The sequence below is a fragment of the Reichenbachiella sp. MSK19-1 genome (assembly GCF_003590315.1).
In the GTDB taxonomy this organism is placed as follows: domain Bacteria; phylum Bacteroidota; class Bacteroidia; order Cytophagales; family Cyclobacteriaceae; genus Reichenbachiella; species Reichenbachiella agariperforans.
Window position 1 is genome coordinate 403,701 of the sequence record NZ_MIER01000021.1, and the last position, 57,671, is coordinate 461,371.

The 57,671-nt window shown below is 42.7% G+C and carries 41 protein-coding genes and 1 tRNA gene (2 of these 42 cut by a window edge); 22 read left to right on the plus strand and 20 right to left on the minus strand.

Annotated features, from left to right (window positions below; genetic code table 11):
• The 3 genes in view from BGP76_RS19640 to BGP76_RS19650 are tightly spaced (at most 3 nt apart) and all read left to right on the plus strand, a layout consistent with a single transcriptional unit that may run on beyond the window.
• Positions 1–10,414, plus strand: partial view of a LamG-like jellyroll fold domain-containing protein gene (locus BGP76_RS19640; protein WP_119845920.1) — the 3' portion only. The gene continues 155 nt to the left of window position 1, outside the view; 10,414 of the gene's 10,569 nt are visible here — the last part of the coding sequence; the start codon falls outside the window, past its left edge; its stop codon occupies positions 10,412–10,414.
• 3 nt (positions 10,415–10,417) lie between these two features.
• The gene (locus tag BGP76_RS19645) at positions 10,418–13,189 is read left to right on the plus strand and encodes a cadherin domain-containing protein (protein WP_147407528.1); all 2,772 of its coding nucleotides are present in this window, start codon (positions 10,418–10,420) and stop codon (positions 13,187–13,189) included.
• Positions 13,190–13,191: 2 nt separating this feature from the next.
• Positions 13,192–14,106, plus strand: coding sequence for a PorP/SprF family type IX secretion system membrane protein (locus BGP76_RS19650; RefSeq protein ID WP_119845922.1), 915 nt, complete (start codon positions 13,192–13,194; stop codon positions 14,104–14,106).
• A gap of 4 nt (positions 14,107–14,110) precedes the next feature.
• On the opposite strand, the gene BGP76_RS19655 is transcribed toward BGP76_RS19650, so the two are convergent.
• Positions 14,111–15,061: an ABC transporter ATP-binding protein gene (locus BGP76_RS19655; RefSeq protein WP_119845923.1), complete on the minus strand. Its 951-nt coding sequence runs from the start codon at positions 15,059–15,061 to the stop codon at positions 14,111–14,113.
• Between the two features lie 82 nt (positions 15,062–15,143).
• Between BGP76_RS19655 and BGP76_RS19660 the strand changes: the two genes are divergently transcribed.
• The 3 genes from BGP76_RS19660 (at position 15,144) to BGP76_RS19670 (ending at position 16,718) form a co-directional block, all read left to right on the plus strand.
• Complete coding sequence (locus BGP76_RS19660; RefSeq protein WP_073122703.1) at positions 15,144–15,662, plus strand: hypothetical protein; 519 nt, start codon at positions 15,144–15,146, stop codon at positions 15,660–15,662.
• An 85-nt stretch (positions 15,663–15,747) separates the two neighbouring features.
• Positions 15,748–16,203: a lipocalin-like domain-containing protein gene (locus tag BGP76_RS19665; protein ID WP_073122702.1), complete on the plus strand. Its 456-nt coding sequence runs from the start codon at positions 15,748–15,750 to the stop codon at positions 16,201–16,203.
• A 101-nt stretch (positions 16,204–16,304) separates the two neighbouring features.
• A complete protein-coding gene (locus BGP76_RS19670) occupies positions 16,305–16,718 on the plus strand; it encodes a GNAT family N-acetyltransferase (protein WP_119845924.1) in 414 nt (137 codons plus the stop codon).
• A 3-nt stretch (positions 16,719–16,721) separates the two neighbouring features.
• Here BGP76_RS19670 and BGP76_RS19675 read toward each other — a convergent pair whose 3' ends face one another.
• Entirely contained in the window at positions 16,722–19,442 is a 2,721-nt protein-coding gene (locus BGP76_RS19675; protein ID WP_119845925.1) for a triple tyrosine motif-containing protein, read from the minus strand.
• Between the two features lie 299 nt (positions 19,443–19,741).
• Here BGP76_RS19675 and BGP76_RS19680 point away from each other — a divergent pair, with 299 nt between their 5' ends.
• Positions 19,742–20,599 carry a bestrophin family protein gene (locus BGP76_RS19680; RefSeq protein ID WP_073122699.1) on the plus strand — a complete coding sequence of 286 codons (858 nt, stop codon included), beginning with the start codon at positions 19,742–19,744 and terminating at the stop codon, positions 20,597–20,599.
• A 79-nt stretch (positions 20,600–20,678) separates the two neighbouring features.
• On the opposite strand, the gene BGP76_RS19685 is transcribed toward BGP76_RS19680, so the two are convergent.
• The 5 genes from BGP76_RS19685 to BGP76_RS19705 all read right to left on the minus strand — a co-directional run bounded on the left by BGP76_RS19685 (position 20,679) and on the right by BGP76_RS19705 (position 23,787).
• Entirely contained in the window at positions 20,679–21,143 is a 465-nt protein-coding gene (locus tag BGP76_RS19685) for a periplasmic heavy metal sensor (RefSeq protein ID WP_119845926.1), read from the minus strand.
• Between the two features lie 12 nt (positions 21,144–21,155).
• Positions 21,156–21,446 carry a hypothetical protein gene (locus BGP76_RS19690; RefSeq protein WP_119845927.1) on the minus strand — a complete coding sequence of 97 codons (291 nt, stop codon included), beginning with the start codon at positions 21,444–21,446 and terminating at the stop codon, positions 21,156–21,158.
• Positions 21,436–22,002, minus strand: coding sequence for an RNA polymerase sigma factor (locus BGP76_RS19695; RefSeq protein WP_073122696.1), 567 nt, complete (start codon positions 22,000–22,002; stop codon positions 21,436–21,438). Before BGP76_RS19695 ends, BGP76_RS19690 begins: the two co-directional genes overlap by 11 nt.
• Before the next feature lie 54 nt (positions 22,003–22,056).
• Complete coding sequence (locus tag BGP76_RS19700; RefSeq protein ID WP_119845928.1) at positions 22,057–22,515, minus strand: Spy/CpxP family protein refolding chaperone; 459 nt, start codon at positions 22,513–22,515, stop codon at positions 22,057–22,059.
• A 78-nt stretch (positions 22,516–22,593) separates the two neighbouring features.
• Positions 22,594–23,787: an S-adenosylmethionine:tRNA ribosyltransferase-isomerase gene (locus tag BGP76_RS19705; RefSeq protein ID WP_119845929.1), complete on the minus strand. Its 1,194-nt coding sequence runs from the start codon at positions 23,785–23,787 to the stop codon at positions 22,594–22,596.
• 85 nt (positions 23,788–23,872) lie between these two features.
• Between BGP76_RS19705 and BGP76_RS19710 the strand changes: the two genes are divergently transcribed.
• Positions 23,873–24,967, plus strand: a complete 1,095-nt coding sequence (locus tag BGP76_RS19710; protein ID WP_119845930.1) for an o-succinylbenzoate synthase — start codon at positions 23,873–23,875, stop codon at positions 24,965–24,967.
• 115 nt (positions 24,968–25,082) lie between these two features.
• Here the strand turns inward: BGP76_RS19710 and BGP76_RS19715 are convergent, their stop codons facing one another.
• The 5 genes from BGP76_RS19715 to BGP76_RS19735 all read right to left on the minus strand — a co-directional run bounded on the left by BGP76_RS19715 (position 25,083) and on the right by BGP76_RS19735 (position 29,525).
• Complete coding sequence (locus tag BGP76_RS19715; protein WP_119845993.1) at positions 25,083–25,880, minus strand: queuosine precursor transporter; 798 nt, start codon at positions 25,878–25,880, stop codon at positions 25,083–25,085.
• A gap of 143 nt (positions 25,881–26,023) precedes the next feature.
• Entirely contained in the window at positions 26,024–27,253 is a 1,230-nt protein-coding gene (gene clpX, locus BGP76_RS19720; protein ID WP_073122692.1) for an ATP-dependent Clp protease ATP-binding subunit ClpX, read from the minus strand.
• Between the two features lie 27 nt (positions 27,254–27,280).
• On the minus strand, positions 27,281–27,958 hold the full coding sequence (locus BGP76_RS19725; protein WP_073122691.1) for a ClpP family protease: 678 nt from the start codon (positions 27,956–27,958) through the stop codon (positions 27,281–27,283).
• An 87-nt stretch (positions 27,959–28,045) separates the two neighbouring features.
• Positions 28,046–29,470, minus strand: a complete 1,425-nt coding sequence (tig, locus tag BGP76_RS19730; protein WP_255416159.1) for a trigger factor — start codon at positions 29,468–29,470, stop codon at positions 28,046–28,048.
• A tRNA-Leu gene (locus tag BGP76_RS19735) sits at positions 29,444–29,525 on the minus strand. The genes tig and BGP76_RS19735 overlap by 27 nt, the downstream gene beginning before the upstream one ends.
• Positions 29,526–29,783: 258 nt before the next feature.
• Between BGP76_RS19735 and BGP76_RS19740 the strand changes: the two genes are divergently transcribed.
• The 12 genes from BGP76_RS19740 to BGP76_RS19795 all read left to right on the plus strand — a co-directional run bounded on the left by BGP76_RS19740 (position 29,784) and on the right by BGP76_RS19795 (position 47,991).
• Entirely contained in the window at positions 29,784–32,006 is a 2,223-nt protein-coding gene (locus BGP76_RS19740) for a bifunctional (p)ppGpp synthetase/guanosine-3',5'-bis(diphosphate) 3'-pyrophosphohydrolase (protein ID WP_073122690.1), read from the plus strand.
• 59 nt (positions 32,007–32,065) lie between these two features.
• A complete protein-coding gene (locus BGP76_RS19745) occupies positions 32,066–32,539 on the plus strand; it encodes a Fur family transcriptional regulator (protein ID WP_170863790.1) in 474 nt (157 codons plus the stop codon).
• A 14-nt stretch (positions 32,540–32,553) separates the two neighbouring features.
• A complete protein-coding gene (locus BGP76_RS19750) occupies positions 32,554–32,895 on the plus strand; it encodes an STAS domain-containing protein (RefSeq protein WP_073122689.1) in 342 nt (113 codons plus the stop codon).
• A gap of 7 nt (positions 32,896–32,902) precedes the next feature.
• Complete coding sequence (locus BGP76_RS19755; RefSeq protein ID WP_119845931.1) at positions 32,903–34,171, plus strand: adenylosuccinate synthase; 1,269 nt, start codon at positions 32,903–32,905, stop codon at positions 34,169–34,171.
• A gap of 216 nt (positions 34,172–34,387) precedes the next feature.
• Positions 34,388–35,305, plus strand: coding sequence for a sugar phosphate isomerase/epimerase (locus BGP76_RS19760; protein ID WP_119845932.1), 918 nt, complete (start codon positions 34,388–34,390; stop codon positions 35,303–35,305).
• A 128-nt stretch (positions 35,306–35,433) separates the two neighbouring features.
• Positions 35,434–36,207 carry a LytTR family DNA-binding domain-containing protein gene (locus BGP76_RS19765; protein WP_119845933.1) on the plus strand — a complete coding sequence of 258 codons (774 nt, stop codon included), beginning with the start codon at positions 35,434–35,436 and terminating at the stop codon, positions 36,205–36,207.
• 50 nt (positions 36,208–36,257) lie between these two features.
• Complete coding sequence (locus BGP76_RS19770) at positions 36,258–37,865, plus strand: histidine kinase (RefSeq protein WP_158584348.1); 1,608 nt, start codon at positions 36,258–36,260, stop codon at positions 37,863–37,865.
• A gap of 128 nt (positions 37,866–37,993) precedes the next feature.
• Complete coding sequence (locus BGP76_RS19775) at positions 37,994–40,465, plus strand: zinc-dependent metalloprotease (protein ID WP_221409914.1); 2,472 nt, start codon at positions 37,994–37,996, stop codon at positions 40,463–40,465.
• A gap of 12 nt (positions 40,466–40,477) precedes the next feature.
• On the plus strand, positions 40,478–43,750 hold the full coding sequence (locus BGP76_RS19780; protein WP_119845936.1) for a SusC/RagA family TonB-linked outer membrane protein: 3,273 nt from the start codon (positions 40,478–40,480) through the stop codon (positions 43,748–43,750).
• Positions 43,751–43,761: 11 nt separating this feature from the next.
• The gene (locus tag BGP76_RS19785) at positions 43,762–45,096 is read left to right on the plus strand and encodes a RagB/SusD family nutrient uptake outer membrane protein (RefSeq protein WP_119845995.1); all 1,335 of its coding nucleotides are present in this window, start codon (positions 43,762–43,764) and stop codon (positions 45,094–45,096) included.
• A 25-nt stretch (positions 45,097–45,121) separates the two neighbouring features.
• Positions 45,122–46,150, plus strand: coding sequence for a hypothetical protein (locus BGP76_RS19790; RefSeq protein WP_119845937.1), 1,029 nt, complete (start codon positions 45,122–45,124; stop codon positions 46,148–46,150).
• A gap of 353 nt (positions 46,151–46,503) precedes the next feature.
• Complete coding sequence (locus BGP76_RS19795; protein ID WP_221409915.1) at positions 46,504–47,991, plus strand: glycosyltransferase family 2 protein; 1,488 nt, start codon at positions 46,504–46,506, stop codon at positions 47,989–47,991.
• Positions 47,992–48,046: 55 nt separating this feature from the next.
• Here the strand turns inward: BGP76_RS19795 and BGP76_RS19800 are convergent, their stop codons facing one another.
• Both BGP76_RS19800 and BGP76_RS19805 read right to left on the minus strand, forming a co-directional pair.
• Positions 48,047–49,759: a PAS domain-containing methyl-accepting chemotaxis protein gene (locus tag BGP76_RS19800; protein WP_119845938.1), complete on the minus strand. Its 1,713-nt coding sequence runs from the start codon at positions 49,757–49,759 to the stop codon at positions 48,047–48,049.
• Between the two features lie 288 nt (positions 49,760–50,047).
• Positions 50,048–51,205 carry an MFS transporter gene (locus BGP76_RS19805; RefSeq protein ID WP_119845939.1) on the minus strand — a complete coding sequence of 386 codons (1,158 nt, stop codon included), beginning with the start codon at positions 51,203–51,205 and terminating at the stop codon, positions 50,048–50,050.
• A 363-nt stretch (positions 51,206–51,568) separates the two neighbouring features.
• Here BGP76_RS19805 and BGP76_RS19810 point away from each other — a divergent pair, with 363 nt between their 5' ends.
• Positions 51,569–53,197, plus strand: coding sequence for a methyl-accepting chemotaxis protein (locus BGP76_RS19810; RefSeq protein WP_158584349.1), 1,629 nt, complete (start codon positions 51,569–51,571; stop codon positions 53,195–53,197).
• Between the two features lie 48 nt (positions 53,198–53,245).
• Here the strand turns inward: BGP76_RS19810 and BGP76_RS19815 are convergent, their stop codons facing one another.
• The 4 genes from BGP76_RS19815 to BGP76_RS19830 form a co-directional block, all read right to left on the minus strand.
• The gene (locus BGP76_RS19815) at positions 53,246–54,151 is read right to left on the minus strand and encodes an AraC family transcriptional regulator (protein ID WP_119845941.1); all 906 of its coding nucleotides are present in this window, start codon (positions 54,149–54,151) and stop codon (positions 53,246–53,248) included.
• 1 nt (position 54,152) lies between these two features.
• Entirely contained in the window at positions 54,153–54,914 is a 762-nt protein-coding gene (locus tag BGP76_RS19820; protein WP_119845997.1) for an SDR family oxidoreductase, read from the minus strand.
• Positions 54,915–55,225: 311 nt separating this feature from the next.
• The gene (locus tag BGP76_RS19825; RefSeq protein WP_119845942.1) at positions 55,226–55,444 is read right to left on the minus strand and encodes a DUF6500 family protein; all 219 of its coding nucleotides are present in this window, start codon (positions 55,442–55,444) and stop codon (positions 55,226–55,228) included.
• Between the two features lie 18 nt (positions 55,445–55,462).
• Entirely contained in the window at positions 55,463–56,071 is a 609-nt protein-coding gene (locus BGP76_RS19830; RefSeq protein ID WP_119845943.1) for a WG repeat-containing protein, read from the minus strand.
• A gap of 107 nt (positions 56,072–56,178) precedes the next feature.
• On the opposite strand from BGP76_RS19830, the gene BGP76_RS19835 reads away from it, so the two are divergent.
• A complete protein-coding gene (locus BGP76_RS19835; protein ID WP_119845944.1) occupies positions 56,179–56,790 on the plus strand; it encodes a hypothetical protein in 612 nt (203 codons plus the stop codon).
• Here the strand turns inward: BGP76_RS19835 and BGP76_RS19840 are convergent.
• Together BGP76_RS19840 and BGP76_RS19845 are read right to left on the minus strand one after the other, a co-directional pair.
• Positions 56,787–57,371: a Crp/Fnr family transcriptional regulator gene (locus tag BGP76_RS19840; protein ID WP_119845945.1), complete on the minus strand. Its 585-nt coding sequence runs from the start codon at positions 57,369–57,371 to the stop codon at positions 56,787–56,789. The two genes, BGP76_RS19835 and BGP76_RS19840, sit on opposite strands and share 4 nt — an antisense overlap.
• 130 nt (positions 57,372–57,501) lie before the next feature.
• Positions 57,502–57,671, minus strand: the 3' end of a protein-coding gene (locus tag BGP76_RS19845; RefSeq protein ID WP_119845946.1) for a DUF4924 family protein. The gene runs 343 nt beyond the window's last position; the window shows 170 of its 513 coding nt (coding positions 344–513); its start codon lies beyond the right edge, outside the window; its stop codon occupies positions 57,502–57,504.

Sequence of the window (57,671 nt, forward strand, 5' to 3'; positions counted from 1 at the left end):
CGGGGTTTGTGCGGTTGGAAGTTTTGCCGACCGTACCAGCAGTGCAGAGGTAAACATTGTTGTCAATGGTACGAGCACTCGAATTTATGACCTTGTCAGAACTTCATCTACTTATTCTTGGAGTAAAAATAGTGGGTTTTCAGCTTCTTATTCTTGGCACAACACTACGGATAATGTAGGGTGTGCAGCCTCTACAGGTCATCGTTATCATAAGTATACGGATTTTACCATTAACCTGCCAGATGATAAATCTGGAGAAGGTCAGACGTTTAAAATAGAATACAAGAGTGTTTACAATGGAAGTTCAAAATCTTGGGATTCCGGTAATCAGACAGCTCCAAATATTCCGCGTATAGTAGGTCCTTTGGAGTTGGAACCACAGTGTGATGGGGTTGAGTTGGAATGGGGGAAACCGAGCTTTTCGTGTACGAATGCGTCGTTCGTTATATATCGTGATGGGGTATACCGAGCGGCTGTCTCTTTCAATACGCTCAAATGGAAGGATACTAACGTGACCTACGATAACGTCTCGGATCACGAATACGAAGTACGGGTACGCCATAATTCGGAAGTCAGGGATTTAGGATTGCCTACCTCAGTAGATGGAAACCCTATCAAAAATTTTAACAGTTCGGATTACTTCGAATCTTTTTCTTTGAGCACACCTAATTTTTGTGACCAATCGGTTCGTTTGCAGTGGGAGATAGATGATCAGGTAGATATAGACTATTTCGAAGTAGAGCGAGATGTTACCGATGCGTTTACTGCTCCTATTGTCAGCACAGTCACACAGACTTTTGGCACGATCACATTCGACGATCCAGGGGTACCGGTCAATCAGGATTTTTATTATAGGGTTAGAGCATTTGATAATTGTGGCAACCAAGTATATACCAAGAGTGAGTATACCCAGCACATTATGTTTGAGGGACCTCCTTCCAAACCCTCTATTGTGCAGATCATCCCAGCGACTGATGGGACAGACGAAGCAACGGTCGAATGGACCTACCCAGTAGACGGTACTCCTGTAGATTATTTTCAGGTCTATCGCGACGGATCACCTAGATCTGACAAGCTGCCCATCGGGACTACATCGTTTGTAGACGATGGTCTGAGCAACTGTCTACAGTATGAGTACATGGTCGTAGCAGGCAAGGACTGTTTTGATGAGGCCAACTCTATGCGTGTAGAACAGGTCATTTCATTCAATACGGACCTCAATGGCTTTGACGAATTAGAGGTGTCCAAATATCACTACAATGATCGTGTGGCACTGAATTGGATAGTGAGCAGTGACAATGAGGCTTCCGAGATCATCATATATCGAAAAAGGGAGGGGTCGGAGGATAACCCCGAAATCGTAAATAGACAAGACATCAAAACCTCTTCATTTGAAGATTTTGATACCGAGCCAGGCGTACTGTACAACTATGGACAACTGGCCATTTCATGTCCGAACTACGTCCCGTCCAAGTTAGAAATCGCATCGATGATCACAGATGTAGGAGTCAGGTCCGAGACAGGTATCATCAACGGTCAAATCAACTACGAGGGAGGCAATGCCGTCGAAGGAGTGCGTGTATTGGCTACCCCCTCTGATGGAGAAAACAGAGGGGTCAGTCTCGATATGACCAACAATCTCTTGACAATCCCTCTAGAAAATGAAGGAGAAAACTGGTTTCCAGACAAGGAATGGTCTCTATCGTTTTGGTTTCGATTGGAAGATAAATCCGCAGGACAAACCCTCATGCAGGTGTCTGATGGGACAGATTACTTGCAGATTGCACCTTTGGCAGGTGGTGCTACGGAGTTTCATGAGATAGACTATTTGGAGGCCACAGAGAGGATAGGGGTAGCAGACGAACTCGTGGGGTATATGTTGCCTTCTGGTGAGGTACAGTCCTTGCAGGATCAATCGATATTGGGCCAGCTGTCTGGGACGGGTTTTGTCCAGTATAGCAAGGAAGAGATTTCAGCTTTAGCTTCGGGAGATACGCTGTATCACTTTGTGGGAGGGGAGCCATGGATGGTCAAACAGGACGAGAAGTGGTATCCGTTGGAGACACAGCGCACCTCCCTAGCAATGGCAGACTCATTGGTCGGGTACTTGAGAGGAGACACGGTTTACGAAGCTTTTGATAGTGATTTTGTACTGGCTTTTATAGATAGTGATCAGCTGAGACTAGCCAAGCATTTCAATATCTCCTATGAGCTAGGGCAGGCGTATGCTAGCATCAAGGACAACCAAATGATATTCGCGAATGATGCGGACACCAAAGGGACAATTATAGATGATGTCGTATACAATGCAGCGGGTGATGCGATGCATATGATCGTGGGCAACAACGTGTACTACGTCTATAGAGACGAACTCAACAATAAGCTAGTCCGAGGAAAGCGCTTTGCACGCAGGTTGCCGAATGATACAGACCCAGAAGTGAGTTATGACGTTTTTTTGCTTGACAAAACCATAACAGAGGAAATCCAAAAAGGACAGAGCCTAGGGGTCGTCAATACAGACAGAACGAAAGTATTTGATACTACTGGATCGGGACTGACGCAGTACCTCATCGATCCATCAGGGATTCTTCGCACTGCCGAGTACCAGGACACCGTATTGTATGTGCCACAGGGAGCTGCTAGTCATGCTGTGACTTTGACGAACTTATCCACAGGCGAAGAAGAGTTTTTGTTCAACTCAGCGAAGGATACGCTGTATCAAATCTCCCTAAAGGATGGATACCTAGATGTGGAGGATTTTGTCCGGGACGCAACTACCGACGAGTATGTGTACTATTTGGGACAAACGCTAGACGGAGAGAGACAAGTTTTCAAGGCGATGGGAGAGCAGTTTTCATACATCGTCAACGATACCGTCAATACTTATCAAAAGGAGGCCTACCAAGCAGCCTTGAGTATCCAAGCAGGAAGTATGGGGAGCGAAGAGATTGTTTTGAGCCCGGAGCTTTACTTGGGAGAGTACAACAACCTGCTGATGACCTATGATGGTGCTGACTTGATCTTATATATCAATGGCAAAGGGGTGGATACAGTGGCTGTTTCTCATCTCGAAGATTTGTTTGAGGCGGAGGATCAGGAGATACATTTCGGAGGATTTGCGGGGATGATAGATGAGGTGTTGCTTTGGTCGGGAGCCAAGAGCCAGCAGAGTATTGATCAAGATTACAACCGCTACTTGTCAGGAGGACAGGAAGGTTTGGTTGGGTATTGGAGAATCGATGAAAAGGTCTCTACTCATGCGTTTGATGCCTCGTATGCCTTAGACGGCACAGGCAAGAAGGCTTTCAATGGTCACCATGCGACGATAGGACTTGCACAGTGGACGAATGTCGTGCCGGAGCAAGAGGATTTGTCCTTTACAGCCTTCACGGATGCAGACGGTAATTATTCTATTCAGTCTATCATCTATTCGGGTAGTGGCAACAACTTCAAACTGGTACCAGTTTTTGGGGCACACAGTTTTGAGCCATCCAACAAGATTCTGTATATAGGTCCATCGCAGCAGATACAAAACGAAAAGAATTTTAAGGACAACTCGTCCTTTGCTATCACAGGTACGGTCAAGTACGATCCGAGGATTTTAGGTTATGAGTCTGCGGATGATCCAGATGCGCCCAATTGCTATGTAGAGGGAGTCAGTATATATATTGATGATCAGCCAGTGCTGGTAGATGGGCAGGTGTTGACTACTGATGCGAATGGTCGGTTTGAAATGGATGTACCGATTGGTAAGCATAGAATCAAAGTTGCCAAAAACAATCATACATTCGCAGAGGCGGTTTGGCCTCCGTCGGGTAAGTACAATTTTCAAGACAATGTCTTTGACCTGGTATTCTATGACAACACCACGCGTACCTTGATCGGCAAGGTAGTGGGAGGCGCGACAGAAGGGGAGAAAATATCTGGATCTGGCCAATCAATCAACAACATCGGTACAGCCGAAATCAAACTCAAATCAATTGGGAAGACATGCTTTGAGACGGTGGTGACCACTGATGTCGCTACGGGGGAGTATCTCGTTGATCTTCCTCCATTTCGATACAATGTCGTTGACCTTCGAGTCCCCTCACAAACCACTGAATTTAATCGAGAGCTTAAACGGTTGGCAGAGTCTTCGATTGATTTGTCAAGAGACGATCTAGAGACGGATACAGTAGCGTGTACAGGGACTACATGTGATTCGGATTTGGTACTCTATGACTTGAAGAGAGATTTTGTTTTTAGAACACGAGAACGATTTACTGTGAAACAGTACCGGGTAGGGGATGATTTGGTGGAAATACCTGGGGTGTTAGGCTCTGAATTCTATGAGGTTCTTCCGGGTGTTTCACTTGATGTTAAGGCCTCTCCACTTCCGTATGAAGTGTTCGCGACAGGTGAATACACATGGGGTATCACACTGAGTGAAGAATATGAAAACAGAGACAATAATGTGTTAGACCCCCATAATCCGATTGTTTATTACCAGGATACCATAAGGTCAGGTACAATACAGATTGATAATGAAATTGCGGGACACTCCGGCGTGATGAGTTTGGAAAATGGGGAGGTTATATACACGTTCTCTGTTGGCGAACCGTCACTGTTAATAGATCGTCAATATCCAGAAAAGAGCTTTACCAAGACGGTTCAGATCATAGGGCCTACTACGTCGTGGAAAGAAAAGGATGATTTGTTTCGTGGAATTGTGCTTGGAACTTCATTGGATAAATCACAGCAAAGTTTCTACACGGTCTCTCAGGAAGAATACCAAGTTGTAGATATTGTTTTAAGAGATCCTCCAGGAAGTCAGAGTTACACTGAGTTTTTGAATAAGGCCAAATTTACAAAAGTCAGATCGTCCACGTATAAGCGAGGGTTTAAGCAACAAGGGTCAATAAAAATGGGGGTTTATTATGAACAAGATATAGGCACACTGATTAGTTCCAATGTGGCAGTCAAAATGAAGACTACTTTGGGGTTTGTGGAGAATTCGAGTGGGGATAGGCAAGCCAAAGAGACCTCTATTATATCATTTACCGAGGGGGTCAAACTCAATACTTCTAAAGAAAACAAAAACACTGGGGCCGGGAGTGATTTATTTGTGGGTAATGCTTTAAATATATTCTATTCTCCCAGTTATAATCTTGATATTATCCCTCTAGACTCTTGTGGAGGGGTCAATGAGTGTTATGCGAATAGTTTTGTTGTTAACAGTGAAGAGTATGCTTTTGCTAGGTCAAAATCTATTTCTTTTAACCTTCAAGAATCGACGCTTTTTTATTACACACAGAGACAAATCGAACAGCTCATTGCTGACCTTGAAAAGGATCTGGTAGCCGTATCTGACCCTGATGATCAAAATAGATTGAAAAATCAGATTAGGATTTGGAAGTCCGCAATTGCCCAGAATGAATATGATAAATTGGTAGCGAAGTATTTTGCCTCTCGAAACGATAGCGATTATAGGAAGGAAAATATATCGTTTGGGTACGGTTCTAACATTGAAAAATCCTATGAACTCGGAGTGACCAATGATTTTGGGTACAGTCAGCAGTATAGTTGGTACACAGCATTTGATTTTCATTCGGACTTTTCTTTTTTCGGAGCTTATACAGATATCAATTTTCAAATAGGCAATGCCGTATATGTAGAAACAGGAAACAGCTCTGAGCAGAGTAGTACCCAAGCCACCACCATCCATCTTCAGGATGATGATCCAGGCGATCAATATTCAGTTGATGTGATTTTGAGTGGTGCTAATTATGATACAGATAGTGCAGTGATCAGTATGAATGATCTATATTCTAGATTTGATCAAGGTGTGGCGGCTGTGCCTGCTAGTGCGGGTAGTATCAATGACGTTGACGGAGAGTTTCATTATGTGAAACCTGATACTACAGATTATATCAATCCCGTGTTTATCACCAAAGGGGGGCGAACCTCTTGTCCATATGAGCCTGAGGAGAAGGCTAGGTATTTGGAGTTTTTAAGACCAGAATTATTGGATGATCTACAATCAAAAGGAATAATTGGAGGGTACTTAGAACATCCTGTCGACGATAACCGATTCGTAATAGAAAATAGCTCGTCGGAGGATTATGTTTTAAACTACGGTACTTTTCAGCGAGATCAGCCTGGCTTTAGGATTGAGCCACGTGTGCAGAGAGGGATTCCTTGGAGTCTAAACGACCGGGCTACTTTTGATATCATTCTTGAAAATAAGAATGCAGAAGACACGGTCCGTACCTATAATCTCGTGGTGGATCAGCGAACTACAGGTGCTGGGCCAACGATGAGATTGGATGGAGAGCGATTCATCAAAGGGACGCCCATCGCCCTATATGGAGGAGAGCAACTGACCAAGTCGATTACTCTCAGGCCCGTCGAAGATGTCTATGACTATGAAGACATCGTCGTTTATCTAGTCGCGGGGTGTCAGTTTGACTTTGGTCAGGATTTGGATTTTCAGGAGGATATCTATGCCCGAGACACGCTATCGGTTTATTTTGACCCCTCGTGTCCAATGGCTACTGTGATCTCACCTACCCCTGGATGGATAGTCAACAATCAAGTAGACTCGAAGGTCCAAGTCGAGATTCAGGAGCAGAGCTTCTATTTTGCCAATCATGAGAAAATTAAACTTCAGTTCAAAGCAACGTATCAGACCGATGAGGATTGGGTAGATGCCGCTGTATGGAGTAGAGATGTTGATGAGGTAGCCGAGCAGAGAGCAATAGGGGAAAATTATTTCGATTTCCCGATAGACAACAATTACATCGTGTATGATTGGGATACAGAGGAGTACAATCTGCCAGATGGTGGGTATCAGCTTCGGTGGCAATACATCTGTACCAACGGGTTGGAGTCCTACTCCAATCTCATCAATGGGACTCTGGATCGTACGAGTCCTCATGCCTTTGGGCGACCCTCCCCCGCAGATGGTGTATTGTCGCCCAATGACGAAATCATACTGACACTGAATGAACCGATAGAGGCGGGGTTGGTCGATAGGGATTTTATCCAAGTCACGGGTAACATCAACGGTACAACACTAAGACACCCTACGAGTATTCGTTTTTCAGACAGTGATACGGATCAGGTAGTCATAGACCATGTTCAGCTTCAGAATACGGCGATCACTGCAGAAATGTGGGTGAGGCGTGACGAAGAGTTTGCTCATAGAGAGCAGGAACTTTTGCATCATGGTGACGCGACGACTACTGACCTGAGTTTAAAACTGCTTGCCGATGGTCGTCTTCAGTTAACTTTGGGGACGTTTGATGTGACCTCTGATGGACCCGTTTCGTTGGATGTTTGGTCACATGTGGCTTTCAGTATCGACCCGATTGAGAACAAAGCTGCGCTCTATTACAATGCCGAGCTGGTCGGTTTCAACGAGACTTTCGTTGCGACACATTTTGCTGCGACACCTTTAGTGTTGGGCGGAGAGGGAGCTACTTCATTTACGGGAAATGTCCATGAATTGAGACTCTGGGGTCAGTATATGTTGTCTACAGACATAGCGTCTAATTTTTACAGAGACCTGTCTGGGCGTGAAATAGGGCTATTGGGGTATTGGCCGCTCAACGAAGGGCGTGGCGCATTGTCGGAAGACAGAGTGCTGGCCAGGCATGCTGCGATCCACGCAGATTGGTGGTCTGAACCTACTTCGCTTGCTTATGATTTTGATGGAACCAATCCGGTCACACTCGCATCTCAGGCTTTTGATGATGACGAGGACTTCTCTTTGGAGTTTTGGTTCAAAACCGCCAACACCAGTACCGCCGATACCATGACGCTCGTGAGCAATGGCAATGTCACTGGTCTGGACTGGGAAATTGCCATTACTCCTCTGGGGCAGATTATATTGACTCATGACAATTCCTTTTTTGTACTTGTAGGACAGTCGGTACTGGATCAACAATGGCATCATCTGGGATTGGTTGTCAATCGTGTCGGTAAGACCAGTGCTTTCTTTGATACGAATTTGATTTCGTCTTTTGGTGCAGATTCCTTTGGAGGGTATGGAGGACCTGCAGTGGTCTTGGGTAGCCGTTTGAGCTTCCATGAGTCAACGCAGCTACCTTTCGAGGATTCCTTTGTCGGTCAGATGGACGAGTTTAGGCTGTGGCGCATGGCCAAACGTAGCGAGCAGATAGAGCGCATGGCGTACTACAAGCTGGACGGTGATGAATTGGGTTTGGTGTGTTATGTGCCTTTCGAAAAGTACAACGAGTTGTTGAGAATTTCCGAAGGTAGTCTTGATTGCTATGACGAGTATGACCTGGGAGAGGAGGGGATGAGTACTGGTGAGCAGTATTCGGTAGAAAATCCTGACATTGTCCTGAAGCCTAACGAGACACCGGTCTATTTTAATTATTCGGTCAACGGGGATAAAATCATCATCACGCTTGATGAAGATAGTCCCGAAACGATCGAAAACTGCATACTGGACATTTCGGTGAGAGGGCTAGTGGATCAGAATGGAAATGTGATGAAGTCTCCTGTGACCTGGTCGGCATATGTGGATCGCAACCAAGTGTCGTGGGAGGATAGGACAGTATCGTTACAAAAATTGATTGATGAACCTTTGAGCTTCACCAGTACCCTGATCAATGAAGGAGGGGAAAACCAGTCTTTCGTCGTGGACAATCTCCCTACATGGCTTAGTGCCACCCCATCATCTGGGGTGATTGCTCCGGAGGGGGAAGAGGACATCGTATTTACAGTCAATGCCGGGCTCAATATCGGTGAATACCAAGAGGCGATTCATCTTAGAACAGATTTTGGTTTCAACGAGACTTTATTGCTGGATCTCAAAGTCAGCCGATCACTTCCAGATGATTGGGTATTCTCACCTGAGGATTTTCAATACACGATGAGTTTTATCGGACAAGTCAAAATAGGGGAGGTCTATTCGGTAGATGATGAGGATGTCGTAGGGGTATTTGTCAATGATGAGTTGCGGGGTATGGCGAACCTTTCGTACCAAGAGGTGTACGATACCTATCAGGTGTTCTTGTCTGCCTATAGCAATGCACTGTCTGGTGAGGAGTTGGAGTTTAGGATTTGGGACGCTAGTGAGGGCAAAGTGCTCAATCATATTGCAACTCCACAAATTCCATCTGATCCTGTTATGTTTATCCAAAACGAAATATATGGTAGTCCTTCTACGCCAATTGTTTTTCAGTCTAGCGAACATGTGGTGACTACAGTCAACATACCAAAAGGTTGGAAGTGGGTGTCCTTTAGTTTGGATTCTGATGATTTGACGCGTAGCAGTCGTTTGTTTGCTGGTCAGCCACTGACGTCAGGTGATCGGATCATCGGCATGGATGGTTTGGATATCTATGATCAGGAAAATGAGCTTTGGATAGGAAGCTTGGCTGGTGACAATTTGCCAGTGGGTCAAGGAGGTTTGGACGTGACGAAATCGTACCGGGTGTTCTCAGCCAACACGCAGCGGATTAGTTTTTCTGGTCAGCCAGTCGACACGAATGTGTCACAGATAACTCTGTATTCACCGACTAGTGAGTCCTTGGCGCGCGAGTGGAACTGGGTCAGTTTCTTGGGGCAGGAAAACATGGAGATCAATGAGGCGCTTGCTTCGCTACAGGCTAGTGACGGAGATATTATCAAAAGTCAATATGCGTTTGCAATCTACGATCCAGTGCTCAAATGGACAGGGAATCTTAAATACCTATCTCCAAATGAGGGGTATGTGATGAAGGTTTCGGAAGATCAGCAGTTGGTGTTTCCTCAGTCGGGTTTGATCAATGCGTCTTCTAGGGCCAATCAAGTGGCTGCTATCTACGAACAGTCAGGTTTGGATCCGCATCAGTACCGAGACAATATGTCCATGGTTGTGCAAGTGATAGGTCTGGATCTGGCAAGTGATGCACCTGTCTTAGAAGTGTATCATGAGGGGCAACTCCGAGGTGTAGCAGAAGCGCAGGAGGTCAATGGCCAATCTGTGTATTATTTGACAGTATATGGAGATGCATCAGAAGATGTGGTATTTAAGCTACGGTTTGGCGAGAAGAGCTATCCACTGGATGAGTCACGAGTACTTGAGGCAGCTACCTTAGAGGGGACAACAGACTCACCAGTTCTATTCAACTTTCATCTAGAGGAGGATGCGTACTTGGGGTCCAATGTCTACCCAAATCCATTTGATACGGATGTCAAGTTTGTTTTTGTCCTAGATAGCGAGGGTTTTGCACAACTACGAGTCGTATCGATGGACGGCAAACTATTGATTGATCGTGAGTTTTTAGGAAACCCTGAAGAGCTCGTGGAGTTCGAGTGGAACGGTCTAGATGACCATGGAGGAGAGGTCCATCGAGGAGTGTATGTACTCAAACTACAATCGGCTAGTCAGGATCGATCGCAACTGTTGATTAAAGAATAACCAGTGAATAAGATAATTAGCGTATTGGGGTTTTGGGTGCTATCGATGCAGTGCTTGCATGCCCAAGATCCCGAATGGTCAGTAGACTACAGTCAGTTTCCTTTTCGAATGTCTGTCAGCGCAGTGATTGAGCGAGAGGGTGGGCTACTGGAACAAGGAGAAAACAAAGTGGCTGCATTCGTAGGGGGGGAGATACGTGGCATAGGATATGCCGATTCGTTTCATGAGCCTTCGGGTAGATATTTGGCGATTTTTCAGATAGGCAGTCGGGTAGCACAGGGGGAGCAAGTCACATTCAAAATCTATGACGAAACGGAAGATGCTGTAGTAGAGGGAAGGTTTGAGTTGGCTTTCGTAGCGGATCAACTCGTGGGATCGGTCAGTGATCCGTATGTGATCTCAGACAATCGCTATCCCACTGCTGTCACAGTTTCTACTACGAGATTTGAAGAAAATCTAGCCAGTGGGGAAGTGATCTGTACCCTAGAGGTGTCGGATGGAGATGATGACAGTCATGTTTTGGGGTTGAGTGATTTTGATCCTCCTGCAGCATCTTCGCTTATAGCGATCAGTGGGAGCTCTATAGTGGTGAGCCAAGTAGCGAATTATGAAATGCTGCGTGCATTTTCTGTCAGACTGACTGCTACGGATGTTTTGGGTGCTAGTGTGTCCGTGGATTTGGATTTTGATGTGACGAACCTCGAGGAGGCTCCAACTGATATAACCCTCTCTCAGTATACGATCACCGAAAACAATTCTCTGCAAGCAGTGATTGCGTTGATCGCTACAGCGGATGAGGACAGGGATGAGATGCACAGTTATTTTTTTACTCCAGTGAGTCAAAATGAGGATACGGCATTTTTCGTGATCAACGGTAGTCAACTGAAGGTGAACACCGTCTTGGATCATGAGAGTCGTTCAGAATATCAACTATTGATATCGAGTGAAGACAAGTTTGGGTTGACATTTAGCAAAGCCTTGACACTATCCGTATTAGATGAGAACGAAGCACCACAGATCAGTGAGGCGACATTCGGTACAGTTGAAAATGTATCCGTTGGATCTTCACTGGGTACGTTGACATTTAGCGATCCAGATGTGGGGCAAACTTTGACTTTGGAGATGCTGACGACTGGCCTTCCGTTTTCGATGGATCCGGTGTCTGGGGTGCTGACCGTGACAGGAGCGATCAATTATGAAGCGGCTACTCAATATGCTTTTGATGTGAAAGTGATTGATGATGGCACGCCATCCCTTTCTTCTACGAAGAGCTTGGTGATGGCAGTGACGGACGAAAACGAACCGCCAAGTGACGTGACTTTGTCAGAGATCTTTATTTCAGAGAATCTAGATGTCGGCTCCTTGGTAGGGGAACTAGAGGTAGACGATCAGGATGCGAGTGAGCGATTTTCATATGAAATTTTAGCGACTGAAAACCAGCAGGATCATACCTACTTTGAACTGATAGACAATCAGTTGATCACCAAAAAGCAGATTGATAAGGAATCTTTGGATAGCTACTCCTTGGATGTGCGTGTCAGGGATAAGGCAGGACATCAACTGGAAAAGACCCTTTTTGTTTTTGTGACAGATCAAAACGAACAGCCCCGAGCCTACGATACGTTATGGACGGTGTCCGAGGAGCATGCTGTGGGGATGTTGGTTGGACAAATCGAAGCATATGATCCGGATGCAGGACAGCAGCTCAGTTATGAACTGAGAAGTACACTAAGCGATTTGCCTTTTGAGATGGACCCAGTGACAGGAGCTGTTTCATTGACAGAGGTGTTGGACTATGAATCTAAGTCGGACTACTATCTATCAGTGAGCATCGTAGATGATGGTGTCCCGTCGTTGGAGGAGGTGATTTCGCTGCATGTTCGACTGACCGACATCAATGAGGCTCCTACACGTATTTTGATTTCAGGTCAGACACTTTTGGAAAACCGAAATTCGGGAGCGCTAGTGGGGACGTTGGAGACACTGGATGCTGATCAAGTAGACTTTCATAGCTATGAGATCATACAGATTGATCAGTCTCCTACCAACAATGCGTTTGTTGTTTTGGACAACAAGCTGTTTGCCAATCAATTGTTCGACTATGAAACTCAGTCGAGCTATCAAGTAGAGATCAAGTCATGGGACAAAGGAGGACTGTCGGTCTCTGAAAAGGTAGAAATCCTGATTGAAGATACCAACGAGGCACCTGTGGTTTTAGATGCTGTTTTCTCTGTGCGCGAAAACACGGCGTTTGGTCACGTCGTAGGGCAACTCCAAGCCATCGATCAGGATCACGGTCAGCAACTGACTTATACTTTTTTAGAAGATGGGGCTGGGGTATTTGCCCTAGATGATATGTCAGGAGAGATATCGGTCAATATGCCTGAGGTACTTGATTATGAGCAGATGATTTCTTTTTCCTTCGAAGTAGTCGTGGAAGATGACGGGGAGCCTATACTGCGAGATACGTGTACTGTCAGCGTGGAAGTTGAAGACTTGCCCGAGGCAGAGCTACCTATTCGAAATTATATCTCCCCAAATGGAGATGGTTTCAATGATTTTTTGACCATTGAGAATCCCGAAGTTTACGAAGGATTTGTCTTGCATGTGATGAATGCGCGAGGTGTGCGTCTGTACTCCAAAGCGAATTATGACAACAGCTGGGATGGGTACTACCGTGGAGCGGTTTTGCCTGTGGGAGTTTACTATTATCTATTCGAAAATATCAACACGGGGGTGAGGTATCAAGGTCAGTTTTATATCAAAGATCGATAGTCATGAAGAAAATAATTTTACTACTAATCATCGGTCTTTGTGGTGGGGCAACGTTCTGTTTTGGACAGCAGTATCCTGAGACGGACTTTTACAGTGTGACCCCTTATTTAATCAATCCGGGATTTACCGGCGCGCTCACGGGACTGTCTGGTTATGTGACAGGTAGACGTCCGATGACCCAGCAAGTCAATCAAATCAGCAACTACCGTATAGCTTTCAATCAGTCCTTGGAGAGGACTCAGCTCGGTATTGGAGGGAAAATGACTTACGATCGACGGGCATTTTTTGAATCGTTGTATTTGGATTTTAGTTTCGCTTATAAGCTGGTTTTAGATCACAAGCGCGTTCTTAGTTTGGGAGCGGATGTCGGGATAGTCAATCGGAGTTACTCCTTGGATGAGTTGTCGGCCTATGTAGATTTGTCTGATCCTACGTTATCTTCAGATTATTATTATGGCACCAATTTTCAGATGGGTTTGGGGCTAGCCTATTACTCTACAAGTATAGAAGCAGGTATAGCGATGCCTTATATCTTTGATGACTCGCAGGCAATCAACCAGTATTTTAATGCGTATTTTGCTTACAAACATTACTTTTCTCAAGACAGATGGATACTAAAACCCAATGCTTACTGGGTATCTTATCTTGATAAATCAGAGAAAGTGAATTTGAGTCTGTCTGTGGAGAACCGAGGACGTTTTTGGGGGCAACTGGGTGTGTCAAGTACTAAAGAAGTTTCTATCGGTATGGGGTTGAAGTTTGATATTTATCAGCTGTCCTACAACTACGCGTACAACTGGAACCAAAACAGTGTCGCTCCTAGTAGTACGGGTGAAATTATGCTGAGCATACACTACAGTAAATCGAATAAAGAATTTGCGCACATTACCACAAAAAGAAATCGCAGAGTCAAGTGATAGTCTAAGTGATTTCGGTTGTCATCAGGTTGAAATGAACGGTCTGTCCGATATTGAGCGCGGAGCTATGGTACAAAAGTATGGTCTTGTCTGCAATATCTGATGTCAACCAAACATGGTAGTGCATTCCCATAAAGATACACTTGGTGACCTTCCCTTCATGTTCACCTTCTTTGTGTATTCTTATTTGCTCAGGTCTTACGCCGGTTGGCTTTCCATCGACTTGTAGGTAATTAATTGGCCCTAGGAATTTGGCTGCATAGGGAGAGGTTGGCCCTTGATAGATTTTTTGAGGTGTGTCTATCTGAGCAATGTGACCATCTTCGAGGATGATGACACGGTCTGCGATGGCCATGGCATCTACGGGATCGTGACTCACGAAAATTACAGTGACTTCTGCCTTGCGTAGAATTTCGACGATTTCTCCTCGAATCTGCGTTTTCATGTTGACGTCTAGATTGCTAAAAGGCTCGTCCATCAGCAGTAGGAATGGTTCGTCTGCCAGTGCCATTGCGATCGCTACACGCTGTTGTTGTCCACCAGAGAGTTCGCGCGGATAAGCCTCTGCTTTTTCGCTCAGTTTGCAAAGCTCCAGTAGTTCATGGATGCGATCATCAGCATCAGACTGTGCGTAGTATGAGATGACAGAGTAGATGTTGTCACGTACAGTTCTGAACTGTTCTAGCTTGAAGTGCTGTGTGACAAAGTTGATAAAATCATATCCTGGCACAAGGTTATTGGCTGGGCCAGTAATGGTTTCGTCATCTACTGTTACATTACCCTGATCCGCGTCTTCCAACCCGCCGATGATGCGTAGGAGTGTACTCTTGCCTGAGCCACTCTCACCTAGTATACAAATGATCTCCCCTTCAGTGACTTCAAAATGGATGTCATGTAGAACTTGATGATCTTTAAAGGATTTGTTGACGTGTTGGATTTGGACGAGTGCACTCATAATCTTGGCGAAATTAGCCTTATTTTCTGATCTAGAGTCTAGGATTGTTTTAATTTGAAGTGAATTATTGAATCAAAATGATATGAATAAACGGAATGTGGTTCTGTTGATTTTTCTACTAATTGGCAGTATTTCAGGCTATGCTCAAAAGCGATTGATATTTCAGAATGATCAATTGGATGAAAGCGTAGAAATTAAAGAAGGAGACTATGTGAAGTTCAGATACAAGGGTTATCTCAATCAAGAAGCTGAAGTTGAGAGCTATGTACTGGAAGTGACTGATGCCGCAGTTACTTTTAACCCAGGAGGGAAAAAGAGTGAATTTAGAGATGATCGTACGATACTACTTTCTGACGTGACAGGTTTTCGGAAGATGTACAAGCTACGTCCTATATTGGCCCCCATCACGAGCTTAGGCGTGGGGATAGGTATATATTATGCGATAGGAACCAATGACCAGTTTAATAATACCGAACAGTTGCTCTACTCGCTGGGAGCGACTTTAGGGACTTCTCTATTGATTAAGTGGGTGTTCAAAACAGATATCAAACTCAAAATGTCTGATGGTTGGTATATACGTGTGGTTGGAGGACCGTATTGAGATGCATATATTGACCATTGAGCGAATATCTTAGGAGCAAGGGTTGTTTTGCTTTTGCTTTACTTTTCAATCAAATCACAATTATATGAATTCGAAAATAACAATGGCTATTGGGGTAGGGGTCATCTTACTAGCCTCGTGTGCCTCTACCGTAGAGAAGACTAACCCACTGATCGGGACATGGGAGTTGCAAACAGGGACAATCATTCGAGGGGGCGATACTACTGTAACGGACTACACGGTAGGGCAGCGGATGATCAAAATTATCAATGCGACACATTTTGCATTTTTGAAGCATGACCTGACGAAGGGAGTAGACTCTACAGCGACTTATGTAGCAGGTGGCGGAACCTATGAATTAGAGGGGAAGCAATATATAGAGCACTTGGAGTTCCTAAATTACCGTGAATGGGAAGGAAATACTTTTGATTTTACGATCGAAATTACCGGAGATACGTTGGTACAGCAGGGACGAGAGGATATACCGTCTCTAGGTGTAGAACAGTACAATATCGAGTGCTATGTGCGTGCGCGTAATTAATCGCAGGGCGATAGCCTGTTGGGTCTAAAGCTCCTTTGCGCTCCGCTGCGACGGACGAGTTTCCCGACGCTCTGCCTCGGGGTTGTTCATTTTAGAAAAATATGTTGATTAAAGAAGTGCCGTTGGAGGATGTGTGGCAGATGCGCTACACGATTATGTATCCTGAGACTAGTTTGGCGTATGTCAAACTCCCCAAAGATGATGCAGGAAAACACTATGGATTGTATGACCGTGGAGAGCTAATGTCAGTTGTTTCTGTCTTTTGGGAAGAGGGTAAACTACAGTTTAGAAAGTTCTGTACTCGGGTAGATCAGCAGGGTAAAGGGTACGGTTCAGCTTTATTGAAGTATCTCTTTGAGGAATTGATCCCAAAGCATTCGGTAAGTGCAGTATGGTGCAATGCGCGAACAACGGCAATTTCTATCTACGAACGCTTTGGCATGACCAAAACAGATCAGACCTACCAAAAGGATGGCTGGGATTTTGTGATCATGGAAAAAAGGTTATCGGACTAATTATTAAGTACTGACTGCTTCTTTTTTCTTCTTTTTGAACGGTAGGGTGAGGATGTCAATAATCCCCATACCTTCTAATCCTTTTCCTTCTTTTTCTGCCTTGAGGTACTTTTTGAGGAACTGCTCTAGTGGGAATACGCACAGGGCAATCGCTACATCGAGACCAAAATCCACAACAGGAGAACTTTGAATACTGAGGTAATTGCCCGCCGCTGACTGTAAGAACTCAATCACCATCACGATAGTAATGATCGTCAATGCCTCTGTGAGGAGTACGTTTTTGGATTTGGCACGTCTGTTTAGAATGATAGATCCGACTAATAACATGACCATCAGGAGGATCTGTAGTCCGTAGAACCAGAGTGTCTGCCAGTACGGTGGGTGAATGACGAAGTTGATCTCTTCTGATTCCTGGACATTGCCAAACGAGTCTCTTGATTTAACCTTCAAAGCATAGCTTCCTGGTTGCAGGTTGAAATCAATACGGTTGTTTTCTCTCCAGTTGGACCATTCATTGTTGAGGCCTTTGAGTCGATATTGATACTCTGCTTTGAGTAAGCCTCGATAGTCAGGGCGAGACATCTCAAAATGTAAGCTGTTTTCCTCGTGGGTAAAACTCATGTTGTTTTGAATCTTAACATCCCCGTTGTTGTTGGTCACTCGCCTAAAGAACATTTTGCTATTGGCAATGAGGGTGTCGGCTAGCGCAGGTTCGTATTGCAGGATTTCGGTAGATTCATTGAGTAACCATAGTCTGCCGCCATACTCAGAGACGTAGTTCATATTAGGAAAGAGCCTGAAATTCTCCTGCATTTCCAACCTTTTGTCAGCGTGGATTTGATACCAGTTTTCTCCATTATACACCCATACTATTTCATTTCGTTGTTGTAGGTGTTTGAGAGGAGGGCCAATTTCCTTGAGAAGGGTAGTGTCTTCTACGATTTTTTTAAGGGTAGTATTGAGGTAAAAGTATCCTTGGTTATTGATTAGGTAGAGTTGTTTGTCAATATAGGCGAGCTTGGCTTTGTCTACGAATGGATTGTTGAACACATATACATTGAAGTCTTGTGTATTAGATGAGAGCATGTTGAACTCGTAGAGGGCGCCAGCTGTAATGAACCAAGTACGACCGCTTACATCGTTGAGTGTATTGAGGATTAGGTTGCCATGCAGATCGATTTCGTCGGCAATCACCCATATTTCGTCATCTAGTTCGTATAATTTGATCTCATTAAAATAGGTGACTATGATTAGTCGATTCGTTTTACGTTCTTTCTCAATGAGCCGTACAGGTTCATGGATAACGAGTTCGCCAGAACCATCTTTTATTTCGTATACTCCGTTTGTTCCAGCGGCAAGTAATTTGCCCTTGTATATGATAAATTTTTCAATTTTGGAGTGTATTCCTTCTACGGGTTTGAAAAGGAATTTGGAATGCAGAAACTCCTTGTGAATTCGTTTGACATATTGCTTTTTGTCAGCTTTCCTGATGTGCTGTGGGTTAGTATACTTTTCATCCTTTTCCTCTTCTTTGTTTCTTCCGAAAATCCACCATCCTTTTTTCTCTTGCTTTTGATCAGGCTCTTCTTTTTTTACCTTGTTGGTCTTAGCTGACTGTTTGCTCTTTTTCTCTTCATAGTAGACGGTGTTCTTGTAGACGTCTTCTTTATCCAGAAAATAGACCCCTTCGCTAGTGGCGGCATAGAGGGTTCGGTTGTGAAAGTACACCTCTGAGATATTGCCATGTAGCCCTTGGAAATTAGAGAAACTTCTGAACGGAATGCTGATCTCCATACGGCTCAGTCCATAGGCGTGAGAGATCCATAGTCCCTCTTCTTGATCTGCACCGATGGTATAGATTTGGTTGTCTGGTAGCCCTTTGCTTTGGTTGATGATCTCTTTGATCTCTGATTTTTTGTTGTCATAGAGGATACAGCCATCTTCCAATGTACTAAGCGCAAAGTATCTGTCGTTGACCCATTTTCCATCGTTGACAAACGATTCGTGCTCCTCTAAGAATTCGGATATTTTACATTCGTAGAAATTGGGCTTACGGTAGATGAAGGTTCTGTTGTCAGTGGTACCTGCGACATACTTGTCTTCTGTAGGATGCTTGTCAAAGAATAAAAATTTAGCATCAGAGGGAGGGTTCCAATTGTAAGAAGAGAGAGAATCATTTTTGAATTGGTATAGCGTATCACTAGTTTGAACGAGGATTTCGTCATAGACTTCAAACATATTAGTGAAGTAGTCATTTTTGTCATCTAGGTACAACAGGTTTGCACGTTTCTGTACGGTGTGATATCGTATGATATTGTTTTCGCTCATGAAATAGATGCTCGAATCTTTATAGAGCGTCTTGTTGTAGAGCCCATGATCGTTCTCATTAGGGTTGAGCGAGATGAATTGATATTGGTTATCGAGGTGATCTATCTTTCCAAAATCTCCCACACAGCCTACATAGAGATTGTCATCTTTATCAAAAGTGACCGATAGGGCACTGCTGGGAGTGGACACATAGTCCCATTGATCTCCGTCATAAAAGAGGATACCAGATCGATTGGCAATACAAAGTTGACCTTTGCTATTGCTCGTGATGTCAAAGTTAAGGTTGTCCATACCCTCTATACTCAGTGAGTGATGGGTGAGAAAGAGATCTCCTTGCTGGCCTTGACTAGTCAGAGAGATGCATAGTAATGCAGTGAGGCAAATGTATCGTAACATGGTGTTAGGTGGCTGATATAGTTAAGGTTCTAAATCAAATCGAAAGATAACAAGTTATCAGGAGCACTTCCACGATCCTTAGACGAAAAGTGAAAGATATAATCATCAACGCTATTTTTGAAGGATCAATTTTTGAAAAATTCGATCAAGGTTGTTTTTTATTCTGTCATATTGGGCAATCTTTGAAGAACTATTGGATTACCCTATATTTATTAATCGGCAAAGATGAAACGCTGCATCACGCTGAAATAGAACCATCTTGAAAACTAACTTAACCAAGGTGGGAAGAATTTATTACTATGATAAAATATAACCCGAAAAACTGGCTTGTTTTTAACTTTTATAGCCGTTTTGTATTCCGTAGATTGTTGCCTATGCTCATTGGGATGACTGCTTTTACAGTCGCACTTGAGTATACAGTGTTGGATTTGATGAAGTTGCACTACCCAGGTATTCTGAGTTTTCATTCTATACTTGGGATTTTCTTAGGTTTGTTTTTAGTGCTTAGAACGAATACTGCCTATGATCGATGGTGGGAGGGGCGTAAGCTCTGGGGACAACTAGTGAACAATACCAGAAACCTTGCGATCAAGGTGAATACATATACCGAAGACAAAGAGACGAGGGCTTTTTTTAGAGAAATGATACCTAATATCACCATGGCTATCAAAGAGCATTTGCGTGATAGTCGCATCATCGGAGAGATGGAAATAACTGATGATAAAACCCGTGAGGATATTATCGCTAGTGATCACCGCCCTAACTACATAGCTAATTTGCTGTACAAGAAAGCTAGGGAGATGAAGCAAAACGGTGATATTTCAGAATTGGAATACCATGCAATGGACAAAGAGTTAAAAAGCTTTTCTGACATATATGGTGCCTGTGAGCGGATTCACTCTACGCCGATCCCTTATTCGTACAGCATGTTTATCAAGAAGTTTGTTTTCTTTTACATCTTTACTTTGCCTTTTGGGTTGGTATGGCAGTTTGGCTATTGGACAACTCTTATCGTGCTGCCAGTGTTTTACTTCTTGCTTAGTCTTGAATTGATTGCTGAAGAGATCGAAGATCCTTTCGGGACAGATATCAATGACTTACCTCTCGATGGATTGACCAATAAGATGAAAGCCAACGTTGAGGAGATTCTAAAATAAGATTTAAGTCTTGACTATTTCTAGTCAGTAATGATGAATAAAGTTCTAAGATTTAACACCAAAACGGGTGAGGAAAATCTTAGAACTTTTTTTTGTTAATACGGGCTTGTATTCTTGCCATGGCTTTATCAAACGCTTCATATTGATCAGGCCTACAGATTGTTTTGAGCTCTCTAAAATGCGCAAACACCATCATGTCCAGTTCTTTTTGTGATTGAGCAATGCTGTCCGTCTGTGCGTCGATGTTGAAGTTGGGATTGTCCAGACCATCAAACATCTTTTTTCGTAGATCTTGTACCCGACTCATCTTGATGTGCATCTCTTGCATGTGTTTCTTTTTCATTTCCATGAAGGCTTTCACCTGCGCATCATCTAGTCCGATATCTTTTTTAAGTTTGGCTTCAAACCTTCCTTTTTGTCTATCACGAGGAGCGTCCTGCATTTTGCGGTGATCCTGAAATATGAACCAGACACATCCCAAATTGATAACAATGAGTGCACCTATGAGGATGTTTTTGAGTGTGTTGTATGTTGTAGATTTCATTTGGTGTGTCGATTAATAGTTGTAGTATTCGGGTGTTTCTAGATTATATTCATCAACGATCAGTGTACTTAGCTCTGTTTCGGACTGCTCGGAGGGAGTAGTCGTCTGTGCATAGAATACCCATGATAGGTTCATGAGAAGAAGTACAGCAGCTGCGGCGTATTGCCATGGACTGATACGGATCTCTGGTGTAGACTGATTGATTTTTTGATGTATCCGTTGGTATAAACCAGAGGGGGGCTCGGCTTGCTGGGTTGCTTCTACTGTTTGCAGTAGTCGGTTATAGCTTTCCTCATTTTTCATCTTCGAATAGATTTGTAGTGGATAGTTTCTTTTTCAAATTGCTCTTTGCTCTAAACATCAATGACTCTACGGAGGACAAAGAAATGTTCATGACTTTTGTGATTTCTTGATACGTAAGTCCTTCCATATGAAACAGTGTAAAGGCGACTCTTTGGTTTTCGGCCAAGCCTCCCAAAAGGCGTTGGATCAATGCCATTTTTTCTTTGTGCTCTTCGTCTACACCAGGATGATCTATGATGGTGTTTTGAAGATTGGCATCATCTACAGAGACAAAGAAAGCAAAACGCTTTTTTCTTTTTGCACTGCGAATGCGTTCAAGGGCTTTGTTACACGTGATTCTGTAAATCCATGTTTTGATACTGGATTTCCCTTCGAACTGGTCTATTTTATGATGTACCTCTAGGAAGACGTCCTGCGTCACTTCTTCTGCATCTTCTTGCACTTGCAAGAAATTCAAAGCAGTGTTATACACCATCTTGGCATAGCGATCAAATAGTAATTTGAAGGCTGTTTCATCATGTTGCTGGAGTTGCAGTACGAGCAGAGCGTCTTCCAAGGGGGTTAATTTAGTTTTTATAACGAAGGGACTTACTAGATCAATTTAGTCAACTTAGTTGTGATGCTTTGGCTTGCCTTGTCTTTCGCCTTTTACTCTGTCGAATTTGAGCTTTTGTTCATCATTCAACATTGATCTAATCTCTAGTTTAGCCATTGTTTTACTTAAGAAGAGTTCCCCTTTCAGCTCACTGATTTGGTTGGCTGTATTCGTGATTGCTTTTTTGTTTGGTGTTTCAGCAGTCGTTAGGGTTTGTAGTTTGGCTTCTAGTTCGTTGATCTGATTATGTACAGACTGATTTGCTTTAGCAGATTTTAACTGGATAGCTTCTACTTGTTCTGTTTGTTCTGGAGTGAGTTCCAGTCTGTCTGCCAGTCTTTCGATTGGGCTGGCTTTTTTGCCTTCTCTCATTTCAGATTTGGGACCGTTGCTTCTTTTGTCTGTGTGCTGTGCTAGTACAGTACCCGCTACGACTAGTAGCATGAATGCGGTGTTGAAGATTCTCTTTTTCATTTCGTTAGTGTTTAATTGTTTATCTATTTACTCTTTAGATGACAAGTCAAACAACAACTTGCGGTTGGGGTAAAAAAATTACCTTAATAATAGAGAAGAGTCTCCGTAGCTTAAAAAGCGATAGTCATGACTCAGTGCTTCATTATAGATTTTTCGCCAATCCGACCCGACAAAGGCAGCCACTAACAATACTAGCGTAGAGCTAGGCATATGAAAGTTCGTGAAAAGCCCTTGCACCACTTTGAAATCATAGCCTGGGTAGATGAAAATCTCTGTTTCTCCGTGTAATTCGTCGATACCTAACTGATCCATTTGATGTATGATGGCCTGAATCGCCGTCTCTAGACTAATACCAGCGAGCTCTTCTCGATAGGCAGTATGTTGATCGACCTTGAAGTCTTTAGTTAACTCCTTAGAAAGGAGAGCTCCATACCAGTATGTGCTTTCGAGTGTACGCATGGCGGTAGTGCCTACTGCTACTATTGGCCCTTTGCTTTCAAGGATGTTTATGAGGTTATGCCTATAGATAATGATGCGCTCATTGTGCATGTCGTGCTCGGTAAAGTCCTCAGTTTTGATCGGACGGAACGTTCCTGCGCTGACATGTAGTGTTAGTTGATCCACGACGTGTCCTTTGGAGCGGATTGTATCTAAGATGCTATCGGTGAAGTGTAAACCAGCTGTGGGAGCAGCTACGGCTCCTTCTTTTTCGGAGAACACGGTTTGGTATCGGTATTTATCTTCAGACTCCTGTGCTCGATTTAGATATGGCGGGAGAGGGACATGGCCTGCTGCCTCTATGACCATTAGGAACTCGTCGGCTGTGTCCCAGCTGAACTCGACTAGGCAGTGAGAACGATCTAGAAGTTTGGCTTCCAGATTGATCGCGCCGAGGGTCAAGTAAATACTTGTATTGTCTTTCCATTTTTTGAGGTTGCCGATCATGCATTTCCAGATGCAGGTTTTTTTTGCTTTTAAGGCAGGCTCGAATGCCGTGTGAGGAGAGATTGGTTCTGTGAGGAAAACTTCGATTTTGGCTCCTGTATTTTTTTGGAAGTAAAGGCGCGCTGCGATGACCTTGGTGTTGTTGAGGAAGAGCGTCGCGTCGGTAGGAACATGATCTAACAGGTTTCGGAAGTGGTCATGGTGGATGGTGTCGTTTTTATAGACGAGTAACTTAGATGCATCACGATCTTTTAGCGGATGTTTGGCAATTTTTTCATCTGGGAGATCAAAAAGGTATTGTGCTAAGTCTGTGTTATTGTTGACCATAATCAGTTCTTGTTCAAAAGTCAAAATTCTCGTTTTCTGCGCTAAATTTGATGAGATTGTCCGATTTTATTCTGTACTTAGCCTCATGTCATTTAATCTAAAGTTTACCAAACATACCTTGCAATTCAAGTTCGATGCAGGGACCTCTCGTGGGGTTATGAAGACCAAAGATGCTTGGATATTGAAAATTTCTCATAGTGAACGACCCAAGGTTTTTGGCTATGGGGAAGTTAGTGTGATCGAGCGATTGAGTTTTGATTACCAACTGGATTTCGAGAATGAGCTAGAGCAACTCGCTGAGGAATTGAAGAACCATAAACTGCCTAAAACTGAAGGGGAAGTATATGCACTCGTAGCACGAGTGGTAGAGGTAACTAAACCCGCTATCCGTTTTGGTTTAGAGACCGCATTGCTTGACTTGGCGCATGGTGGGCAGTTTCAGATATTTGAAAATGATTTTTATACCCAAGAGCGAAAAATCCCGATCAATGGATTGATATGGATGGGGGATGAGTCCTTCATGCTAAAACAAATAGAGGGGAAACTTCAGGCGGGGTTTCGCTGTATCAAAATGAAGATAGGCGCCATAGATTTTGAAACGGAGAAGAAGTTGCTGTCCTCTATTCGCAAGCGGTTTTCTGCTGCTGATTTGACGTTGCGAGTGGATGCGAACGGCGCTTTTCAGACGCAAGAGGTTTTGAAACGATTAGATGAATTGGCTCAGTTCGACTTGCATTCGATAGAACAGCCGATTATGCCTCGACAGTTTCATGCGATGCAGTTGACTTGCAAGCGTTCACCTGTACCTGTAGCACTAGATGAAGAGCTAATAGGTGTTTTTGATCTGAGAGAAAAAAGAAGCTTGCTGTCAGGGATCGAACCTCCATTTATCATTCTGAAACCATCTCTGTTAGGAGGCTTCAAGGCAACTGCTGAGTGGATTTCTTTGGCAGAGGAGTTAGGGATTGACTGGTGGATCACCTCAGCTTTGGAATCCAATGTGGGACTCAATGCCATATGTCAGTTTACGGCCGAATATTCAGATTTAGGCTACCAAGGTTTAGGGACAGGTCAGCTCTATACGAATAACTTTCACGCACCTCTGACTATGGAAGGGCAGTTTATATACTATCATCAGAACCGTTCATGGGACCTTTCTCCGCTACTCTTCGGGAAGTAACCAGTCGTTCTATACGACGCTTTGATCGAAAAATGTTGATAATTGAAACCCTATTAGGCAGTTTTACTTAAATGTATATGCGAATAAAGGTTCGTAAATACGCTTTTCAAAATTGTCAAAGTAAGTTTTTGCTGGACTCAGCGGCCTCTGCAGCCAAGAGTTCAGCATTTTTTTTACCCAGATAACGATCGATGATGCCATGTCCTACATAGATCATAGGAGTGAGTAGAATAGCAACCGAGAATTTGTAGATATAGTTGATGATGCCGATAGCAATCACTTGCTCTAGCGGCCAAGTCCCCCAGATGTAGAAAGCGATGAATAGTACGACAAAGCTATCTATGAACTGTGATACGAGGGTGCTCCCTGTGGCTCTCAGCCAGATTTTTCCAGATCCGGTGATACGGCGAAGTTTTTGAAAAATGAATACATCCAGTAATTGACCTACTAGAAAAGCAACTAAAGACCCGACCATGATGCCTAATCCTTGCTGAAAAATAAGTTTGTAAGCATAGTTCACATTAAAGGAATTGCCGCTAGAGTCTTGATCATTATACTGCATCCAGAAATTAGCAGGCGGAAGTAGTGTGATCAGATAGATAAGTAGGAATGCTAATGCGATAAGTCCGACGGTTAGGAAGCTGATTTTTCGAACGCCCTTTTTACCAAAATACTCGTTGATGATGTCGGTTGTGATGAAAACTATGGGCCAGAGTATGGCGCCAGCCGTGAGGTTGAAGTCTAGGTTTATCTGCCCAAAAAAGTTGATTTGAGCAGGAGGTATGTCTAGCATCTTTTCGAGAGAGAAAATCTTTACACCCAGAATTTCTGCGAGTAGCGCATTCATAATGAATATACCAGCCAGTATCAGGAATAGGTTGTTTTTTTTCTCGTGGTATTGATGATCTGGCATAGGTTTTTCGTACGAAGATAGGTGTTGATGCTGAGATTTGGAAGAGCCTTTCACGCATGCTTGTACGTGTACTAGTTTGTTTTTTTGATATAAAAAAAGCTCTTGATAATTCAAGAGCTTTCTATTTCGTTAATCGCTGCTTACTAGGCGACCTTGAGCTTGTTGATTTTTGATTTCTCAAATTTTTCTTCAGCGTAGGCTTTGTTGATGACGAGTTTCTTGGTTTTGGTATCCGAAGGAATCTCGAACATCGCATCGTTGACGATAGATTCACAGATCGATCTGAGACCTCTTGCACCTAGTTTGTATTCTAGTGCTTTCTCGACGATGTAGTCAAGTGCTGTTTTCTTGAACTCTATCTCTACATCCTCCATCTCAAAGAGCTTAGTGTACTGTTTGACTAGTGCATTTTTTGGCTCAGTCAAGATTTTTTTCAGTGCATTGGCATCTAGTGGATTGAGGTGTGTCAATACAGGTAGTCGCCCGATCAACTCTGGGATCAGCCCAAATGATTTCAAATCTTGAGCTGTAATGAATTTGAGTAGATTGTCTTTGTTTACTTCTTCAGTTTTTTCTTGAGCCGAAGCGCTAAAGCCAAGTGGACGAGTATTGAGTCTCGAACCAATGTTTCTCGTGATCCCGTCAAATGCACCACCACAGATGAATAGAATGTTCTCTGTATTGACAGTGATCATCTTTTGGTCTGGGTGCTTTCTGCCTCCTTGTGGAGGAACATTGACAGAAGTTCCTTCGAGGAGCTTAAGGAGTGCCTGTTGTACGCCTTCACCGCTTACATCTCTGGTGATGGATGGGTTGTCAGATTTTCTGGCAATTTTGTCCAATTCATCTATATATACGATTCCACGCTCTGCAGATTCTACATCATAGTCAGCGGCCTGTAGTAGTCTTGTTAAGATACTTTCTACATCTTCTCCTACATAGCCGGCCTCTGTTAGTACCGTTGCGTCGGCTATACAGAAGGGTACCTGTAGGATTTTGGCCAACGAACGAGCGAGATAGGTTTTTCCTGTACCGGTCTCTCCCACCATGATGATGTTTGATTTTTCAATTCTGACATCATCATCTTTGTTCTCTTGCATGAGACGCTTGTAGTGGTTGTACACCGCTACAGAAATGACCTTTTTGGCCTCATCTTGACCGATTACATATTGATCGAGATGAGATTTCATGTCTTTAGGCTTGATCAGATTAAAGCTAGGAGAGGAAATGTCATTTTTAGTCTTCGATTCTTCGCTGAGAATCTGATTGGCTTGGGTGATACACTTGTCGCATATGTGCGCATGAATGCCCGATATCATCAAATCCACATCTTTTTTATTCCTCCCGCAAAACGAACATGTTACTTGTGCCATTTCCTCTTCTTTCTTTAAATATACTAATTATTTTTTCGAGTCTCTCTCCAGTACTTCATCGATTAAGCCATATTTCTTTGCTTCATCGGCTCTCATCCAGTAGTCTCGGTCAGAATCTCTCTCGATTTCTTCATAAGTTTTGCCACTGTGGTGAGACAGGATTTTGTAAAGGTCTTCTTTTACAGAGAGTGTTTGTTTCAACGAAATCTCCATATCAGAAGCTTGACCCTGCATGCCTGCCATTGGCTGGTGAATCATGATCCTAGCGTGCGGTAGTGCAGCACGTTTCTTTGCAGCTCCGCCAGCGAGCAATACTGCACCCATAGATGCTGCCAGTCCTGTGCAGATCGTGTTGATGTCTGGATTGACGTAGTTCATGGTGTCGTAGATGCCTAGTCCAGCGTAGACAGATCCTCCTGGGCTATTGACATAGAGCAGGATGTCTTTTTTCGCATCTACAGACTCTAAGAAAAGCAACTGTGCCGTAATGATGTTAGCGATATTGTCATCTACTCCAGTGCCTAAGAAGATGATTCTGTCCATGATCAACCGTGAGAACACGTCGATTTCTCTAAAGTTGGTAGGTCGCTCTTCGATGACAGCACGGGTCATATTTTCTATATGTCCAGTGTACTGATCGAATGTATTTCCATTTATGTTTTGGCCCTTTACGGCAAAATCTCTAAACTCCTTCTTGTCCATTATTCAGTTTTTATATTACAGATACAAAAAAACAAAAAAAGCCCTTATATCAAAGGACTTTTCTATTAGACGATCTTAATGTGCAAAAGTTTATGCTTTTTCTCTGTATTCTTCTGCGGTCACTTCTTTTGACTTGATGGTGACATTCTCTTTCAAGAAACTAATGATCTTTTCGTTGAAGACAGTTTCCTGCAATTTCATGTAGTTTTTGCCTTCGTCAGACTGTAGGTAGTTGTCAGTGAATGCGTCGATATTCGCTTCCATTTGCTCTGACATGCCCATAGATCCGAATTGTTGACGAATCATATTTTTCGCTTCGTTGACTACATCTTCGTGTTCTACTTTGATGTCATTGGCTTTGGCCAATTTGCTCTTGATCATTGACCATTTGAGATCATTGGTGTAGAGCGGATACTCTTGTTCGATCTGCTCGTCTGTGATATCCTTGTTGGAGATCTTTAACCATCTCTTCAAGAACTCGTCCGGCAATTCGATCTTAGTGTTCTCGATGAATGCGTCTCTGATCTTGAGTTGTGTATAGCCATCAGTTTCTTTGCTATAGTTTTCACCGATTGTAGATTTTACTTTCTCGATGAACTCCTCTTCTGATTTTACTGCGTCTTTGCCGAATACTTTGTCGAACATGTCTTGGTTCAGATCAGCGGGGATCACACGGTTGATATTTTTGATCTCAAATTTGATTTTGCCAGCCAGCTCTTTGTGCTCGCCTAAGAATTGATCTCTAGCCGCATCATTCTTAATAGATTTAGCCGGATCGAATTCTACTACGTCCCCTGATTTTTTACCGATGAATTTCTTTTGGTCTTTTTTCTCTACTTCTTTCAAGTCGAGTGTGTTGCCAGCAGGTTCTTCTTCGGTGGATTCTGTTTGGATGAATCCGTATAGCGAATCCCCTTCCTCGGAAGTCTCTGGGTTGGTCATTTCGCCAAACTGATTTTTGAGATTGTCCAAGGTCTCTGTCATCAACTTGTCATCCACTTTGATTGTGAAAGTGTCTACTTTGACTTTTTTGTCAGCCTTCACTTCGAATTCTGGAGCGATTCCGATGTTGTATTCGAACTCAAAATCTTTTGAATCTTCCCAATTGATTGTCTCGATTTGCTCTTGGTTAGGTAGGGGTTCGCCTAGTAGCTCGATTTTATTCTCACGGATATACTCCATGATTTTAGCAGAGACCAACTGGTTGATTTCTGCTACCAAAATAGATTTGCCGTACATCTTTTGGATTACAGGCTTAGGTACTTTTCCTTGTCTGAAACCTTTGATAGTGGCTTTCTTGCTGTAGTCCTTGATCTTTGCCTCAACATTAGGTTGATAATCAGCCTCTTTTAAATTAACTTTAATAAGGGCTTCTGTCTTTGAGATTTGATCTAATTGAATATCCAAAACCGTGATGTTTTTATGTACTAAGTTGTCAAAATTAAAAAACCCTCTAGCCTGATAGTCAGGTAGAGGGTGATTGTGTTGTGCGGATGGAGGGACTCGAACCCCCATGCCTCGCGGCGCTAGATCCTAAGTCTAGTGCGTCTACCAATTTCGCCACATCCGCATGATGTTTTTGAATGTCTTTCGAAAATTTCAGATCTGAAACTATCAACATTAATCTTTATTAATGTGCCTTTCGGCGATTCTGTCATTTTCATCACATTCTCGTGACTGAAAAATTTGGAAGTGCAAAGCTAGTGTAGAAATTGAATTAAGCAACATCAATCTTGTAAATATTTTAAAGAATTTAATAATTGTTTTCAGGTGCTAATTCTGATCTTTGTAGATCAGTCTTTTTACAGGTTTTAGCTAAGGAATTCGAATGGGAGATGCATTTGTTGTAGATGTAGAAGAAGAGAAAAAAGAGATACTCAGACGGTATAGGAGGCTGCTTAGACGAGCCAAACCCTTTCTAAAGGATGATGACGCTAAGATTATTCGAAAGGCCTTTTTTACTGCAGCAGAGGCGCACAAGGATATGCGTCGAAAAACGGGAGAACCTTATATCTATCACCCGATAGAAGTCGCCTACATTTGTGTGGCAGAGATCGGGCTAGGTACTACGTCCATTGTGTCTGCGCTACTGCATGATGTCGTGGAAGATACTGATTGGTCACTTGGAGACGTGGAGCGTGAGTTTGGTGTCAAGGTCATGCGTATTATCGATGGGTTGACCAAAATCTCTGGCGTGCCAGGAGAGAGCATGTCAGAGCAGGCAGAGAATTTTAGAAAAATGCTCTTGACCTTGTCTAAGGACACCCGCGTCATTCTGATCAAACTAGCTGATAGACTTCATAATATGCGTACCCTAGAGAGTATGCAGCGACACAAGCAACTCAAGATCGCTTCGGAGACTTTTTACCTCTATGCACCGCTGGCGCACCGATTAGGTTTGTATGCGATCAAGACTGAGCTTGAAGACCTCTCTATGAAGTACCGCGAAGCGGACGAATACAACTATATCGCAAAAAAGATCAACGACACGAAGGAGGAGAGAAGCCGCTTCATTCGCAATTTTATCCGACCGGTTCAGAAGACGATCAACGAACAAGGGTATAAAGTAGAAATAAAAGGGAGGCCTAAATCGATCTATTCGATTGCTACTAAGATGAAGAAGCAAAATGTGCCTTTTGAGGAAGTGTACGATTTGTTTGCGATTCGTATCATTATAGATGTAGAGGAGGAGAACGAAAAGGCGGCTTGTTGGCACGTCTACTCTATCGTGACGGATAACTATACGCCCAACCCAGACAGGCTAAGAGACTGGATTAGCATCCCTAAAGCCAATAGTTACGAGTCCTTGCACACGACCGTAATGACCAACAAAGGTCAATGGGTAGAGGTGCAGATTAGAACCCGGCGTATGGATGATATCGCAGAGAAGGGGTATGCCGCTCACTGGAAGTACAAGGACGGAGCGTCTAGCGGAGAGTCTTCGTTAGACCTGTGGATCGCTAGTGTACGAGAGTCTCTGGAGCAGAATGACATTTCAGCGATCGAATTTGTAGATGACTTTAGATCGAATCTGTTCCAAGAGGAGGTTTATGCCTTTACACCAAAGGGTAAATTGATCACGCTACCGAATGGCTCTTGTGCTTTGGATTTTGCTTTTGATATTCATACAGAAGTGGGAGGTTGTTGTATTGGTGCCAAGATCAATAAAAAGCTTGTTTCACTCAATACCAAAATTAAAAATGGTGATCAGGTAGAAATACTGACCTCTTCTAAACAGCGTCCGAATGAAGGCTGGCTCAAGTATGTCATCACCTCCAAGGCGATTGCGAGTATCAAAGACTATCTCAAGGAGGAAAAGAAAAAAGCGGCATCAGAGGGCAAAGAAATAGTGCTTCGGAAGTTGAAGCAGATCAAACTCGATCTGAACAATGATACCATCAACCGAATGATTGCATACTTTGGTTCTGAATCTCCACTGGATTTTTTTTACGAGGTTGGTAAAGGGAAGATCGATCCGAAAGAGATTAAGAAAATCAGTGATGTCAAAGAGGAGAAAAAGCACAAGCGAAAACACAGCGATCAACCGAATGAAGTAGCTCACGCTACCAAAAAAGCCAAGGAGGCTAATGATAATCCATTGATTCTGGGTGAGGATATGGATATGGTAGACTATAAGTTTGCCAACTGTTGCAAACCTATTCCGGGCGATGACGTTTTTGGATTTGTAACCGTGAGTGATGGGATCAAGATTCATCGCACAAGCTGCCCTAATGCAACCGAACTCATGTCTAACTATGGGTATCGGATCATCAAGGCCAAGTGGACTTCTCAGCAGGAGATCGCCTTCTTGGCAGGAATCAAAGTAGTAGGGACGGATCGACTTGGTATGATCAATGACATCACACAGATTATATCCAACGACCTGAAGGTCAATATGAGATCGATGAGTATTGATACGGACAACGGGATATTCGAAGGGAGTGTGATGGTATATGTAGATGATACTTCGCATCTTGAAACGATGATAGACAAGCTGGGAAGCATCAATGGAATAGAGAGAGCATACCGCTTTGATTTATATGAAGATTAGTTTCGATAAAAAGCTATATTTGCACGCTGAAAGTCAAAAACACAGATAGAGTTAAAAAATTGAGCCAAACAGAAGGACATACAGAGTTACGGTCAAAGATTTATGAAGAGGTGAAAAACATCTTTACTAAGTTTTTGGAAAATAAATCATTGCGAAAAACTCCAGAACGCTACGCGATTTTGGAAGAAATCTATAGTAAGTCTGGACACTTCGATGTAGAGACGCTCTATATCAGTATGAAGAATAAAAACTATCGCGTCAGTCGCGCGACAGTGTATAATTCTTTGGATCTATTGGTAGAGTGTGATCTTGTGACTAAGCATCAGTTTGGACAGAATCTGGCTCAGTATGAGAAGTCTTACGGCTTTAAGCAGCATGACCATATCCTGATGGAAGGGACAGGTGAAGTGCTAGAGTTTTGCGATCCGAGGATACAAAATATCAAACGAACTCTAGAGGAGATGTTTGAGATAGACATTACCCATCATTCGTTGTATTTTTTCGCAAAGAGCAAAAAGGACAAGATTCAATAATTAATTCACACGAAATGACTTTTAATTTCAAGCAAGAGAATGATTTGACTATCATTCAATTTGAGGGTGACCTGATTGGTGAAGAGAATGGCCCAGAAATCATCGCACAAGTCAACGATACCCTGAACAACAACATTACGAAATGCGCTATAGATATCACCGATGTACGGTATATCAACAGTAGTGGTATAGGCGTATTGATTACGATTTTGACCAAGTTTAGAAACAATGGTGGAGAGGTCGTACTCATTAACCCTTCTGATCATGTTAAAAAATTATTGGTTATCACCAAACTCAATGCGATTTTTGCGATCGCTGATAACCTCGATCAAGCGAAAGAAGAACTGAATAAATAAAAGAAGCATGTCTGTAGATGTATTGCTAGGACTCCAGTGGGGAGATGAAGGAAAAGGGAAAATTGTTGATTATTTGACGCCCAAGTATAATGTGATTGCTCGTTTTCAGGGTGGACCTAATGCGGGTCATACGTTGAAGTTTGGAGATACCAAACACGTATTGCACCAGATTCCGTCTGGTATTTTTCACGAAGGATCACTTAATGTAATTGGAAATGGAGTGGTGCTAGATCCTGCTATCTTCCAAAAGGAAATCCTTGCTTTGGAAAAGTTCGAGAACTACAATCCGAGCAAACTGAAAATATCTAAAAAAGCGCAACTCATTCTACCGACACATAGGATACTAGATGCGGCATATGAAAACGCCAAAGGAGCGAAGAAAATAGGCTCGACCCTCAAGGGGATCGGTCCAACCTATGAAGATAAGATATCTAGAAATGGACTCAGAGCAGGTGATACACTGGGAGCTGATTTCATGGATAAGTATGAGGTGTCTAAAAAGAGACACTTGGAAATTCTTAGCAAATACGATTTTGAATTTGACCTGACAGAACTAGAGGATGCCTTTTTCAAGGGCATTGAGTTCCTCAAAACCTTCGACTTGATCGATAGTGAGTATATGCTCAATGGTCATTTGGATGCTGGGGATAAAATCTTGGCAGAAGGAGCGCAGGGATCAATGCTCGATATTGACTTTGGGAGCTACCCATTTGTGACGAGCTCTAACACTACGACTGCTGCAGCATGTACAGGGCTGGGTGTGGCTGTCAACCGTATCGGTGAGATATTTGGAGTGTTCAAGGCATACTGTACGAGAGTAGGTAGCGGTCCATTCCCTACCGAACTACATGATGAGACGGGAGAGACACTGCGTACGAACGGTGGAGAATTCGGTGCTACGACAGGACGTCCGCGTAGATGTGGATGGTTAGATTTGCCTGCATTGAAATATGCGATCATGGTCAATGGAGCAACACGCCTTTATATGATGAAGGCCGACGTATTGACAGGGTTTGAAGAGATTAAAATCTGTACTCAGTATAAAAGCAAAGATGGTAGCGTGACGGATCAGATACCACATGATCTATCTGACGATACTTTCTCACCAGTGTATGAGACATTGCCAGGCTGGAGTGAAGATTTGACAGGTGTCTCTAGCTACGATGGCTTGCCTGACACGGTCAAGCGCTACGTGGAGTATATAGAGAAGGCAGTAGGTTTACCGATAGATATCGTATCAGTAGGGCCAGATAGAGATCAGACATTGATCAAATAAGTGCTGTGACACTTTAGAGAATTGAAACCTCGGCTATGATGCCGAGGTTTTTTTGTTTTCACGGAAGTGAACTTTTTAGCGATTATCCTTCGGTATTGGTCAGAATGTCTAGGGTAGGTGTGGAATGAAGGTGATAGTTTTGACTTACTAATTACTAACATCTACATGGGACAAGCAGAATGCTGCGAGTCTATTGGATAATAAAACAAAAGCATAATGAAATTGATAAATATGATCGCTGTGGTTTGCCTTGTAGTAGGAGGAGTAGCCTGTCAGCCAGCACAGAAAAATGAAGAAACTGTAGAAATGAGTAAGATGAAAATATCACTAGCCGAATGGTCGCTGCACCGTGCGATCAAAAGTGGAGAGATGGATAATCTGGACTTTCCGAGAGTAGCGGCAGAGGAGTTTGAGATCTATGCTGTGGAGTATGTGTCGCAGTTGTTTCCTGACAATAATTTTGATATGGCATACTTGCAGCAGCTCAAAGATAGCTGTGAACATTATGGAGTGAAGAGTACGATGATCATGGTCGATCATGAGGGAAATCTAGGGGATACGACAGAGGTGTCTCGCCAAACCGCAGTGCAGAATCATATCAAGTGGCTGGACGCTGCACAGTTTTTGGGATGTTTGTCTATTCGTGTCAATGGCAATGGCTTTGGGGCGGATGAGGCGGTGACGGCTGCTTTGGTGAAGTCACTGAGAGAACTGGGAGATGTTGCTAAGGAAAAGGAGCTGATGGTGATCATAGAGAATCATGGTATCAGCATGCCGGATGGCTCGTGGAACATGAACTCGTTTTCTAGTGATGGGGCGAGATTAGCCCATGCGCTAGCAACGGCTAATCACCCTAATGTAGGTGCATTACCTGATTTTGGCAATTTTGCAGACTATGACAAATACCAAGGTGTGAAGGATTTGTTGCCCTACAGTTTTGGGATCAGTGCCAAAACATTTGCTTTTGATGAGCAGGGCGAATGTGCTGAGACAGACTATCAGCGCATGTTTGACCTGATCAATACCAGCGATTTTGACGGATATATTGGTGTGGAGTTCGAGGGAGATGGAGTCTCTGAGTACGAAGGGATCAAAATGACCAAAGCATTGATAGAGAAGTATCGAGAGGATTAATAGGATATGATTTTTCGGACATGAGGTTGCCTTTTGATAAGAGAACCTCTTTTTTTTAAGGTAGTTCCTTGACGAGGAAATGAATAGAGATTAATAACGTTTGACATTAAAGATTTAGTTATTTCTTTATGAAAGTAGTAATCATAGAAGACGAAGATTTAGCGTCTGAATTTTTAGAGAAATTATTGCTCAAGAGTCCTTATGATCTAGAAGTCATCGCGATTTTGGATAGCAAAATGCAGGCTTTTGAGTGGTTTCAATACAACAGTTGTGATTTAATATTTAGTGATATACACTTGGGTGACGGGATGAGTTTTGAAATATTCGATTCTTTGGATATTAAAACCCCGATCATATTTACAACGGCTTTTGATAAGTATGCCATTCAGTCTTTTGAGTATTTTGCGATTGACTATTTACTGAAACCATACAACCGTGAAAAGCTCAATTCTGCATTGGAAAAGTATACTGGTTTGAATGCTACAGGCAGCGAACAGGGTGACAAGATTGAAATGCTACTTAAGGAGTTTAAGGGACAAGCGCCTAAGAAGAGCCAAGAGCGTTTTTTAGTCACTAGAGGTGATCAATTGATTTCGCTAAAGAGTAGTGATATAGGGTGTTTTATGGCGGATGACAAGTACCTGTATCTTTATACAAAAGAGGGAGATAGTTACTTATATGAGGATACGATTTCTAATTTAGCGCTTAAACTAGACCCTGAAGATTTCTTCAAAGTCAACCGAAAATATATCGTGAGTCATGCCGCGATCAAGACTTTATCTAAATTCAGCAAGAATAGAATTAATGTTGAACTAGGAATAGGAGCTCTTTCCGAGGAGTTAATATTGGTAAGCGCAAAGAATGTAGGAGCATTTAAAAATTGGTTGAACGGCGTAGAATAAATCGTGTCTGGAGGTTTGAGAACGATAAATTGGAGTATTAGAAAATGCAAATGGGATTTTTGCTAAATATCAAAAGGCATCAGCACTACTTTTATATCAGTATATTTTTGGTAGGGTTGTTTTTTGTAATTATCGGGTTGATTACGTCCAAAATTACAGATGTGACTGAGGAATTGGTAGTAGAGGTAATTCGTGAAAAACACGTTGCTCAGCAAAATGCCTTGTCATTTGAGATCAATGCATTGGACTTGTACATGACAGACGTAGAAAATACTTTTAGTAATGGCCTTTCGTCTGATCAACTGGTTTCTAGGTTAGGTTTGATCAGTGAGCTAACATTGACCAATGAAAAGATTGTCAATAGTTGGGTAATGGTCTTCCAAAAAGGCGAGTTGATCGATAAATTTTCGTCTAGGATACTAGATGCTGAAGAATGGGCAGGTATTGCTTTGGAAGCAGAAGCGTTGATGGCGCTGACGATGGAGAGTACTATCAACAAGATCGTACGGACTGATTCTTCGACATTGGAGCGAAAGATGATCATGGGTAAATCCACGAAGGGGGATGTGATTATTTTTGGTTATGATGTGGATTTAATTCGTTTTTGGGAGTATTATTCTCAGAACTATTACTCACGTGGGGGGTATAATGTATTGTTCAATGGTGATGGTATTTGTATGCTGCACCCTGATCCAAAATACATTGGACAGGCTATTGAGTTTTATTTTGAAGAGGTTAGTATTCAGGATGTGTTGAATAATGAAGAAGGTTCGAAAGGAATATTTCCGTTTATTCAGATTCAGGCTGTTTCAGAATATTTGGGATTGGAGGTGATGCGGTATTATAGCGTGATAGAGACCAACCGAAAGCATGATGTGATTCAGGTTGCTAGTTTTCCGATTCAGATCAATATTGAAGAGTCACTTTTAGATACCAAGCGTTATTTTTATTGGATTGGACTATTGACACTGGTGACGTTTATTATGATTCTCGGTTTGTCCAGATTTCAGCTTAAAAGGGAGTTTGTCAAAAATAGAGTGACAGAAAAAGAGAAAGAACATCTTAAGCTCATGAATGAAAAATATCAGCGAGAGAATGCTGTATTACAACTTAGGCGCTTGAAACGAAAAATGAATCCGCATTTTCTTTTCAATGCGCTCAACTCTTTGATCATGTTAATCGAAACGAATCCAGAGCTGTCTCAGGAATTTGTACTCAAACTCTCAGAGGTCTACCGATACTTATTAAAAGACAGACAAGGGAATTTAATCACCGTCAAGGAGGAAATGGAGTTTTTGCAGCAATACATCTTTCTTCAAAAAATAAGATTTAGCACAAGTCTCAATGTATCGATCCTCTATGAGGACGGAGGTATGAGTATGACCAAATCCATTCCGTTGTTAGCATTAGAGACTCTTGTAGAAAATGCGATCAAACACAATGAGATAACCAAGACGAACCCATTGTATATAGAAATTAAGGTTAAGGAAGATCAAATCGTGGTTAGTAATAATTATAACCCTAGAGCCGTAGCTGATAGTCATCACTTGGGGTTAGAGTACTTGAAAAATAGCTATGAATACTACGAAGTATCGACATTTAGAGCGCGAGTGGTAGGGGATCAATACATTTGCTGTTTGCCTTTACTCACTGTATAGACCATTTCACTCCTATTAATGTCGTATTGACTCCTTTCTATTTTTTAAGGAAAAGAGGTAAATATACATTTGAGGAAATTGAGTGTAGTATGGTGAGTTGTTTGAAATCTGTTTTCCTTTTTCCCTTATTGGTTGTAGTTGTCTTTTCTGGATATGCGCAGGAAGTAGAAGGTAAGGCTGATAGTGTCAAAACTGATGGTGAGTTTTCTTATGCGAAATTGATGAAAGAAGCGAAGAGCCAAGTAGGCCTTTTCTCAGTACATCAAATGAAGGAAGATGTATATTTCGAAATCCCCGATTCTGTATTGACGAAGGATCTATTGATTGTCAATAAGGTGTCAAGTGTACCCTATGCATTGAATGGGCATGGATTGAATAAGGGTATGACTTATGAAACCAAATTGATCCGGTTTTATAAAGATACATTGATGAAAAAAATATGGGTGAAGACAATTAACCCTAGAGTAAAAGTGCCAGCAGATGATGCGATTTCTTTGTCTGTCCGAGACAATTTTGGCGAATCAGTAATAGAAGAGTTTAAAATCGAAGCGCAAAATGAAGACTCAACGACCGTTGTTATTAAGGTTAATAAAGTTTTCAACGGGACAGAGAAGAGTTTTACTGACATACTCGCGAATACAGGATTAGGAGGAGGTATTAAAGCTAACTTGTCTAAGATAGAAGAAGTTAAGGCCTTTCCTGAAAACATCGTCGTGAAATCTCTAATGACTACATCTGTGAGTGAGGGAGGTCCAGCATTGCCACTCTCTGTAGGTGTTACGATCAATATTGTTTTGCTACCAGAGGAGGTGATGACTCCACGTTTTGCTGATGATAGAATTGGCTATTTCGGCATTCCACTGGAGTATTATGCAGATGATCAACATAAGGTTGAGCATAGAGAGATCATCACCAGATGGAGACTCGAACCCAAAAAAGAAGATGTGTCCAAATACAAGGCTGGAGAACTTGTTGAACCAAAAAAGCCAATTGTGTACTATATAGATCCCGCTACTCCTCCACAGTGGAGAAGCTATATAGAGCGGGGAGTTTTGGAATGGAATGAAGCATTTGAATCTGCTGGCTTCAAAAATGTACTACATGTCAAGTACCCGGTAGCGGAGGATACGACTTTCGATGTGGACGATGTGCGATACTCTGTCATCACCTATGCAGCTTCCGAAAAACAAAATGCTATGGGGCCAGCTATAGTTGATCCACGGAGTGGTGAGATACTGGAATCAGACATCATTTGGTGGCATAACCTGATGATGGGATTGCATCAATGGATGCGTGTTCAGACAGGCCCAATAGATCCAAAAGCTCGTGCCAACAAGTTTACCGACGAACATATGGGGGAGGCGATCCGATTCGTGTCATCGCATGAAGTGGGACACACTTTTGGTCTATCCCATAACATGGGGGCATCATATAGCTATCCTGTAGATTCGTTGCGTTCCCCTTCATTTACAGCTAATATGGGAGGAACAGCTCCATCGATTATGGACTATGCTAGGTTTAATTATGTCGCTCAACCAGAGGACTCTGTCAAGGAGATTACGCCTCAAATAGGTGTATATGATCGTTATGCAATTAATTGGGGCTATAGATGGTTAGATGTGGAGACGGCTCATGATGAGTTGTCAACCTTGGACCGATGGATCAGAGTTCATGAAAATGATCCTTTGTACTTTTTTGGGGCACAGCAGAGCCCAAAGGATGTTGTTGATCCAAGATCTCAATCAGAAGACTTAGGTGATGATGCAGTAGCAGCTAGTGAATATGGATTACTCAATCTTAAGCGCATCGTGCCTAACATAATAGACTGGACTTATGAAGAGGGTGAGGATTACTACAATGCATCCAAACTCTACAAAGGAGTCATCGATCAGTGGGTCACTTATAGTGGACATGTCATGGCCAACATCGGAGGCGTCTATCTCAATAATACTGTATATGGAGATGGTAAGGATAGTTATGTGCCAGTACCAGCAGATGTCCAACGTCGGTCACTTGCCTATTTGATAGAGAACGCTGTACTGCCACAGCACTGGCTATTTACTCCTGATTTGATTCATAAAGCATACGTAGTACGTGACGCGCCTGATGGAGAGCGGTATTATTCCCCTGTGTCTCTCATGAGAGTATATCAAACCAATGCGTTGTTTGGCCTAATCAAAACAGATAGGTTGATGCGAATAATAGACAATGAGGTATTGGTGTCTGATTCGGAAGATGTTTTTACGGCACATGATATTTACGATACTTTGTTCGAAGTGATTTTTGAGGAACTCGCTGCTACTAAAAATTTGTCTATGTATGACCGAATGACACAAAAGAACTATGTCGATGTACTGACCGTTGATCGGTTGGAGTTATTAAAGAAAACTAAAGAACAGTCACTGACCCCCGAATCAGAGGCTTTTAAGAATATCCACTACACCTATATCCCTAGAGTCTCTGATATAGCCTCAGGCAAACGCGCTGAGCTAGAACGGATACTTGCATTTTTAATTAAGAAGCGTAAAAAGGGAGACCGAGATACGCGCGAGCATTATGAAGATTTGATTGCTAGAATCGAATACAATTTAGAGAACTAAGAGATAGAAGGAATGAAAAGAATTGTTTACTTATTATTTCTATTGCCGACCATCGTTTTTGGGCAAAATCAAAAGCAAGTGAGTGGTCAGGTCGTAGATATGGATTTTAAAGAACCGGTAATTGGAGCCTCGGTGTATATCACTATGGATGCTGTCGGTAGTGAGCGCTCAGTAGTCGGGGCGATTGCAGACCTAGATGGTAATTTTACCTTTAGAGCTCCTGCTGATGCTAATACACTGGTGGTCTCATTTACGGGATACGAATCACAAACGGTCGATATCGCTGGGATGAATTCTACAGGACTGCTCATAGAGATGAAAGTCTCTGTGGAGATGCTTGATGAGATAGTCATGACTGGGTATCAAGAAACTACCATGCGAAAGACAACCTCGTCTATGGCCAAAGTAGAGGCTGTAGAAATCAAGCAAGCTGGGGTCGCTAATATCGATCAAATGCTTGTGGGGCAGCTTGCAGGGGTGTATGTCCAACCTACTAATGGAGCACCTGGCTCTCCAGCCAAGATTAACATTCGTGGAACCTCTACACTCAACGGTTCGTCAGATCCGCTCTGGGTACTAGATGGTATACCATTGGAAGGAGACGATATTCCATCAGATTTTACAGATAAGGATAACATTGATTTGCTCAAATCTTATCCTATATCTGGAATCAATCCTGATGATATTGAGAGTATCACCGTGCTAAAAGATGCCTCAGCGACTTCTATTTATGGAGCCCGAGCAGCGAATGGTGTCATTGTAATCAAGACTAAAAATGGTCAAAAAGGAAAGACGAGAGTCAATATTACTGCTAACACTTTTGTGACACAGAAACCTGACTTTAGTAAGCTGAACCTGATGAATTCTTCTGAAAAAGTTGACTTTGAGCTATACATGGCTAGTCGGTCGGATCTAAGATACCAACAAGGGCAAGGAGAGGTCGCACGTATACTCAACGAGAGCGGAGAGTATAATAATTTTACCAACAATGGTTTTTCAAGTCTAGACCCAAGTGTACAAGCCGCTATTAATGGTTTGAAAGATACGGATACCAATTGGGGAGACGAAATTTATCAGGCAGCTATTAATCAGCAGTATGGGTTGAGCATGTCAGGCGGGAATGATCGAAATGACTATTATTTTTCTGCAGGTTATTTTGATGAAAAAGGAGCTACAATAGGTGCTGAACAAAAACGATTCAATCTTACACTCAAGAATAATTATGATCTGACTGATAATTTCACAGTAGGAGTAGCATTGTTTGGGAGTCAAAATAGAACTAGTTCATACCTCACGGGAATAGATGCCTATACCAATCCTGCGTACTACGCTCGAACAGCTAATCCATATCTAGGGCTGAAGGATGCCAACGGAGACTACATATATGATCCAGACTTAATAGAGCGGTCAGATATCAATCTGGACTATAACCTTCTGGAAGAGCGTGCTAATACCAGTAACGAGCTGATCGCTAATTCTATGAAGTCTATTTTTAGCATTGACTATACTTCTGAGATTGGGATTAAAATCACGAGTCAATTGGGACTGCAACTGGACAATGATGCTGCAGAGCAGTTTTCGGATCAGGAAAGTTACTATACTAGAAAATATGAGCAAAAGTCACGGTACCTAGGAGATAATAGCGAAGACCTGTACTATATGCCAGAGGGAGGGATCATTCAAAATACTAACGCTAATGCATTTCAATACAACTGGAAAACGATGATCAACTATGGTCAGGTTTTTTATAATAAGCATGAAGTTGACGTTTTGGTTGGGACGGAGTTTAGAGAAGATAATAATACAATGGTCAGGTCGAGAGGTTTTGGCTATAACCCCAATACACTGACAACTGTTCCGATTACCAATGAGCGCGCAGCAACTAATTCTAACTTTGATACCTATACTAAATCGTATAGTAGTAATGCTTATGCGTCATTCTTTGGGACGCTATCTTATACCTATGATGGTAAATATTCATTGTTTAGCAGTTTACGCTATGATGGATCGAACCTATTTGGGGTCAACCCAAAGTATAGATACCTGCCGATATGGTCAGTAGCTGGTTCTTGGGATTTGGCCAAAGAGAACTTCTTATATAGTAGTAGGTTGGATATACTGAAGCTTAGAGCTTCGTATGGTATCCAAGGAAATGTTGATAAAACCACTTCACCATACGTGGTGGGTACCTATGGTACGGAGAGTGTTTTGCCAGGCATCAGTGAGGAGATAATTAGAGCCAGTGGAGCACCTAATGGTGATCTCAGGTGGGAAAAAACTACTTCGAGTAATATTGGGTTTGACCTAGGGATTTGGGATGGTAGATTGTTTATCTCCAATGACTACTACTACCGAAAGAGTACCGATCTGATAGGGCTACAGTCTGTGCCGTTAGAGTCAGGGTATAATACGATCAGCACGAACTGGGCTACAGTGACTAACAAAGGTTTTGAACTGTCAATTACCACGGTCAATATCGATCACACTGATTTCAGATGGAGCACCAGTTTCAATATCTCTGCTAACAGAAATAATGTAGATCGTGTCGAGATTCAAGAGGAGAGTTTTAAACCATCACTACAAGGGTATAGTGTCAATGCCATATTCGCGATCAAGACGGATGGGCTAGATAGCAATGGTATTCCGCTCTTTGTCAAAGATGGAGAAACCATGTCCGCAGTTGATTTTTATAATTTATTGGAGGGGACAGATGGCAGTCAGTTGACCCGAGAGGAACACCGTGATCTCTATACCTATGTAGGAGATGCCACGCCTAAGTTCTCTGGAGGGATTAATAACACGTTTAGATACAAGCAGTTTGATTTGCAGATTGCAGCTAATTTTAACATCAAGCAGACGGTGAAGAGAAACGCGCCATATCATATGACAACTGTGAATCCAGGTAACAATTACAGCACTGAGGTTTTTTCGGCTGGGACTGGAGACTTGCCTGGTCTCATAGGTTTCAATTCTGCTGGTATTAATACCGATTTGGTCTACAGCTGGTTCAACTCTGGAGATGGGGGCAATACATATAATGACCTAGATGTTTGGGTTGAAGAGATCTCTTATCTGCGAATCAATAGTATTCGCCTAGGGTATAGCTTATCACCTGCTGCAGCTTCGAAGCTCAGAGTGTCTACAGTTAGGTTTTATTTAGAGGGAAGAAACCTCCTAGTATTTGGCTCTGACTATACGAACTACTTTGATCCAGAGACATATGGTAGTGCCTACGCCCAACCATTGCCAAAGCTTGTTTCTGCAGGTCTTAATCTCTCATTTTAACCATGACAATCATGAAAAGAATAGCACAATTAATATTGATTTTCTCGGTAATGTTGAGCGCTTGCGAAAATTACCTTGATATAGAACCTATCGGTCAGGTGATCCCTAAATCAGTGGATGAATTTAGAAGTTTTTTGACGGCAGCTTATGATACAGAAAGTCAACACAAAGTGGTCACGACATACCGTACTGATGAGTTGCTTTTGGAGTCCAATAGAGAACGCTTTGATTTTTACAAAGACATCTATGTGTGGAATGATGTGAATCCAGGCTTGGATACACGTGTTTTTCCTTATGCGACGTTTTATACTATTATTTTTTATACCAATCACGTCATCGAGAGTGCTGATGACATCACGGGGGATTCCGAAGAGATCGATCAGTTGGTAGGAGAAGCACACGCTCTTCGGGCCTTGCAGTATTTCGATTTGGTCAATCTGTATGCCAAACCTTACGATGCAGCCACTGCTACTAGTGATGAGGGAGTGCCTGTGACGACTGAATATGATGCTAAAAGGGATTACCCACGAGCACCTGTTTCCGAGGTTTATAAGTTGATAATCAGTGATATTGAGCAAGCTGAGGGGTTGTTAAATGTTGAACAGCAGCCTGAGGGGTACAATTATAGATTTTCTGTTTTGGCGATTAAAAGCTTAAAGGCCAGAGTCTATTTGTATCAGAAGGAATGGCAAAAAGCGGTCGATGCAGCACAGGAAGCCATGGCGATTAAGTCTGACCTTATGGATCTGAATCAAGCACAAACGGTGATGGCATCAGAGTATAATTCGGTAGAATCGATTCTTGCCCTTAATACAGTGACGTCATTTGATATGATTGAATATGCCTCTGTCTCACCTGAGCTTATCGCTCAATATGATCAGACGACTGATCTTAGATATGCCAATTATTTCACACTGAATAGTGATAGTAAATATAAATCAAATAAGACATCAGCAGATAACTTTAAATGTACCTTGAGGACGTCAGACCTCTATCTGATTATCGCTGAGGCATCTGCTCACTTAGGAGGAGCTTCTTTGACTCAAAGTAGAGAAGCATTATATGCATTGACCCAAAATAGATATACTCCTGATGGGTGGGAGGATTACAAACTTCGCGTAGGGAGCTTGGACCAAATGGGATTGACCGACGAGATCCTGTCCGAGCGTCAGCGTGAGTTTGCCCTAGAGGGACAGCGCTGGAACGATCTAAGAAGAACGACCCAGCAAAGAATAGACAAAACATTGGATGGAGAGACCTATGTGCTCGAACAGAATGATGAGCGGTATGTGATTCCTTTTCCACAGGACGCGATCATTAATAACCCTGATTTACAATCCAATTAATAGTAATCATTTAAATAAAATAATTATGAGAAAAATTCATGCAATACTAGCTTTAGCAGCATTGGTTATTGGCTTTACGTCATGTTCAGAAGACGATAGCCCGTCATTCTCTAGCCTCAACGATATTGAGTCTTTTGAAATTGATTTTGGTGGAATAGAAGGTGTGACGTATGATTTCGGTACTGATATCGAGATCAGCGTTCCTTTTGGTACAGATCTATCTGGTTTGGTGCCAACGATTGTTGTTTCTGAAAACGCAACAGTGACACCTGAATCAGGAAGCGCAGTTGACTTCACAGACGGAGAGGCTACTGTCTTTACAGTCACAGCTGAGAATACTGTAGATGTAGCGACTTACAATGTTATCATCACTACTAGAGGTGAAGTAGGGAGTGGTTCAAAACTGAAAACCTATCAATTAGCTGATGCGTTTGGTGAAAATTCAGTTACGACATACGAGTACTCTGAGACTTCGGGCTTTGTGACTAACTATACTAAAGTATTAGATGACTGGGGTACGGAGGTTACTTCGACTTATGAGTTGGTGTATGATGAGAAAAATCAAGTGATTGAGGAAATATTCACAAGTGGAGATATTGAGGGAAGTACTGTATATGAATACGATGACGGTGTAATCGTAGCAGCGGAATATACCGAAGGTACTGAATCAATCTACAGTTATACCTATAGCTACAGCAGTGAGTCAGGATACCTAACCACTGTCGTGCGTGTAGATCATACTGATGAAGATTTTGAATCAACGACAGAATATACCGTAGAGGAAGGGAATGTAGTTGTTGAAGTGTTGTTTGGATCAGAGTATACTGCGACTTACGATGATAAACAAAATCCTTTTAGTGCATTGTATCCAGCTGCCTACTCAGCAATCAATATTGGGATAGAGTCTGTCAATACCAATAACCCTATTTCAGGGACATTGGCGGATGATGGTGTGACTTATGAGTATAATACTGACGACTACCCTTTGTCTGCTGATTATACCTATTTTGATGGTTTCGCTACAGTATCTAAGGTTTATACTTATTTCGAATAAAGACAGTTAATGTAACGTTAACCCAAGTCTACATATAGCAATAGTTGGAAACCTCAGACATGTATTTGTTTGAGGTTTTTTTGTGTCTTTTGATAGAGATAGCGCTGTTTTTTGATTAAAATCACAAGGTGTCCAATATGGGTAGTTTATCCTTATTGTGTAGATAAAGTCTACACTTTGTCCATTTAACAAATAACCCCAAACTACGCTGGTTCGCTTGGTTTCTTGTTTTGTCCGAATGGCATGTTACTTGACATGTTGGCTCTTGTTCATGTGATGTACTGATGGCTCATTCTTGTCCTAGACAGTACGCAGATGAATAAACGCAAACATCAGTGATCAAGACATAAACCATGGGTACAACTAAGTCCAACAATAGAGACGCTACTGCGTCTCATTCAGAAACACTAAAAGATCGACGGAAGGATAACGAGCAGCGACTGTTTAGTTTCATCTTTCCGATGTACAATAAATCACTAGGGAAAAAACTATTTTCTAGCCGTTCGAATGCGATTCAGAATCCTATGGGACTAATGGTTCGTTTAGGTACAATGCTGTTATTGGCAGGCGCGGTCTTTCTAATCTTTGAATTACAGCCTGCTTTTGAGCAATTGCACTTGGATCGAATCAACTCTACTTGGGGTTATGCATTCATCGTCCTTACCACTTCTCTATTGGTATTTCAGATTGGATTTTTCCTCTTTAACCTGTACCTCTACTGGAGGTATAAGCCCATCGAATCAGTAAGTGATGAAGAGCTACCGATGTGCACGGTGATTGTGCCAGCATACAACGAAGGCGAGTTGGTATGGAAGACCTTGCATAGTGTAGCGAACAGTGACTACCCTGCTGACAAAATACAGCTGATAGCGATAGACGATGGGAGTCAGGATGATACTTGGTCATGGATGCTAAAGGCTAAGCAGGAGTTGGGTGACCGACTGTCCATCTATCAGCAGTCTGAGAATAAAGGCAAGCGTCATGCGCTACACAGAGGGTTCAATCTAGGGATTGGAGAGGTGTTCGTCACGGTGGACAGTGATTCGATTGTCAAAACTGATACGTTGCGAAATCTGGTAAGCCCTTTTGTAGTGAAAGAAAGTTGCGGGGCGGTGGCTGGTAATGTTCAAGTACTCAACAATGAAAGAGCTATTCTTCCCCGTATGCTCAATGTGAGTTTTGTCTTCAGTTTTGAATTTATCCGCTCGGCACAGGGACAGTTAGAGACGGTGCTTTGTACACCAGGTGCACTGGCAGCCTATCGTAGAGAAGCAGTGATGGCCTGTCTACCTGAGTGGATCAACCAAACATTTATGGGACAGCCGTCGGATATCGGAGAGGATCGAGCGATGACCAATATGATACTCAAGCAAGGATACCATGTGATGTTTCAGAAGAATGCCTATGTCCTGACCAATGTCCCTGAGGACTACACAGGGCTGTACAAAATGTTTATCAGATGGGAACGAAGCAACGTCCGTGAGAACATCATGATGTCAAAATTTGTCTTCAAGAATTTTAGAGAGGGATCGAAAGTAGGTGCTAGGCTTTTGTTTTTCAATCAATGGCTCAAGATCATCTTGGCCTATCCATTTACCATATTGATGTTGTTGTTTGTGATCACACAGCCCGTGCTGTTTTTGAGCTCCACACTATTTAGTATCCTGATCTTGACCAGCATCCCCGTGTTGTTCTATGCGAGGAGATACAGTTCCTACGAATCGATATGGGCTTACTCATACAGTTTGCTATATACTTTTGGCTTGTTTTGGATTACACCCTATGCGATCGCTACAGCAGGTCGCAGGGGCTGGTTGACACGAGGGTTGTCAGCGAAGTGATTCAAAAATCTCAACCGACTTTTGTGACAAGTGTCGGTTGAGCTTCTTTTGCTGATTAATTGTTCCTGTTGATACTTGTTATCACGTCGAATAATTCTTGGGCAATCTGATTCATCCTTTTACTGGATATCGATATGTCGCTAAAGCCACTGTTGAGTTGCGTAGTAGAGGAGGCTAACTCTTCGGTTCCAGCCGCGGTCTCTTCAGATACCACAACAATTTTCTCGATAGACTGTACAGAGTTATCTATTGAGGCATTTTGAAAGTTCGCAGCAATTTCAATTTCTGAAGTGCGCTCCAATGTGTCCAAAATACTGCTGTGTATATCATCAAATGCATTTTTGGCAACTCGAGCAGCATTTTCTCCACTTTGTACATTTGCTTTCATTCTAGTGACAGATTCAATGACTGCCGAAATGTGTTCTGAGACACTATGGATTACTCCTTCTATTTTCATAGAGTTTGTTTTAGATTCCTCAGCGAGTATTCGGATTTGTTCAGCTACTACAGCGAATCCATTGCCAGCTTCTCCAGCTTTGGCAGCTTCTATTCCGGCATTGAGTGCGAGTAGATTTGTCTGTGCAGCTACCCCAGATAGTACACCTACTATCTTAGTGATTTCACTAGACAGGTGTGCTAGTGAGTCGATAGCATTTTGGGTCAGTTCCGTACCGTTGTTGATTTGACCTACACTGTTGACAACTGATTGGATGGTATCTCCTCCTAGTTGTACTTTTTGAGTGCTTTGTTCTACTACTGTTTTAATGTTTCGTGCTTTGAGATTAGTCTCATGCGAAGAGGATTTGATATCATTGAGCATTCGTGATATCTCATCTACTTGCCTCGACTGATCTTGTGCTCCAACAGATATCTGCATGATAGCAGATGAGGCCTCTTCCACACTCGTTCGCATTTCATTGATTTTGTTGTCCATAGTGGTAGTGTCTTCTGCTAGTTCTGTACTCAATTGGTGGATTTTATTGCTTAAAATTGAGTTGAGGTTTTCTCTGTTTTGTACCGATTCAGTAATGTTAGAAGCTATTTTTATGACTTTTACTACTTTATTTTGAGCATCTCTTACAGGGGTATAGCTAGCATATAGCCAGACTTCTTTGCCGTTTTTGTCTAGTCTTTTGTACTCTCCTGATTTGATGTGTCCCTGAGCTAGTTCTTCCCAGAAGTCTAAATAAGCAGAAGAGTTAATGAGCTTGGTCTCGCAAAAGATTCGATGATGTTTTGCTATTATTTCGGGTTGTGTGGTGTATCCAAAAGTTTGGAGGAAGTTGTCGTTGGCATTGATGATATGTCCTGTAGGATCAAACTCTATCATCGCCCAGCCAGTATCAATAGCTGATTTCATCCAGCTATTTTCTAGTCTGGATGTGACCATCTCGGTGATTTCTACAGCAATCTTTACTATTTTTTCTATGCGGCCTTCCTTGTCAAAGACGGGGGTGTAAGAGGCTTGTAGCCAGATGCTCTCACCAGTTTTTTTTATGCGGTTAAACTCTCCTGAATTGCTTTTTCCGGCAGCCAGTTCTTTCCAAAATTGTTTGTAATTGATGGAGTTAAGGTACTGGTCAGTACAAAATATCTTGTGGTGCTGACCAATTACTTCGTCTAGTGTATAACCTAGAGTTTTTAAAAAGTTGTTATTGGCATTCAATATAACCCCACTAGGGTCAAACTCGATGAAGGCCCAAGAAGTATCTATGGCTTGTTTGAGGTGGCTGGTTTGGTTGTTTTTCTTTTCGAATAGTGCGAGCATGTGTTTGTTGTTTTAGACAGTTTAGATTCTCACAGGTTACTATAGGTGGGGTAAGGATCAACAAATTGCTAATTGTTACAGGAGGGATGGGGCGAGAGATAAATTTTTACTCTACCGAGGTTTTTTGGATACCTACGTTCTAAATATGGGATATGGATTTATTTTAAAGAATATTTACGAAATAAATCTAGTCTTTGAGGCGAAGTTAGCCATAACACCTATCTGACAGAATTATTTTATAATAAAGTAATCAATTTTTTAAGGTACTATCTCTATAATGCTGATGGCTCAGTTTTGAGCTCGGGATCTTCTCATAAGGATGATCCCAAAGGCAATAACTACACCAGAGCCAGCCATGATTGCTCCTACCACATCTGCGGAGGTAAAACCATATCCCATAGCTATCGGTAGTCCTGCGAAGTAGGCCCCAGAGGCATTACCCATATTGAAGGCACTTTGGTTGAGAGATGAACCGAGGACTTCAGAACCTTTGGCGGTATTGATCATCACCATCTGGATCGGAGTGCCTACGGTAAAGGCCACTACTCCGATGACGAAAGTCATGACGAGTATCAACGTAGGATCATGTGCCAAATACACGTTGACGATCAATAAGGTCGCCATGGTAGTAAAGCTGATAATCACAGAGTGGATGGGAGAAAAATAGTCGACCAATTTTGCACCGAGGACATTGCCAATCACCATACCTAGACCAGCTAGCGTCATCGCATAACTCACGACATAGTCAGGGTGTCCTGCGACCTCTGTAATCAGTGGCGCGATGTAGCTGTACCAACAAAAGAGCCCTCCTGTACCTATAGTGGTAAGTAGGATGACTGCCCAGAGTTCAGGGTTTTTGAAGAGTTTCAAGTCTTCTGAGAAACCAGCCGAAGAAGATTTAGGCATGACAGGCATCCAAAACTTAATACTCGCCAATGCAACCAGTCCAATAGCCCCAGTGATGACGAAAGCAATACTCCAATGGAAGGAATGGCCTAAATAAGTACCTATCGGGACACCAATCAAATTAGCAACCGTAAGCCCGCCAAACATGATGGCAATAGCTTGTGCGGATTTCCCAGGACGACAAATCTGTCCTGCCACTACAGCCCCTATTCCAAAAAAAGCTCCATGAGGCATGCCAGATAAGAAACGAGCAAGCATTAGGGTTTCATAGCTGTATGCCAGAGAAGATAGGGTGTTGAATACCGCGAACCACGCCATGAGCATCATCAGCACGGTGTTGGAGGACCAGCGTCCGCCGAGTGCCGAAAACAGCGGTGCACCTACCACCACTCCTAGCGCATAGGCGGATATGAAATGCCCTGCTTGCGGGATGGTCACATCTAGTGCCTGAGCTACATCTGGCAATATGCCCATCATGACGAATTCTGTCATACCAATACCAAAACCACCTATTGCTAGTGTTAAGAGCCCTTTGTTCATATACATTGAATTTTACAGCTGCAAGGTTAGTCCATTACGTCTATAAGTGTCTTGTGTACACTGTATGAGTTTTTATTGTTTCAACAAATAAGGGTGTTTGGTGACATTTTGAACAGCTAAAAAAGGAGGGAGTAGTATGTGTGAAAGTTTGTTTTAATTTCCAGAAGTACTATGCTTTAGACCATATATAAGTTTTTGATTTTAAGTTTCCTACTGCATTTTTGTAGTTAATTTTATAGTGAGTCAATTGTTACCTAACAAACTTGTTTCATATCTATGCATACCATCATCTTTTTTTTATCTCTTGCGTTAGCCATACCCTTTTTATACTTTATTAATCGATACATATTTAAAGGCTCATTTTTGGCCAGAGTAGGCTTTTATACAATTTTACTTGCTGCTTTTATTGCCGCTTTGGCTTACATGGTTGCTAATATGGCTGCCATACATATGATTTGGGAATTCCCTATTGGGATTTTTGCAGTGTATGCTCTCCTGCGGTATATGGTCGTCAACATTAAAAAGCCGCTTGAAGAGGTGATCCTTCACCTTGGAGAATTAGAGGAGGGTAATCTAGCGTTATTGATCAAAGAAGCAAATACGAATAGAAATGACGAAATAGGAAAGATATTTACAGGTTTGGATAGTTATATCACACGAATGAGACGTATCAGTGATTTCGCAACCGAAATAGGGATGGGTAATTTAGAAAGCTCATTTGAAACCTCTAGTGAAAAAGACTCTCTAGGAAAAGCCTTGGTCAAAATGAGAGTAAATCTAGCGCAAGTAGTCCGTGAAATTAATGGAGTGATCAATGAAGCGACTGATGCTGGAAATCTATCTAGCCGAATTAGTAAAGAGGGTAAAGAAGGGGTGTGGTTAGGTATGGCTCATGAAATCAATGAATTGTTAACTTCATTTTCTTCTCCATTTGTTATACTCAATGGTATCATAGATAATATGGCTAAAGGAGACCTAACCATGCGATATACAGAGGCAGCCAAAGGAGATATCCTTAAGACAGCAAGTAGCCTGAACCTAGCACTTCAAAACATCACCATCTTGCTGGAAAGTATCTCTACGAATACCATTTCTATTGATGAGGCATGTTCTGAAATGTCTCTATCTAGTACTGAAATGAGTCAAAATACGAGTGAAATAGCGTCTGCTATCTCACAAATGAGTAATGGGGCACAGACACAAGTTCGCAAGATAGATGAGGCGTCTAATCTCATAGAGAAAATCGTACATTCGGCAAGAGATATGGCTAGTAAAGCTGAAAATATATATGAATCAGCTCAGGTCGTCGCTGAAAATAGCAAAAAGGGAGACCAAATGGCTAATAACATGACGAGTAGTATGACGAGTATTTCGACTTTCTCTAACAAGACCAAGGACTCAATATCTGTCCTAACCGAACGGTCAAAAGAAATATCAAGGGTGCTAGGGGTCATCACTGATATCTCATCTCAGACGAATCTGCTCGCACTAAATGCGGCAATAGAAGCAGCGCAAGCAGGAGATGCCGGACGAGGATTTGCGGTAGTGGCCGAAGAAATCAGAAAACTCGCGGAGGATTCCAGAAAGTCAGCGCTCGAAATAGAAGATTTGGTACAGGGAGTTCAAAAAGATACAGAAGACGCGTCGAGAATAATAGAGGAAATGAACCTTACTGTTCAAGATGGCAATCAAATATCTAACGAATCCTCTAAAGTGTTCGAAGAGATAAGTAACTCCAGTACTGCCAACCTAGAGCTATCTAGAAACATATTGGAAGCAGCTCAGCTGCAGATGGAGGATAGCAATAATGTTGTTAGTATCACCGAAGAAATCGTAGTGATAGCAGAGCAAACTTCAGCAGGGACAGAAGAGGTAGCGAGTTCAGCTATAGAGTTGTCTTCAGGAATGGATACCTACAAGTCCAAAAATCTAAAACTGAGCGAAATATCTGAGATGCTCAAGTCTGAAGTGGCTAAACTAAAATACGCTTAGTATAAGTGTGAATTTGTCAAGTTATTCCGGTAAGGAATAATTTTCAGATTACTGGAAGGACCGTCTAAAAGCAATGGGAGACAGATTGGTCTTGCGTTTGAATAGCCGGCTGAAGGATTGGGCGTGTTCAAACCCGAGACCATAGGCGATTTGACTAACGGTTAACTGAGTAGTGGATAGTTGCTCTTTTGCCTTTTCGATCAAGCGGTCATGTATATGTTGCTGTGTGTTTTGACCAGTCAGTGCTTTGAGTACACTACTCAGGTAGTTGGGCGAGAGATAGAGCTGGTCGGCTAGTTCTTGTACCTGTGGGAGACCTTTGCTGGCGAGATTATTTTGGTCGAAATAGGTGGTGAGGAGGTCTGCCAAACGATTGAGAATTTCATGATTAGCGATTTTTCGGGTGATAAACTGCCGTTGATAGTAGCGTTCGGCGTAGTTGAGCAGTAGCTCGATCTGAGAGATGATGATATTTTGGCTGAACGGATCGATATTAGCATGGTACTCTTGTTGGATGTTGCGCATGGTACTGACCATGGATTGCTCCTCTTTGTCTGAGAGGAATAGTGCCTCGCGAATCTGGTAGCCAAAGAAATCATAGTTTTTGATTGTTTTGGCTAGTGATGTACCCCACAAAAAGTCAGGATGGATGAGCAGTAGCCATCCACTAGGCTTAGTATCCGTGTCCTTATGCGCTTTGACGGTGATGACCTGACCAGGAGAGACGAAGGACATCAGGCCTTCATCAAAATCATAAGGCATCTGACCGTAGCGCATTTTTCCGGAGACACCTCTTTTGAGGGCGATGGTGTAGTTGCCTTGTAGAAAGGTGATCTGCTCTTCATCAGTCTGGTAGTTGACTTGGCTATAGTCAACTAGACTGACTAGCGGGTGCTCTGGTTTGGGGAGTCCCGCTAGTCGGTGATAGTCGCTTATGGTATTTAGTTTATGCATTTTATATCAATGTTCCGCCAGATGCTTCGATGCGTTGGGCATTGACCCATTGGGCATCTGGAGTGCACAAAAAGGCCACTACAGGCCCAATATCTTCAGCTTCACCTACTCGACCTAGCGCAGTGGCAGATGAGATCAAGGCTCTTTTTTGTTCATTGTCACGATTGGTTCCTCCACCGAAATCAGTGGCAACTGCTCCAGGTGCTACTACATTGGCACGGATACCTCTGCCTCCTAGCTCTTTGGCAAGATACTTCGTAAACACCTCAATGGCACCCTTCATGGAGGCATAAGCGGACGTCCCTGGTAGGGTAAATCGTGCTAGTCCCGATGAAATATTGATGATGCTGCCGCCATCGTTTAGAAGTGGGAGGGCTTTTTGAGTTAGGAAGTAAACGCCCTTAAGATGGATGTTCATCATTTCGTCGAATTGTGCTTCGGTGGTTTCTGTAAAGGGGGTATAGATGCCTGTCCCTGCATTGTTGACCAAGTAATCAAAATGCGCATCGCCTGTTTTGTCTAGGAGTAGTTTTGATAGTGTTTCATAGAAGCTGTCAAAGGATCCTGTCTTGCTACTGTCGAGCTGGAGAGCATATCCTGTGCTTCCTGTTTGTTCGATAGCCTTGACGACTTCAGCTGCTGCAGTTTGGTTGGTGTGGTAGGTGATTACTACGTCTATGCCTTTTTTAGCGATGTTGAGTGCCATGTCCCTACCTAACCCACGGCTACCGCCTGTGACGAGTGCTATTTTTCGTTGTGTCATGTGTCTGTGTGTTTTGGTTTTATTCATTGTACGATACAAAGATGAAAAGGACTGATGTGCTTTCCGTATCTATATCTACGCCAGTTGTAACCGAAACGAGGAAGTTGGCTATAGTTGTTAGGGAGATTTGATTCCCAATTGTTCATACTAGCGAACCTGAGCTCTAAGACACCTTCATCTACTTTCATTATTCAATAGTATGTGTCTATAGCTTAAACTTATTTATAGTGCAATTGTAACAGTGTGTGGTAGTTCTGTGACACACAGACCAAGGTGCGGGGAAGGTGAGGTTTGAAAATTAGAGGATTGTGTCACAGCTCGTCGCGTACCATGTTTCGGATTTTGACGGCTTTTTCGAAGTGGTCAAGTTGGTGTGTTTTGATCCACCATGTGGCGACCTCTAAGAGTAGTTGGGGATTGTCGTTTTTGTTGGCAAAGAAGGCGTAAAACGAAAGCCCGACCTTTTCGCCTTTCTTTTCGATTTTCTCTTCACAGACGGAGATTATTTTTTTTCTGATGGTTTTGTTCATGTTTGTAGCAGTTGTGAGTTAGGGTGTGATGATGCGTTTACCATGGCGATCTATGTCGAACCAAGTGTCACTCTCAACGCGGAGATGGTCGTCTAGGTCGTAGTACTCGGTGGCCTCAAAGGTCACCTCGGCTTGGCCTCCGTCAAACCGCTGGACATAGTCATAGATGCAGGGGATGACGATTTGTCCTTTTTCGTTGGCAAAGCCCATTTTGCCGTTGCGCAGTACACGGAGTAGACCATCGTGCAGTGGCTCTGGTCCATTGTCATACATGACTAGGTCAAAGAGGATGTCTTGGTAGCGGTTGATCCCGACCTGCCGTCCGTAGGTGCTGTCGTTGGGGTGCAAGATGACATTCGCTACATGCGTGAAGGAGTCTGTGCCAAAGTAGGCAAAGTGGCCGAAGGGGACGATGGTGTCTCCCGCTGCAGTGACATAGGAGACATCTGCCCCGTACTGCAGATACTCTTCGTCGGATGCTGCATAGAGCATCGGTAGCGTAGTGGTGTCTGTCGTCACATCGACATAGGGGGAGTCGGTCTGGACTTGCTCGACTATTTCACGGCATGCACTCATGGCTACCGTGAGCAGGAGGAGAAAGAGGGGGCCGTAGCAGGTTATTTGCATTCCTTTTTTGCTTTTATCTGGAGATACATCGTTTCTTGATTCAAGTCAATGAAATTGACCCAATCCTTTTTGACTTTTGTGTTTCGAGTACAACCAAACTAAATAATATGAAGTCAAAAGAGTGTTTTTTATCGGTAATTATGTTGTTCATTTTTTCAAATATTTTTTCTCAGGCTGTGGAGCGTGAGACTGTTCCTGCTAGACATTTTGTCGGGAGTACGATGTTCGTGCTAGCGTCCCCCATACTGAGTCCCTCGCCGAAGTATTACCAGTTGAACTATGGCTATCGACTGACACCAAAGGATGTATTGTCCATAGAGGCGATTACATGGCAATACCAAGGGCCGCTAGGGAGGTCTTATGGATCGGAAAGTGATGATTCTGATTTCCCGGGTGCGGTCAGAGCATTCGGGGTGGGATTAGCCTACAAACACTTTTTATGGAAGGGGAGTTATACACAAATCCACGTGACGCCCATGTTTCAAAATTATTTGGATGAGGAGGATCATAAAATTAAAAGTGGTTTTCAGCTATTCAATACGCTACGGTTTGGCTATCACTTTGATTTGTTCAAGGGGCGGTTTTTTATCGAACCTTCTATAGCTTTTACCTATTGGCCGATCAATACCAATCTACCAGATTCTTTTCAGGTAGTGGAGGATCAGTGGAACAACTACTTTTTATTTGAACCAGGGCTTCATTTTGGATTCAATTTTTAGTTTAGTTTTTTTTCCGAGATTCTTTTTCTAATTCTACTTAGGGTTTCGGGTTTGATACCCAAATAACTGGCCAGTTGGTATTGAGGGACTCGGTTGATCAAACCGGGTCTTTTTTTGAGAACGTGTTGATACTTATCTTCAGGACTTAGGATCGAAAACTTAGACATTTCTTCTTGTTGCGTACCGAACATTTGCTCCATACCTGTACGGCAGAAAGTCTCGAAACGAGGAAATTTAGTATAGAGCTCCTGCTCCTTTTTAGTATTGACGATAGCGACTGTAGTTTCTTCGCTACAAACCATGTTCTTGGTTGAGGGGCTGCCATAGACTAAGCTATTGAAGTTGGCAGCAGACTGGTGGTCCGTATAAAAGTCCCAAGTTTTTTCTTCTCCCTCTAGGATCTCATAGTTTCGGATGCAGCCACTGATAACGAAATAAGCCTCCTTAGCTACTTGCCCGACTTTTAGCAAAATAGTGCCTTTTGGGTAGGTTTTGATGGGGAAGCTTTCTTCAATCGCTAGACTTTCGTCTGGCGTTAGCTGTGTCATCTCTGATATGAGTTCTACTAAAATATGGGACATGTACTTTGTGTGTTTTAGATCATGAACTGGTTTGGGCTCTACGGTATAGCAAAATATGTCAATATACTGAGGGAGGCAAGGAAGTGCCTTTTCATCTGAAATATTGATGGAGATTAGAGTAAGTAGTAGGCTAGTTCATCACCTTACGCTCGTTGTATTTGTAACTGAGGAGGGAGAGGAGGTTACCAAACTGGTCGATCATGGTTTGCTCTTCGGGTTTGATTGGGCGCTCTTCGATTTTGAGGAGGAGGAAGCCATAGATGCCGTTGAGGCAGAGCTGCACTTCGCTGGTGATGGTGC

Bases quoted from the DNA above. Each gene is read 5' to 3' on its own strand.
- BGP76_RS19710 (WP_119845930.1), top strand. From the start codon at position 23,873: ATGTCATTTAATCTAAAGTTTACCAAACATACCTTGCAATTCAAGTTC.
- BGP76_RS19700 (WP_119845928.1), bottom strand. From the start codon at position 22,515: ATGAAAAAGAGAATCTTCAACACCGCATTCATGCTACTAGTCGTAGCG.
- BGP76_RS19650 (WP_119845922.1), top strand. From the start codon at position 13,192: ATGAAGAAAATAATTTTACTACTAATCATCGGTCTTTGTGGTGGGGCA.
- BGP76_RS19825 (WP_119845942.1), bottom strand. From the start codon at position 55,444: ATGAACAAAACCATCAGAAAAAAAATAATCTCCGTCTGTGAAGAGAAA.
- BGP76_RS19805 (WP_119845939.1), bottom strand. From the start codon at position 51,205: ATGAACAAAGGGCTCTTAACACTAGCAATAGGTGGTTTTGGTATTGGT.
- BGP76_RS19655 (WP_119845923.1), bottom strand. From the start codon at position 15,061: ATGAGTGCACTCGTCCAAATCCAACACGTCAACAAATCCTTTAAAGAT.
- clpX (WP_073122692.1), bottom strand. From the start codon at position 27,253: ATGGCACAAGTAACATGTTCGTTTTGCGGGAGGAATAAAAAAGATGTG.
- BGP76_RS19830 (WP_119845943.1), bottom strand. From the start codon at position 56,071: ATGCAAATAACCTGCTACGGCCCCCTCTTTCTCCTCCTGCTCACGGTA.
- BGP76_RS19835 (WP_119845944.1), top strand. From the start codon at position 56,179: ATGAAGTCAAAAGAGTGTTTTTTATCGGTAATTATGTTGTTCATTTTT.
- BGP76_RS19705 (WP_119845929.1), bottom strand. From the start codon at position 23,787: ATGGTCAACAATAACACAGACTTAGCACAATACCTTTTTGATCTCCCA.
- BGP76_RS19715 (WP_119845993.1), bottom strand. From the start codon at position 25,880: ATGCCAGATCATCAATACCACGAGAAAAAAAACAACCTATTCCTGATA.
- BGP76_RS19790 (WP_119845937.1), top strand. From the start codon at position 45,122: ATGAGAAAAATTCATGCAATACTAGCTTTAGCAGCATTGGTTATTGGC.
- tig (WP_255416159.1), bottom strand. From the start codon at position 29,470: ATGGGGGTTCGAGTCCCTCCATCCGCACAACACAATCACCCTCTACCT.
- BGP76_RS19815 (WP_119845941.1), bottom strand. From the start codon at position 54,151: ATGCATAAACTAAATACCATAAGCGACTATCACCGACTAGCGGGACTC.
- BGP76_RS19660 (WP_073122703.1), top strand. From the start codon at position 15,144: ATGAATAAACGGAATGTGGTTCTGTTGATTTTTCTACTAATTGGCAGT.
- BGP76_RS19740 (WP_073122690.1), top strand. From the start codon at position 29,784: ATGGGAGATGCATTTGTTGTAGATGTAGAAGAAGAGAAAAAAGAGATA.
- BGP76_RS19800 (WP_119845938.1), bottom strand. From the start codon at position 49,759: ATGCTCGCACTATTCGAAAAGAAAAACAACCAAACCAGCCACCTCAAA.
- BGP76_RS19680 (WP_073122699.1), top strand. From the start codon at position 19,742: ATGATAAAATATAACCCGAAAAACTGGCTTGTTTTTAACTTTTATAGC.
- BGP76_RS19685 (WP_119845926.1), bottom strand. From the start codon at position 21,143: ATGAAATCTACAACATACAACACACTCAAAAACATCCTCATAGGTGCA.
- BGP76_RS19760 (WP_119845932.1), top strand. From the start codon at position 34,388: ATGAAATTGATAAATATGATCGCTGTGGTTTGCCTTGTAGTAGGAGGA.
- BGP76_RS19820 (WP_119845997.1), bottom strand. From the start codon at position 54,914: ATGACACAACGAAAAATAGCACTCGTCACAGGCGGTAGCCGTGGGTTA.
- BGP76_RS19785 (WP_119845995.1), top strand. From the start codon at position 43,762: ATGAAAAGAATAGCACAATTAATATTGATTTTCTCGGTAATGTTGAGC.
- BGP76_RS19750 (WP_073122689.1), top strand. From the start codon at position 32,554: ATGACTTTTAATTTCAAGCAAGAGAATGATTTGACTATCATTCAATTT.
- BGP76_RS19770 (WP_158584348.1), top strand. From the start codon at position 36,258: ATGGGATTTTTGCTAAATATCAAAAGGCATCAGCACTACTTTTATATC.
- BGP76_RS19690 (WP_119845927.1), bottom strand. From the start codon at position 21,446: ATGAAAAATGAGGAAAGCTATAACCGACTACTGCAAACAGTAGAAGCA.
- BGP76_RS19755 (WP_119845931.1), top strand. From the start codon at position 32,903: ATGTCTGTAGATGTATTGCTAGGACTCCAGTGGGGAGATGAAGGAAAA.
- BGP76_RS19795 (WP_221409915.1), top strand. From the start codon at position 46,504: ATGGGTACAACTAAGTCCAACAATAGAGACGCTACTGCGTCTCATTCA.
- BGP76_RS19765 (WP_119845933.1), top strand. From the start codon at position 35,434: ATGAAAGTAGTAATCATAGAAGACGAAGATTTAGCGTCTGAATTTTTA.
- BGP76_RS19670 (WP_119845924.1), top strand. From the start codon at position 16,305: ATGTTGATTAAAGAAGTGCCGTTGGAGGATGTGTGGCAGATGCGCTAC.
- BGP76_RS19840 (WP_119845945.1), bottom strand. From the start codon at position 57,371: ATGTCCCATATTTTAGTAGAACTCATATCAGAGATGACACAGCTAACG.
- BGP76_RS19780 (WP_119845936.1), top strand. From the start codon at position 40,478: ATGAAAAGAATTGTTTACTTATTATTTCTATTGCCGACCATCGTTTTT.
- BGP76_RS19675 (WP_119845925.1), bottom strand. From the start codon at position 19,442: ATGTTACGATACATTTGCCTCACTGCATTACTATGCATCTCTCTGACT.
- BGP76_RS19665 (WP_073122702.1), top strand. From the start codon at position 15,748: ATGAATTCGAAAATAACAATGGCTATTGGGGTAGGGGTCATCTTACTA.